The 56,141-nt window shown below is 64.4% G+C and carries 56 protein-coding genes (2 of these 56 running past the window's edge); 15 read left to right on the top strand and 41 right to left on the bottom strand.

Going from position 1 to position 56,141, the window contains the following annotated elements; genetic code table 11:
- The 4 genes from nadB to LFT47_RS13845 form a co-directional block, all read right to left on the bottom strand.
- On the bottom strand, positions 1-299 hold the 5' end (the start) of the coding sequence (gene nadB, locus LFT47_RS13830; protein ID WP_236811644.1) for an L-aspartate oxidase. Its footprint begins 1,468 nt before the window's first position; the window shows 299 of its 1,767 coding nt (coding positions 1-299); the start codon lies at positions 297-299; its stop codon lies off the left edge, out of view.
- 37 nt (positions 300-336) lie between these two features.
- Positions 337-1,644: a quinolinate synthase NadA gene (gene nadA, locus LFT47_RS13835; protein WP_236811647.1), complete on the bottom strand. Its 1,308-nt coding sequence runs from the start codon at positions 1,642-1,644 to the stop codon at positions 337-339.
- Positions 1,641-2,351 (bottom strand): NUDIX hydrolase, encoded by a 711-nt coding sequence (locus LFT47_RS13840; protein WP_236818577.1) that lies wholly within the window; start codon positions 2,349-2,351, stop codon positions 1,641-1,643. Before LFT47_RS13840 ends, nadA begins: the two co-directional genes overlap by 4 nt.
- A 100-nt stretch (positions 2,352-2,451) precedes the next feature.
- Entirely contained in the window at positions 2,452-2,931 is a 480-nt protein-coding gene (locus LFT47_RS13845) for an Lrp/AsnC family transcriptional regulator (RefSeq protein WP_236811649.1), read from the bottom strand.
- Between the two features lie 176 nt (positions 2,932-3,107).
- Between LFT47_RS13845 and LFT47_RS13850 the strand changes: the two genes are divergently transcribed.
- The 5 genes from LFT47_RS13850 (at position 3,108) to LFT47_RS13870 (ending at position 7,894) form a co-directional block, all read left to right on the top strand.
- The gene (locus LFT47_RS13850; RefSeq protein WP_236811651.1) at positions 3,108-4,490 is read left to right on the top strand and encodes an amino acid permease; all 1,383 of its coding nucleotides are present in this window, start codon (positions 3,108-3,110) and stop codon (positions 4,488-4,490) included.
- Positions 4,491-4,672: 182 nt separating this feature from the next.
- Entirely contained in the window at positions 4,673-5,710 is a 1,038-nt protein-coding gene (locus LFT47_RS13855) for a thiamine pyrophosphate-dependent dehydrogenase E1 component subunit alpha (protein ID WP_236818578.1), read from the top strand.
- A complete protein-coding gene (locus tag LFT47_RS13860; RefSeq protein WP_236811653.1) occupies positions 5,703-6,737 on the top strand; it encodes an alpha-ketoacid dehydrogenase subunit beta in 1,035 nt (344 codons plus the stop codon). The genes LFT47_RS13855 and LFT47_RS13860 overlap by 8 nt, the downstream gene beginning before the upstream one ends.
- Entirely contained in the window at positions 6,730-7,059 is a 330-nt protein-coding gene (locus tag LFT47_RS13865) for a biotin/lipoyl-containing protein (RefSeq protein WP_236811655.1), read from the top strand. The genes LFT47_RS13860 and LFT47_RS13865 overlap by 8 nt, the downstream gene beginning before the upstream one ends.
- Before the next feature lie 4 nt (positions 7,060-7,063).
- Positions 7,064-7,894 (top strand): alpha/beta fold hydrolase, encoded by an 831-nt coding sequence (locus LFT47_RS13870; RefSeq protein WP_236811657.1) that lies wholly within the window; start codon positions 7,064-7,066, stop codon positions 7,892-7,894.
- 35 nt (positions 7,895-7,929) lie between these two features.
- Here LFT47_RS13870 and LFT47_RS13875 read toward each other — a convergent pair whose 3' ends face one another.
- Positions 7,930-8,343, bottom strand: coding sequence for a MarR family transcriptional regulator (locus LFT47_RS13875; RefSeq protein ID WP_236811659.1), 414 nt, complete (start codon positions 8,341-8,343; stop codon positions 7,930-7,932).
- 82 nt (positions 8,344-8,425) lie between these two features.
- Between LFT47_RS13875 and LFT47_RS13880 the strand changes: the two genes are divergently transcribed.
- Positions 8,426-9,079 carry a phosphoribosyltransferase gene (locus LFT47_RS13880; protein ID WP_236818579.1) on the top strand — a complete coding sequence of 218 codons (654 nt, stop codon included), beginning with the start codon at positions 8,426-8,428 and terminating at the stop codon, positions 9,077-9,079.
- 87 nt (positions 9,080-9,166) lie between these two features.
- Here the strand turns inward: LFT47_RS13880 and hpaB are convergent, their stop codons facing one another.
- A complete protein-coding gene (gene hpaB / locus LFT47_RS13885; protein ID WP_236811661.1) occupies positions 9,167-10,621 on the bottom strand; it encodes a 4-hydroxyphenylacetate 3-monooxygenase, oxygenase component in 1,455 nt (484 codons plus the stop codon).
- Positions 10,622-10,693: 72 nt separating this feature from the next.
- A complete protein-coding gene (locus LFT47_RS13890; RefSeq protein ID WP_236811662.1) occupies positions 10,694-11,230 on the bottom strand; it encodes a flavin reductase family protein in 537 nt (178 codons plus the stop codon).
- 148 nt (positions 11,231-11,378) lie between these two features.
- Here LFT47_RS13890 and LFT47_RS13895 point away from each other — a divergent pair, with 148 nt between their 5' ends.
- Complete coding sequence (locus tag LFT47_RS13895; RefSeq protein ID WP_236818581.1) at positions 11,379-12,113, top strand: IclR family transcriptional regulator; 735 nt, start codon at positions 11,379-11,381, stop codon at positions 12,111-12,113.
- Between the two features lie 132 nt (positions 12,114-12,245).
- Here LFT47_RS13895 and LFT47_RS13900 read toward each other — a convergent pair whose 3' ends face one another.
- The 6 genes from LFT47_RS13900 to LFT47_RS13925 form a co-directional block, all read right to left on the bottom strand.
- The gene (locus LFT47_RS13900; RefSeq protein ID WP_236811663.1) at positions 12,246-13,679 is read right to left on the bottom strand and encodes an MFS transporter; all 1,434 of its coding nucleotides are present in this window, start codon (positions 13,677-13,679) and stop codon (positions 12,246-12,248) included.
- A gap of 88 nt (positions 13,680-13,767) precedes the next feature.
- Positions 13,768-16,788 (bottom strand): AAA family ATPase, encoded by a 3,021-nt coding sequence (locus tag LFT47_RS13905; protein WP_236811664.1) that lies wholly within the window; start codon positions 16,786-16,788, stop codon positions 13,768-13,770.
- Positions 16,785-17,972 carry an exonuclease SbcCD subunit D gene (locus LFT47_RS13910; RefSeq protein WP_236811665.1) on the bottom strand — a complete coding sequence of 396 codons (1,188 nt, stop codon included), beginning with the start codon at positions 17,970-17,972 and terminating at the stop codon, positions 16,785-16,787. The genes LFT47_RS13905 and LFT47_RS13910 overlap by 4 nt, the downstream gene beginning before the upstream one ends.
- 90 nt (positions 17,973-18,062) lie before the next feature.
- The gene (locus tag LFT47_RS13915; RefSeq protein WP_236811666.1) at positions 18,063-18,989 is read right to left on the bottom strand and encodes an MIP/aquaporin family protein; all 927 of its coding nucleotides are present in this window, start codon (positions 18,987-18,989) and stop codon (positions 18,063-18,065) included.
- Between the two features lie 139 nt (positions 18,990-19,128).
- A complete protein-coding gene (locus LFT47_RS13920) occupies positions 19,129-19,479 on the bottom strand; it encodes a DUF202 domain-containing protein (protein WP_236811668.1) in 351 nt (116 codons plus the stop codon).
- The gene (locus tag LFT47_RS13925) at positions 19,476-19,832 is read right to left on the bottom strand and encodes a YidH family protein (RefSeq protein WP_059387628.1); all 357 of its coding nucleotides are present in this window, start codon (positions 19,830-19,832) and stop codon (positions 19,476-19,478) included. The genes LFT47_RS13920 and LFT47_RS13925 overlap by 4 nt, the downstream gene beginning before the upstream one ends.
- Before the next feature lie 77 nt (positions 19,833-19,909).
- Between LFT47_RS13925 and LFT47_RS13930 the strand changes: the two genes are divergently transcribed.
- The gene (locus LFT47_RS13930) at positions 19,910-20,995 is read left to right on the top strand and encodes an ADP-ribosylglycohydrolase family protein (RefSeq protein WP_236811670.1); all 1,086 of its coding nucleotides are present in this window, start codon (positions 19,910-19,912) and stop codon (positions 20,993-20,995) included.
- Positions 20,996-21,007: 12 nt separating this feature from the next.
- Here the strand turns inward: LFT47_RS13930 and LFT47_RS13935 are convergent, their stop codons facing one another.
- The 4 genes from LFT47_RS13935 to LFT47_RS13950 form a co-directional block, all read right to left on the bottom strand.
- On the bottom strand, positions 21,008-21,556 hold the full coding sequence (locus tag LFT47_RS13935; RefSeq protein ID WP_236811672.1) for a DUF4395 domain-containing protein: 549 nt from the start codon (positions 21,554-21,556) through the stop codon (positions 21,008-21,010).
- Between the two features lie 66 nt (positions 21,557-21,622).
- On the bottom strand, positions 21,623-22,648 hold the full coding sequence (locus tag LFT47_RS13940; protein WP_236811674.1) for an exonuclease domain-containing protein: 1,026 nt from the start codon (positions 22,646-22,648) through the stop codon (positions 21,623-21,625).
- 70 nt (positions 22,649-22,718) lie between these two features.
- Positions 22,719-22,979 carry a DUF4235 domain-containing protein gene (locus tag LFT47_RS13945; RefSeq protein WP_236811677.1) on the bottom strand — a complete coding sequence of 87 codons (261 nt, stop codon included), beginning with the start codon at positions 22,977-22,979 and terminating at the stop codon, positions 22,719-22,721.
- A gap of 70 nt (positions 22,980-23,049) precedes the next feature.
- A complete protein-coding gene (locus tag LFT47_RS13950; RefSeq protein ID WP_236818583.1) occupies positions 23,050-24,288 on the bottom strand; it encodes an MFS transporter in 1,239 nt (412 codons plus the stop codon).
- A gap of 203 nt (positions 24,289-24,491) precedes the next feature.
- Between LFT47_RS13950 and LFT47_RS13955 the strand changes: the two genes are divergently transcribed.
- A complete protein-coding gene (locus LFT47_RS13955; RefSeq protein WP_236818585.1) occupies positions 24,492-25,256 on the top strand; it encodes a VTT domain-containing protein in 765 nt (254 codons plus the stop codon).
- Between the two features lie 76 nt (positions 25,257-25,332).
- On the opposite strand, the gene rdgB is transcribed toward LFT47_RS13955, so the two are convergent.
- The 6 genes from rdgB to clpS form a co-directional block, all read right to left on the bottom strand.
- Positions 25,333-25,983 carry an RdgB/HAM1 family non-canonical purine NTP pyrophosphatase gene (gene rdgB / locus LFT47_RS13960; protein ID WP_442863397.1) on the bottom strand — a complete coding sequence of 217 codons (651 nt, stop codon included), beginning with the start codon at positions 25,981-25,983 and terminating at the stop codon, positions 25,333-25,335.
- Positions 25,980-26,738 (bottom strand): ribonuclease PH, encoded by a 759-nt coding sequence (gene rph / locus LFT47_RS13965; protein WP_078108499.1) that lies wholly within the window; start codon positions 26,736-26,738, stop codon positions 25,980-25,982. The genes rdgB and rph overlap by 4 nt, the downstream gene beginning before the upstream one ends.
- A gap of 82 nt (positions 26,739-26,820) precedes the next feature.
- Positions 26,821-27,618, bottom strand: coding sequence for an MBL fold metallo-hydrolase (locus LFT47_RS13970; RefSeq protein ID WP_236811679.1), 798 nt, complete (start codon positions 27,616-27,618; stop codon positions 26,821-26,823).
- Positions 27,615-28,685 carry a glutamate racemase gene (murI, locus tag LFT47_RS13975; RefSeq protein WP_236811681.1) on the bottom strand — a complete coding sequence of 357 codons (1,071 nt, stop codon included), beginning with the start codon at positions 28,683-28,685 and terminating at the stop codon, positions 27,615-27,617. The genes LFT47_RS13970 and murI overlap by 4 nt, the downstream gene beginning before the upstream one ends.
- 95 nt (positions 28,686-28,780) lie before the next feature.
- Positions 28,781-29,347, bottom strand: a complete 567-nt coding sequence (locus LFT47_RS13980; protein WP_236811683.1) for a DUF2017 domain-containing protein — start codon at positions 29,345-29,347, stop codon at positions 28,781-28,783.
- Entirely contained in the window at positions 29,340-29,750 is a 411-nt protein-coding gene (gene clpS / locus LFT47_RS13985) for an ATP-dependent Clp protease adapter ClpS (protein ID WP_236811685.1), read from the bottom strand. Before clpS ends, LFT47_RS13980 begins: the two co-directional genes overlap by 8 nt.
- 145 nt (positions 29,751-29,895) lie before the next feature.
- Here clpS and LFT47_RS13990 point away from each other — a divergent pair, with 145 nt between their 5' ends.
- Both LFT47_RS13990 and LFT47_RS13995 read left to right on the top strand, forming a co-directional pair.
- Positions 29,896-31,224 carry a nicotinate phosphoribosyltransferase gene (locus tag LFT47_RS13990; RefSeq protein ID WP_236811687.1) on the top strand — a complete coding sequence of 443 codons (1,329 nt, stop codon included), beginning with the start codon at positions 29,896-29,898 and terminating at the stop codon, positions 31,222-31,224.
- 1 nt (position 31,225) lies between these two features.
- Positions 31,226-31,852 carry an isochorismatase family protein gene (locus LFT47_RS13995; RefSeq protein ID WP_236811689.1) on the top strand — a complete coding sequence of 209 codons (627 nt, stop codon included), beginning with the start codon at positions 31,226-31,228 and terminating at the stop codon, positions 31,850-31,852.
- Positions 31,853-31,876: 24 nt separating this feature from the next.
- On the opposite strand, the gene LFT47_RS14000 is transcribed toward LFT47_RS13995, so the two are convergent.
- From LFT47_RS14000 to LFT47_RS14035, 8 genes are all read right to left on the bottom strand, one after another.
- Complete coding sequence (locus LFT47_RS14000) at positions 31,877-33,655, bottom strand: DEAD/DEAH box helicase (protein ID WP_236811691.1); 1,779 nt, start codon at positions 33,653-33,655, stop codon at positions 31,877-31,879.
- Between the two features lie 180 nt (positions 33,656-33,835).
- Positions 33,836-34,174, bottom strand: a complete 339-nt coding sequence (locus tag LFT47_RS14005) for a DUF3039 domain-containing protein (protein WP_236811694.1) — start codon at positions 34,172-34,174, stop codon at positions 33,836-33,838.
- A 36-nt stretch (positions 34,175-34,210) separates the two neighbouring features.
- The gene (gene nagB, locus LFT47_RS14010; protein ID WP_236811696.1) at positions 34,211-34,993 is read right to left on the bottom strand and encodes a glucosamine-6-phosphate deaminase; all 783 of its coding nucleotides are present in this window, start codon (positions 34,991-34,993) and stop codon (positions 34,211-34,213) included.
- Between the two features lie 93 nt (positions 34,994-35,086).
- On the bottom strand, positions 35,087-36,658 hold the full coding sequence (locus LFT47_RS14015; RefSeq protein WP_236811698.1) for a transporter: 1,572 nt from the start codon (positions 36,656-36,658) through the stop codon (positions 35,087-35,089).
- Positions 36,640-37,431: an ABC transporter ATP-binding protein gene (locus tag LFT47_RS14020; RefSeq protein ID WP_236811699.1), complete on the bottom strand. Its 792-nt coding sequence runs from the start codon at positions 37,429-37,431 to the stop codon at positions 36,640-36,642. The genes LFT47_RS14015 and LFT47_RS14020 overlap by 19 nt, the downstream gene beginning before the upstream one ends.
- 97 nt (positions 37,432-37,528) lie before the next feature.
- On the bottom strand, positions 37,529-38,632 hold the full coding sequence (locus LFT47_RS14025; RefSeq protein WP_236811701.1) for an NADH:flavin oxidoreductase/NADH oxidase: 1,104 nt from the start codon (positions 38,630-38,632) through the stop codon (positions 37,529-37,531).
- On the bottom strand, positions 38,632-39,597 hold the full coding sequence (locus tag LFT47_RS14030; RefSeq protein WP_236811704.1) for a tetratricopeptide repeat protein: 966 nt from the start codon (positions 39,595-39,597) through the stop codon (positions 38,632-38,634). The genes LFT47_RS14025 and LFT47_RS14030 overlap by 1 nt, the downstream gene beginning before the upstream one ends.
- Positions 39,598-39,633: 36 nt before the next feature.
- On the bottom strand, positions 39,634-41,508 hold the full coding sequence (locus LFT47_RS14035) for a hypothetical protein (RefSeq protein ID WP_236811705.1): 1,875 nt from the start codon (positions 41,506-41,508) through the stop codon (positions 39,634-39,636).
- A gap of 299 nt (positions 41,509-41,807) precedes the next feature.
- Here LFT47_RS14035 and LFT47_RS14040 point away from each other — a divergent pair, with 299 nt between their 5' ends.
- Complete coding sequence (locus LFT47_RS14040) at positions 41,808-42,998, top strand: AI-2E family transporter (RefSeq protein WP_442863471.1); 1,191 nt, start codon at positions 41,808-41,810, stop codon at positions 42,996-42,998.
- Positions 42,999-43,023: 25 nt separating this feature from the next.
- On the opposite strand, the gene LFT47_RS14045 is transcribed toward LFT47_RS14040, so the two are convergent.
- Complete coding sequence (locus tag LFT47_RS14045) at positions 43,024-43,818, bottom strand: alpha/beta hydrolase (RefSeq protein ID WP_236811707.1); 795 nt, start codon at positions 43,816-43,818, stop codon at positions 43,024-43,026.
- Positions 43,819-44,172: 354 nt separating this feature from the next.
- On the bottom strand, positions 44,173-44,505 hold the full coding sequence (locus LFT47_RS14050) for an ATP/GTP-binding protein (protein WP_236811708.1): 333 nt from the start codon (positions 44,503-44,505) through the stop codon (positions 44,173-44,175).
- 69 nt (positions 44,506-44,574) lie between these two features.
- On the opposite strand from LFT47_RS14050, the gene nucS reads away from it, so the two are divergent.
- The 3 genes from nucS (at position 44,575) to LFT47_RS14065 (ending at position 47,106) form a co-directional block, all read left to right on the top strand.
- Entirely contained in the window at positions 44,575-45,270 is a 696-nt protein-coding gene (gene nucS / locus LFT47_RS14055; protein WP_236811709.1) for an endonuclease NucS, read from the top strand.
- Between the two features lie 64 nt (positions 45,271-45,334).
- A complete protein-coding gene (gene nagA, locus LFT47_RS14060) occupies positions 45,335-46,582 on the top strand; it encodes an N-acetylglucosamine-6-phosphate deacetylase (RefSeq protein ID WP_236811711.1) in 1,248 nt (415 codons plus the stop codon).
- Positions 46,583-46,902: 320 nt separating this feature from the next.
- Positions 46,903-47,106, top strand: a complete 204-nt coding sequence (locus LFT47_RS14065; protein ID WP_028264741.1) for a cold-shock protein — start codon at positions 46,903-46,905, stop codon at positions 47,104-47,106.
- Between the two features lie 141 nt (positions 47,107-47,247).
- On the opposite strand, the gene LFT47_RS14070 is transcribed toward LFT47_RS14065, so the two are convergent.
- The 8 genes from LFT47_RS14070 to LFT47_RS14105 all read right to left on the bottom strand — a co-directional run.
- Positions 47,248-49,740 carry a bifunctional lysylphosphatidylglycerol flippase/synthetase MprF gene (locus LFT47_RS14070; protein WP_236818594.1) on the bottom strand — a complete coding sequence of 831 codons (2,493 nt, stop codon included), beginning with the start codon at positions 49,738-49,740 and terminating at the stop codon, positions 47,248-47,250.
- Positions 49,741-49,808: 68 nt separating this feature from the next.
- Entirely contained in the window at positions 49,809-51,083 is a 1,275-nt protein-coding gene (locus LFT47_RS14075; protein ID WP_236811713.1) for an alpha/beta hydrolase, read from the bottom strand.
- A gap of 5 nt (positions 51,084-51,088) precedes the next feature.
- Positions 51,089-51,520, bottom strand: coding sequence for a DUF2550 domain-containing protein (locus tag LFT47_RS14080; protein ID WP_236811716.1), 432 nt, complete (start codon positions 51,518-51,520; stop codon positions 51,089-51,091).
- A 10-nt stretch (positions 51,521-51,530) separates the two neighbouring features.
- Entirely contained in the window at positions 51,531-51,815 is a 285-nt protein-coding gene (locus LFT47_RS14085; protein ID WP_059387616.1) for a F0F1 ATP synthase subunit epsilon, read from the bottom strand.
- Between the two features lies 1 nt (position 51,816).
- Positions 51,817-53,271 (bottom strand): F0F1 ATP synthase subunit beta, encoded by a 1,455-nt coding sequence (atpD, locus tag LFT47_RS14090; RefSeq protein ID WP_059387615.1) that lies wholly within the window; start codon positions 53,269-53,271, stop codon positions 51,817-51,819.
- A gap of 86 nt (positions 53,272-53,357) precedes the next feature.
- Positions 53,358-54,245 (bottom strand): F0F1 ATP synthase subunit gamma, encoded by an 888-nt coding sequence (locus LFT47_RS14095; RefSeq protein ID WP_236811718.1) that lies wholly within the window; start codon positions 54,243-54,245, stop codon positions 53,358-53,360.
- A 93-nt stretch (positions 54,246-54,338) separates the two neighbouring features.
- Positions 54,339-55,976, bottom strand: coding sequence for a F0F1 ATP synthase subunit alpha (gene atpA, locus LFT47_RS14100; protein ID WP_234748626.1), 1,638 nt, complete (start codon positions 55,974-55,976; stop codon positions 54,339-54,341).
- Positions 55,977-56,059: 83 nt separating this feature from the next.
- Positions 56,060-56,141: the 3' portion of a F0F1 ATP synthase subunit delta gene (locus LFT47_RS14105; protein ID WP_236811720.1), read on the bottom strand. The gene runs 746 nt beyond the window's last position; the window shows 82 of its 828 coding nt (coding positions 747-828); its start codon lies off the right edge, out of view; the stop codon is at positions 56,060-56,062.

Consider the following 56,141-nt stretch of genomic DNA (forward strand, 5'->3'; position numbering starts at 1 on the left):
AGGCGCGCTTCGGTGCACAGCACCCGCACGGCTTCCTCGTTGCAGTGGCCCGCGCCGGCCTTGAGGGTGTCCGTGATGTGCGCGGCGACTGTATCACCGGGGGCGGGCTCGTCCAGCACGGCCGAAATCCCGCCCTGGGCAAAGAAGGTGTTGCTGTCCGCGAGCGCCCCCTTGCTGAGCAGGACGACGTCCGCACCGGCCTCGGCGGCCAGCAACGCGGAGTAGAGGCCGGCGATGCCGCTTCCGACGACGGCGAGCCGCCGCCGCGCCGGAGCGCCGGGAATGCGTTCTGCAGTCATGTGAGGCTCGATTCGACTGGTTGGTACGGGGTGTGGCCTAGAGCGGCCGTGCTGCGAGCATGCGTTCGAGAGCGATCTTGGCGTTGTCCTTGACGGAGTCGTCTACCGTGATGCGGTTGACCACGCGGCCTTCCACCAGTTCCTCGAGTACCCAGGCGAGGTAGCCGGGGTGGATGCGGTACATCGTGGAGCACGGGCAGATCACCGGGTCGAGGCAGAAGATGGTGTGCTGCGGGTTCTCGGCGGCCAGGCGGTTGACCATGTTGATCTCGGTGCCGATCGCGAAGGTGGTGGGCTCGGTGGCGGCGGCGATGGCCTTCTTGATGAAGTCGGTGGAACCCGCGCCGTCCGCCGCGTCAACAACTTCCATGGGGCACTCAGGGTGCACGATGACGTTCACGCCAGGGAATTCGGCGCGCGCCTTCTCGATCTGGCCCACGTTGAAGCGTTTGTGGACGGAGCAGAAGCCGTGCCAGAGGATGACGCGGGAATCCAGCAGAGTCTGTTCGTCGTTTCCGCCGAGTTCCTTGCGCGGGTTCCACATGGGCATCTGCTCCAGCGGCACACCGAGGGCCTTGGCGGTGTTGCGGCCCAGGTGCTGGTCAGGGAAGAAGAGGACCCGCTGGCCACGGTCGAATGCCCATTCGAGGACTGTCTTGGCATTGGAGGACGTGCAGACGATGCCGCCGTTGCGGCCGCAGAAGGCCTTCAGTGCCGCCGAGGAATTCATGTAGGTCACCGGGATGACCGGGGCACGGCCTTCGGAATCGGGGGCGGTCCCGAAGAGCTCTTCGAGTTGCTCCCAGCACTCCTCCACCGAGTCCTCGTCCGCCATGTCCGCCATGGAGCAGCCAGCGGCGAGGTTCGGCAGGATCACGGCCTGGTCCTCGCTGGACAGGATGTCGGCAGTCTCTGCCATGAAGTGCACGCCGCAGAAGACGATGGCCTCGGCGTCGGGCTTGGTCAGGGCAGCGTTGGCGAGCTGGAAGGAGTCGCCCACGAAATCCGCGTACTGCACAACTTCGTCGCGCTGGTAGAAGTGGCCCAGGATGACGGCCCGGTCCCCCAGCGTCTCCTTGGCGGCGCGGATCCGGGCGTCGAGCTCGGCGTCGCTGGCCACCTTGTACTCCTCAGGCAACTGGCCTTGGCGGGGCGTCGCCTCAGGAGCGTCGTCGGAGCTGGACGCGCCGGGACCGTAAGCCGGGATGCCGGCGAGGGCTTCAGCGAGGTCGTACTCCCACGGGCCCTTGGCCAGAGCGGGACTGCAGGTCGAGCCGGCCGCGGAACGACCGCTTTCGGCTTCTTCCCGCGTGATCAGCTGGATAGCTGTGTTGACGCTGCTCATGGTGTACTCCTGTTGTCTGGCCCTAGTCCGGGCGTGCCGGTGAAGCGGTAGAGGCGGGGCGGGCGGTGTTTTCCGCCCTGGAGGTAGTCACCGGTTTCCTCGATTTCCGGCGTTCCCTTGATTTGCCGGCGGAAGTTCGCCGGATCCAGCTGACGGTCCAGGACAGCCTCGTAGACTTCCCGGACCTGCGCCAGGGTGAAGAATTCTCCCAGCAAGTGATAAGCGATGGAGCCGTAGGCCATCTTGTTGCGCAGCCGCCACAAGGCGTAGTCCACAATCGCGTTGTGGTCGAAGGCCAATTCCGCGAGCCGGTCTGCCCGGAACCAACGGACGTTCTCGGATTCGTCGGCCAGGGCGGCTTCCGTGGGCTGCACCAGGGCCCAGTAGACGATGGAGACGACCCTTTGCGCGGGCGATCGGTGCAGGCCGCCGAACGCGTAGAGCTGTTCGAGGTATTGGGGAGCCAGCCCGGTGGTCTCGCGCAGGTTCCGGGACGCGGCATCCTGGAGGGATTCGTCGTGCTGCAGCGGGCCGCCGGGCAGCGCCCACATGTCTTTGAACGGTTCGCGGATGCGGCGCACCAGCGGTAGCCACAGCGTTGGTCGGCCGGAGCTTTCACTCGGCCGGAGGGCGAAGATCACCGTCGATATGGCCAACGACGGCGGCGCGAGCCTGCGCTCTGCGACATTGGCGGAGGTGGCGTACACGGTATTCACCCCGCTTCTTTGCTGTAGGGACGAGAAACTAGTTATAGTCAAAATGACTAGAACTAATGGTACGACTGCCGGCGCGCAGTGTCCAAATGTTTCAGCCCGCATGCTCCTTGGCCGCAGCTTCCAGGAGGGGCAAAGTGCGGCCCTGGAAATGCGTATTCAGCACGATCACCGAGGATGAACGAAGCACGGTCTTGGTGCCGATGAGCTTATCCAGCACGCGCTGCAGGTCAGAGTTCGATTTGCCCACCACCCGCACCATGAGATCCGAACTGCCGGAAACGGTGTGGACCTCAATGAGCTCGGGAATGGCGGCCAGGGCTTCGACGACGGCGTCGTGACCCAGGTCCTGGTTGATGGTCAGGGAGCAGAAGGCGACCACAGGATAGCCGAAGCCGGCAGGATCGGGCTGCGGAACCCAGGGAGCCACCACCCCGCGCTCGGCCATCCGGTCCAGCCGCGACTGAACCGTGGCGCGGGCGACCTTCAAGACCCTGGATGCCTCGAGAACAGACGCCCGCGGGGAGTCGGTGAAAAATCGCACAATCTTGGCATCCAACTCGTCGACAACCATCAGTTTTTCCTACTTCCGCCCATGGGCTGTACAAATCGGCACTCGATGCCGAGATGTCACACCAGCTTGTAACCATCGTCTCACGAGTGTTTTTCGCCACTTTCCCTCGGAAGCGGTAAATTCGATAAGTCCTACGAGGACCAGCTGACAAACCATCCACAAGAAGGCAAACACGAATGACAACGAAGTCCACCGCTGTTCGACCCGCCATTCCTTCGCAAGGCCTCGGCCATTCGATGAAGCCGCGCCAGCTCACCATGATGGGCCTGGGCAGCGCGATCGGAGCGGGACTCTTCCTCGGATCGGGTGCCGGAATCCACGCAGCCGGCCCGGCGGTTCTCATCTCCTACCTGGTGGCAGGCACCCTGATCATCGTGGTGATGTGGGCGCTCGGCGAGATGGCAGCCGCCAACCCCAACAGCGGCGCCTTCTCGGTCTACGCGGAAAAGGCCATGGGCAAGACGGCCGGATCCACGGTCGGCTGGCTGTGGTGGCTGCAGCTCGTAGTTGTCATCGCTGCGGAGGCCCTCGGCGCAGCAGGGCTGCTGTTTTCCGTCTGGCCGGTCATTCCCGTGTGGGCGTTGGCCTTGGTGTTCATGGTGGCCTTTACGGCGATCAACCTCGCCGGGGTCCGGAACTTCGGCGAGTTCGAATTCTGGTTCGCCATCCTGAAGGTTGCAGCCATTGTCGCCTTCCTCATCATCGGAGCCGCCTTGCTGTTCGGCTGGCTGCCGGGCGTACCTTCCCCCGGCCTCGGAAACCTGAGCGGCAACTTCGCGCCCTTTGGCTGGTCTGGGATTGCCGCGGCGCTCTTCGTGGTGATTTTCGCCTTCGGCGGCACCGAAATCGTTAGCGTGGCTGCCGCGGAGACGCAGGACCCCGCACACAGCGTCGGCAAAGCCATCCGCACCGTCGTGTGGCGCATCCTGGTTTTCTACATCGGTTCGGTCTTCGTCATTGCAGCAGTGCTGCCCTCCGACTCCGAAGGATTGAAATCACCGTTCGCCGGTGTCCTGAACCTTGCCGGCATCCCGGGAGCCGGCACGGCCATCACCCTCGTTGCCGTCGTAGCCCTGCTCTCAGCGCTCAACGCCAACCTCTATGGCGCATCCCGCATGGTCTTTTCCCTGTCCGAGCGCGGCGAAGCGCCTGCTTTCCTGTCGCGGCTGCGCGGCGCCCAGGTGCCCATGGCCGCCGTCGGGGTTTCCGTTGCTTTCGGCTTCATCGCCACCATCCTGGAACTGCTCTTTCCCGACCATGTGCTTCCGGCCTTGCTCAACCTCGTAGGCTCCACTTGCCTCCTGGTCTGGGGAACGGCACTCGTGTCCCAGTTCATCCTGCGCCGCCGCGCCGACCGCGAAGGAACGGAGCTGCCGCTTCGCATGAAGGGTTTCCCTTTCCTCACCGTATTCGGGCTGGCGCTGCTTGCCTTGATCTTCGTGGTTGGCTTCTCGAATGCCGAGAGCGCGGGCCAGCTGATCGGCACGTTCCTGTTGATCGCCTGCATCGCCGTGGCATGCAGGATCGGCGCCAAGGTCAAATCGGCACGAAGCGCGTAGGGAACCCAACTAGCTCGCAGTTGTTGTCGTTTTGAGCCCTCATAACGACAACAACTGCTAGTTACTTGGGAGGTGCACAAATTGCTATGTGTTCCCACGGCCAAGCTGGCAGTCCATGGCAGTTTGACTAGGCCGAAATAGGCGGATTGCCTAGGATCCAAACAGTGACTACGGTCACGTCCATGGACTCACTTCTTCCCGTCGTGGCCGCAGCCGACGCCGCGCCCCTGTCCCCCGAACAGCTCAGGGAGCTTTATTCCCTGATGGCTGCCGTTCGGTACCTCGATACCTCGGCCGTCGCCTGGCAGCGCCAGGGAATCATCCCCGGCTACGCTCCGGAACTCGGCCAGGAAGCCGCCCAGGTCGGCAGCGCCTACGCCCTCGACACTGCACGCGACTTCGCTTTCCCGACGTACCGCGAAATGGGCGTCGCAAGGACCATGGGCGTGGACATGGTGGCGTACATGTCCACCCACAAAGCAACGTGGCACGGCGGAATGTACGATCCACTGGCAAGCCGCCTCGCGCCCATCCAGGCCGTGGTGGCAGGCTCTGTGCTTCATGCCGTCGGCTGGGCACACGGCCAGACCCTCAGCGGCGAACACGGAGTGGCCCTGAGCTACTTCGGTGACGGCGCATCCTCCCAAGGCGACGTCCACGAAGCCATGAACTTCGCCGCCGTGATGAAAGCACCTGTTGTCTTCTTCATCCAGAACAACGGCTGGGCGATTTCAGTGCCCACAGAACGGCAGGTGGCCGGCGGCTCGGTAGCTGCACGCGCCGCCGGCTACGGAATCCCGGGTATCCAAGTGGACGGCAACGATGTGGTCGCCGTCTACGAGGCCACCCGCAACGCCTTCGCCCACTGCCGCGCAGGGAACGGTCCGGTTGTGGTCGAGGCCATGACCTACCGCCGCGGGCCGCATTCCACCGCCGACGATCCCGGCCGCTACAGGAGCCTCGACGACGAGCGCATCGACGCCGGCGAGGACCCGCTGGAACGCCTCCGCAAGCGTTTGCTGGCCGAAGGCGTAGCCGACGAGGCATTCTTCACCGCCGCCAACCAGGCGGCCCGGGCAGAGGAAGAAGCCATCCGCACCGGAATCGAAGCCCTCGATCCCCGGCCCGGCAACGAAATGTTCGATTTCGTCTTCCAGGAAACCACCCCCGCCCTTGAAAACCAGGCCGCCCGTTGGCGCGAGGAGTCCGAACATGTCTGAGAGCACCACCGCCGTCCTTGAAACCGAGGCAGCGGCCGAGACCCGGTCCGTAAAGCTTTCCATGCAGCAGGCCCTCAACCGCGCGTTGGACGAGACCCTCTCCACCGATCCAAAAACGGTGGTCTTCGGCGAGGACTGCGGCCAATTGGGCGGAGTCTTCCGTATCACCGACGGACTGCAGGCCAAGCACGGAGAGTCCCGGGTCTTTGACACGCCGCTCGCGGAATCGGGCATCCTGGGCATGTCCGTGGGGCTGGCCATGGCCGGCTTCCACCCGATTCCGGAAGTACAGTTCGATGGCTTCGCGTATCCCGCCATCAACCAGATCGTGTGCCAGATCGCCCGGATGAACTACCGCAGCCGCGGCACTTTGCCGATGCCGATCACGCTCCGGGTCCCCAGTTTCGGCGGCATCCGCGCCCCCGAACACCATGGCGAAAGCCTTGAGGCACTCTTCGCGCACGTTCCCGGGCTCAAGGTTGTCTCGCCGTCGGACCCACACGATGCCTACCACTTGCTCAAATATGCGGCTTCGCGGCCTGACCCGGTGATCTTCATGGAACCGAAGTCCCGGTACTGGCAAAAGGGCGACGTCGACACAGCCGACGGCGGTACCCTCACCGGCGCCCGCATTGTCCGGCCTGGTCGCCACCTGACCCTCGTGGCCTGGGGTGCCATGGTGGCGCGTTGCCTTCAGGTTGCCGAACTCGCGGCGGAGGACGGAATCGACGTCGAGGTCCTCGATCTGCGCTGGCTCAAGCCGATCGACGCCGAAGCACTGGCGGCTTCCGTCGGAAAGACGCGGCGCGCCGTCGTCGTGCATGAAGCTCCCCTGACCTCGGGGCTGGGGGCCGAAGTGGCCCAACTCATCACGCAAAGCTGCTTCGACACGCTCAAGGCGCCCGTCGAACGGGTCACCGGCTTCGACGTACCGTATCCCTCCGGCGACCTGGAGGACGAATACATTCCCAACATTGACCGCATCCTCCTGGGGATCCAACGAGTACTGGAGTATCGCCGTGGCTGAAATCAGCTTCCCCCTGCCCGATCTTGGCGAAGGCCTTATCGAAGCGACCGTGCTGGACTGGCTCGTCTCCCCCGGCGACCAGGTGGAACGGAACCAGCCGCTCGTGGAGCTGGAAACCACTAAATCCGCCCTCGAGTTGCCGAGCCCGCAGGCGGGTAAAGTGATCCGTATCCACGGCGCGCCGGGCGAGACCATCAACGTCGGCGAGCCGCTGGTGGTGTTCGAGGTGCCGGACAATACTGCCGGCATCGTGGGCACCGTTCCCCAGGATGACGCACCGAAGCGCAGGGTCCGCCTGAGCGCTGTACTTGATGAGGACTAACACCATGACCGGCAGGCACACGGAAGAGCACATCCACACGGTGGAGGGCACAGACCCGCATCTGTTCGTGGAAGTCCATGAGCCCGCCGAAGGCACCGATGCCGGGTTGCGCCCTGTCCTGCTGCTGCACGGTTTCTCCTCGTCCACCAAACTCAATTGGGGCGACACCGGCTGGATTTCCACGCTCAAGTCCGCCGGCCGGCGTGTCATCACGGTGGACCTTCCAGGGCACGGCCGGAGCAGTTCGCCCGAGGACCTGGACTCCTACTCCCCGAGCCGGATCCGCGCGGACCTGCTCCAGATAGTCGCCGACGCCGGTGCGCGCCCTTTGCGTGTGGGTGACCCTACCAGCGGGCTCGACGTCATCGGCTATTCTTTGGGCTCCCGGCTCGCCTGGGAATTCGGGGCAACCCAGCCCGAACTGGTGCACCGGCTGGTGTTGGGCGGCCCGAACAAGGAAGACCCCCTGGCGTCCTTCGACCTCGCGGCAGCCCAGCGCTACCTCGCGGACGGCACACCCATTGAAGACGAGTCCACCGCAGGGCTGCTCAAAATGGCACAACTTTTGCCGAGCAACGATCTCTTTGCGCTCTTGTCCCTCATCGAGGCCATCAAGGGGGAACCCTTCGATCCTGCCGAAGCCGTGCCCCATATGCCGATGCTCCTGGTGGCCGGCGAAAAGGACGAGCGCGCCGTCACGATGCCGGAACTCGCTTCCATCGCGGCCCACGCCGGCGGCATGGTTGAACAGCTGCTCGTCCCGGGGCGGAACCACAGCAACGCGGTGACCAGCCGGGTTTTCAAGGACGCTGCGCTGGCGTTCCTCGGCGTCTAGGTTGTGGCGGAGCGGCGGCTGGCGGAGCGGCGGCGTTAGCCGACCAGCCGCTCCGCATTGAGCGTCATGCGCTCAAGCACGCTGACGGCCATGGCGTATTCGTCGATACCGATCCCCATCGAGAGGTCTCGCCGGGATTCTTCAACGAGCCGTTGGGCTTCCGTGTGTTTTGCGTGGCCCAGTTCGCTGAGGCTGATGCGATCGTCCACCATGATGATCATGCCGCGGCCTACGAGCGCGGCGAGTTCGCTTTCGCGACGCCGCGTGTCACCGCCCCAAAACGGGCCGAGGATTCCGTCAAGATCCTCGGGGCTAAGGGGTGTCTCGGCGAGGACATTGAGGGTCTGCCACTGCCTCCGGCTGAGTTTCAACCTCGCCAAGGTGCTGTCCAGATGCGCCTCCAATGCGGCGTCCAGGCGTTTGGTCCAGTAACCGATCGGCTTGTTCACATGGCCCATCGTGGCAGCGCAGAGCGGTCCCGGCAACAAAGGTAGGCTTGATTCAGCGCTGGATAACGTGGAAGTGAGACGAATGGGCATGCGCTTCAAGGACCGTGCGGACGCAGGACGCCGGGTGGCAGCGGGGCTTCCGCAGCTCCGGCAACGGCCGGACACGATCTTGCTGGGCCTCGCCCGCGGTGGGGTCCCCGTGGCGGCCGCTGCCGCCGTCGAGCTCCACCAGCCGTACGGCGCCATTCTGGTACGTAAACTCGGCATTCCGGGGCGTGAAGAAACTGCGTTCGGCGCCCTGGCCTGGTCCAACGGCAGGATCGTCCGCATACTCAACCGGCCCCTCGGCGAACGCATGCTGCGGCACGGAATCACCCAGGCTTCCCTTGATGCGGTAGAGGTACGCGAACGGGGAGAACTCCTGCGGCGCGTGAAGACCTACCCTGGCATCAGCTTCGACCTCACGGGCAAGACCGTGGTTGTTGTCGACGACGGACTCGCCACGGGCGCAACGATGCGCGCCGCCGTCGAGGCCGTCCGCGCTGGCGGGGCGGCGACTGTCGTGGCCGCCGTTCCCGTGTCCTCCCTCGAAGCCCAAGCATCGATCAGCCGGGTGTGCGATTTCATGATGTGCCTGCACACGCCGGGCAAGTTCCACGCCGTGGGCGCGTTCTACGAGCACTTCGAACAATTGACCGACGAGGACGCCATGCGGCTTTTGGAGCAGGCGGGGTAGATCCAATTTGCAAGAGCGTTGCGGGTTTTCCGGTCATAGGTGAGCGGGCGTCGAAGAATTTCGCGTCATATGTGAGCTAGCGTCTGGTCAGTCCTTCCGCTCAAGGAACTCCCGCACGCGGGCGCGGGCCGGCTCGCGGTCGTAACTGTTAACGAGGGCGGCCGCCATGCGGACAGGGTCACCGAAGAAGAAGTACTCATACAGCGCCTGGCGCCCGGCGAACGCGGAAATGCTGGCATCGAAAGCAAGCTTGAAGAGGCGCACGCGTTCCGGCCCGGTCAGCGTCTTCGCCTGCAGGTACAGCTCGATATCCGGCAATGCCTCACTGGCCACGTCCGCTTCGCCCGGCAGGGCCATGAGACCGGATGCCGAAAACTTCCTGATGATTGCGGGGAATCGCTGGGCAACTTTGGGGTACCAGTTGCGTGCCGCATTCAGGGTGGGCCAATGCGGCAGGAACACGCCGTCCGGGCTTGGTGCCGCCTGGGCTTCCGCCGCCACCATGAGGGCCTTGCCGATTTCAACGGTTTCGATCAGCTCCGCAAGGTCTTCCTGGATGTGCTGGAAACCGTCAATCCCGATCGACGCCGCAATTTCCGAGGCAAGGCCCAGGAAGAACTCGCTCTTGGCGATGGTCCGTGTGACCACTTGGTGGGTCATGAGGGCCCCTGCGCCCGTCTCAGAGTAGAAGGCATTGCACAGTTCGGGATGGCCGAGCATGAAGATGCGCTCGTTGGGAACGAACACATGGTCGAAAACGACGACGGCGTCCATCTCCTCGAAGCGGCTGGCGAGCGGCTCGTCGTGGGTGCCTCCGCCGTTGTAGAGCGAGGTCCGGCACAGGTAGCGCATGCCGGGCGCATCGTTCGGGAGGGCGAACGCGTAGGAATAGGGAGCATCTTCCGGCGTCGAGCGCAAAAGCGTCGAGGGGAACACGAGAAGCTCGTCCGCGATCGGCGCGATCGTTGCGAGCATGCGCGCACCGTGGACCACGATTCCGTCCTCCCGTTCTTCCACGACCCTCGCAGAGAGTTGGCCGCCGAGCTGTTCGGAACCTGACACTGAACGGTTGACCTGCGGGGGGATCAGTGTGTGCGTGGCCAGGAGATCGTTCTCGCGGCAATGCTCGTAGTATTTGCGGATGTTTTCGCCGAACATCGGATCCGCCTGGGCAAACCACTTTTCCGCGGCCGCGAGCGCCGTGAGGGCGCCGTTCATGTAGTCGCCCGTCCGGCCCAGGAATCCAAGGGAGTACTCAGCCCAGGTGCGGATGGCCGCATGCCGATGTTCGAGGTCTTCTTTGCTGCGCGGCACCAGGAACGAGGCACTCACCCGGTCACCCGTCGTCGGGGACTCGTAGGTGAGGGCGTCCGCATACTTCGGGTCATGCTGCATATCGAAGAGCTTCGCGTACGTGCGGGCCACGTTCCTGAAGGACGGGTGGTCGGCGATCTTCTCGGTGACCATTTCGCCGTCGATCAGGACGTGGGGGTTCATCGAGTTGAGCTTGTCCAGGTACTGCTGTCCGGTCCGGATTCCCATGGTTGTCTCCAATGATGGTTGAGCTGAAACGGCATTGCGTGGTGGATGCGACGTCGACGGGCGCGGCGGCAACTACAGAAGATCCTCCATTCCCAATTGGCTTTCCGGGATGGTGGTGAAAGAGCTGTTGGCGAAGGCGAGCGCGTCGCCGCTGCGGTAGTTGAAGTCCACCACTTCACCCAGATAGAGCGTGTGGTCTCCGCCGTCGTAGGCTGCCCACGGCGTGCATTCGAAGTAGGCAAGGACGTTGGAAAGCCGCGGCGCGGTGTCTCCTTCGACCCACCGTGGCTCGGGCCCGGGACGGCCCGCGAAATGCAGGGCGAGCTGCTTCTGTTCAGCACCCAGGATATTGACGCTGAAGGGGCGTCCGGCGAGCTCGTCGTGGGCTTTGGTGTTGCGGGCGATACTGACCAGAACCAGGGGTGGTTCCATGGACACTGAGGTGAAGGAATTCACGGTGATGCCATGCCGCTTGGTGGCGCCGTCGAACGTCACGATGGCGACGCCTGTGGCGAAGCGGCCTAGGCTGCCCCGGAAATGATGTGCCCGCGACCGCGACGTGCGGCCCGGGGATCCCGGTTCCGCATTCTGGCTGGACTTGGCAATCATCGTCGATTCCTGGCTGGAAATTGTTCTGTAGGTGAATTTGTTCTATATTTGAACAACAAATTCTCATACAGAACCATAGTCTTTTGTGTGCTACGGCACAAGACGGCGGGCCGGCCGCGTCTGGCCCCAACATAGGATGGAGCGCATGATGTCTCCCAGCGCCGCGAAAAGCCTGCGGGAAACGACGGCGACGGTCTCACCGTCGCAGACCCTCTCCCGCGGAATCCAGGCCCTGGAAATCATGGCGGCTGCCGAGCGCCCCTTGACCATTGCGGAGCTCGCTGGCGCCCTGGGCGTCCATCGCTCGGTGGCGTACCGGATCCTTCGCACGCTGGAGGATCACTCCCTGCTGGTGCGCGACGACGCCGGACGCGTTCAGCCCGGCCCTGGCCTTGCGGTGCTGGCCCGGGGCGTCTCCCGGGACCTCCAGACGGCCGCCCTCCCGGAGCTGACCCAGCTTGCGAACACCTTGAACATGACGGCCTTCGTCGCAATCTGGGACCATCAGGATTGCGTCACGCTGGTCACGGTGGAGCCCCGCCACTCAGCCGCGACGTTGGCACAGCATCCCGGCACGCGCCACCCCGTGAACACCGGGGCACCTGGAATCGCGATCCAGTCCACCATGAGCGAAGAAGAATGGTCCGCCCGCGCTCCAGGCCTGCCGTATCGCCCGGAAGCGGCCGAAGCGCGCCGGCTCGGCTACGCGGCGAGCCACGACGAAGTCATCGCCGGCTTGTCATCCTTGGCCGCCCCCATCCAGGTGCCGGGCGGCCGGCCCGCGGCGATCGCCGTCGTCTACATCCGCCGCGAACAGGACCAGGCCGCCGTCGGGGAAGCACTGGCAGCGAGCGCGGCGCGTATAGAGTCCCAACTGGCGTAAAGACCCACACGTCGCCGTTTGATGCGTCTTGTTTCCAACGCTCGCTCACTTATAGGGCCAAAACCGGAAACGCTCGCGCAGATGATCTGAGCGGGGGATCCCCAAAAGTGGCCTATAAGTGAGCGAGCGTCGTTATGGTCGGGGGCTTGGCCGGCGCCGGAGAACGAGTCCGGCAACGATGCCGAGCACCAGAAGCGCACCCGAAGCGGCCGTGGACACCACAAAAGCGGCGCCAGGACCTTGGGTCTGGGCCAACTGGCCGGCAAGGTAGGCGCCCAGCGCCGTACCCGCCACGATGCCGCTCGCCAAGGCGGTCATGACGGTTGCCATACGGCCGGCCGGGGCCACGATTCCCCCGATGCTGAAGACCGTCACCATGACGGGTCCCACGGGAATTCCGAGCACCAAGAGCACAATGACCATCGGCCAGATCCCGGCCGGAAGGAACAACAGAAGAGAGAAGCCCGTCATCGCGGCCGCGGCGAGCACCCAACGGATCGCCAGCCGAAAGCGCTGCGGCCAATAGGCAACGGACAGTGCGGCGACGGCGGAGCTCAGGCCCATGACCGAATACATCAGCCCCGCAATTTCCGCCGTGGCGAACTGGGCCGAGAAAGCGCTCAACGCATTCTGCGTCGCACCGAAGAAAGTCCCCATGCAGACCATGGCCAGCACCGGAACAGCGACCTTCAGCCAGGCCACCGAACGGACACTCGACTTCTGCTTCGCGGGGACGCTCCCGACGCCGGCACCCGCCTTGCACTTTGCCGGCACCACAGCCAATTGTGAAGGATGCACGGCGAAAGCCGGCACGAGCGTGGCGGTAAGGACGGCCGCCAAAGCTAGCGGAAGCCAAGGGGCTACGAGGCTCGCGAGAATCCCGACCAGCGCAGGACCCAGGACGAAAGTGACTTCGTCCGCGGTTCCCTCGTAGGACAAGGCGGTATCAAGGTCGGCGCGGCTCGACGCCACGCTTCCAGGACCGGCGGCATTATCGCCGGCTCCGGGCTTCGAATTCCGGGTGTTCAGGTTCAGGGTTGTCAGAGCCATCCAACGGACACGGGCCATGGGCCCCACCTGCGGGCAACTCGCTCCGGCAAGGAAAGCCGTCACCAGAATGGCTATCGCATCCGTGGGGGTGTTGAAATCGGGCGTGAGGTATGCGGCAACGAGCAATGCGATGACCGTCGCGGCGTTGAGAGCGGCGGCTATCAGCAGGACAGGGCGCTGGCCTGAGCGGTCAGCGAGCGAGCCGAGCACCGGTGCGCCCAAGGCCGATCCGATGCCGACGGCTCCGGCCGCCAGCCCGCCGATGGCGTAAGAATGGCTGACGGCTGTGACAAGAGTCAGGGTGCCGACAGTCAGCATGGCAAGGGGCAGCCTTGCAAAGAGTCCCAACGGCAGGAAGTTCCGGCCGGCGAGCTCGGGCAGGCGGGCGAAGCGGCCAGGCAGACGCGAACGGCGGGGCGCGGCCTTCGGGGACCCGGCCGCCGGGGGCGCAGATGGAACTGAAGGGGCAGCCTGGAGCGCGGTATTCGCCGCGGAGTTCTGTGGGGAGGAGTTCATGATTCCGGGTTCGCTGAATGGTGCGCATCGTCCCTCCTCCCGATGCGCGCGACCCGGTGTAACCCTCCAAGTCTACCGGACGGGCTGCCTAGGCTGCCGCGGCGTCGACGATTCGCACGGTGGAGCCGTTCCGGTTCTTGATCACCTGCAGCTGGCTGCTGATTCTTTGCTTCATCTCCGCAACGTGGCTGACCAGCCCCACTACCCTGCCGCCGTCGCGCAGTCCCTCCAGTGCATCCATGACCTGCTCGAGGGATTGCTCGTCAAGGCTCCCGAAGCCCTCATCGACGAACAAGGTTTCGATGTCTACACCGCCGGCCTCCTGCTGCACCACATCGGCGAGCCCCAAGGCCAACGCGAGCGAAGCCATGAACGACTCCCCGCCGGACAGTGTGGCGGTGTCCCGCCGCTGTCCTGTCCACTCATCCACGACTTCCAGGCCCAGGCCCGATTTCGCGCCCCGGGCCGCCTTGGCGTCCGTGTGCTGCAGGGTGTACCTGCCATCGCTCATGGCGATAAGCCGCTCCGACGCCGCTGCCGCGACTTGTTCGAGGCGGGCGGCCAGCACGTAGCTGTTGAGGCTCATTTTGTAGCCGTTATCACCCGCCCCCCTGGCGGTTTCGGCAAGCTCGTTGAGTACCCGGGCAAGTTCGCGGGGGCCGCGCCCCGAGGCCGCAGCTTCTTCGTACTGCGAGCGGATCGCGGCCAGGCTGGCCACCGTCCTGGCAGCGAGTCCCGCGGCAAGATCCAGGCGGCGAGCCGTTTCTTCCGTCTGTCCGGCCTCCTGTTCGAGGGCAGCAAGTTCGACGGCGGTCAGGGGCACCTCTCCGATCTGCCTTTCCTTGGCAGCGAGCACGAGATCCTCGGACTCGAAGAGTTCCGCGAGACGGGCGCCCTCGGTTTCAGCGGCTCTGATGGTTTCATCGAGCCGGGCGGCGTGCTGCTCGTCGAGGATTTCGCGCCGCGCGGCCTCCGCGGTGTCGAATCCGTGCGCCGAAAGGGCGCGGTCCAAGGCTGTGGATGCGTCATCCAAAGCCTCCCGGGCCCGTTCCAGCTGCTCGCCTGCAGTCACAGCGGACTGCAGGAGTTCGCGTTGCCTGGTCAGGCCCTGAATCCGGCCGCGCAGTGTGTCGAAGCCATCACGCAGCCCGCGAAGCAACGTCTCCAGGGACTCACGTTGTTCGCCCAGCAGGACTTTGATGGACCCGGCCTGCGCCTCGGCGGTGTCCTCCTGGAGTTGTTCTTCCTCCAAGCGGGCAATGCTCTCGGTCATGCGGGCGAAGTCTGCCTTTCCTCGTTTGAGCTCGTCGACGGCGGAACGCGCCGAGGCCAGGGCGTCTTTCGCCAAGGCCTCCCGCGAAGCGGCCTCCTGAGGATCGATGTCTCCACCTTGGGCAGCGAGCACGGCAACTTCCTGCTCGGCGGACGCCAGCTCGCCTGCCGCTTGGAGAAGTTCATGCTCGCTCTCGTCATAGCGTTCGTGGGCGGATTGCTCTTCCTCGGCAAGGGCCAACGCGGTTAACCCGGCTGGCGCCGGAGAAGGGTGCTCGGCGCTTCCGCAGACAGGGCATGCTTCGCCGTCGTGCAGCTTTGCGGCGAGTTCGGCCGCGGCATTGGCCAGCCGGGATTCGCGGAGATCCAGCCAGAGTTGTCGGAGGTCTTGGGAAAGCGCCCGGGCAAACGCGTGGCGCTTCACTGCCGCGGACTGGGCACCAAGGGCGCCTGCGTAGCGGGCTACGGTCTTGACGGCGTTCTGGGCTGCCGCAACTTCGCTTTCCCGGAGGGGCAGCTCCAAAGCGGCAACTTCCAGCGGGCCCAGCTCGCGTTCCAAGGCAACCGCCTCCGAGCGAAGCCCGGCCAACGCAAGGGACCGCGCCGCTTTGGCCGACTCCCGCTGCCGTGCTGCGAGGTCGAGCGCGTCAAGCCTTGCAGTGATGTCCTCGAGCTTTTGTTCGTCCCCGACCCTGGCCTCTACGACAGCGATCGTCTCTTGGATTCTGGCCAGCAAGGTGCCGGGGTCACTTGCGTCGAGAGAGGCCGCACGCAGCTTCGCCGTCGCCGACTCCGCCTTCGAGGCCGCCAGGTCGAGGGCTTTCGCGGCGCGGTCAACCGCGTCGAGTTGTCCGCCGAGGACGGCGGCTTTGCGGTGGCGTCCAAGTCGCTCCCGGAATTCCTGCACTTCTGCCGCGCGTGCGGAGAGCGCTTCGTGCCGGCGCGTGGCGGCGTCGAGCTTTGCGTGCCGTTGAGCCCGTTCCCGGGCGGAGTTGAGCTTGTCTGCCAGCTGAAGCCGGAAGGCCTCGGCAGAGCCGGCAGCTTGCTGCCGGTCCAAAGATTCGGTCCGGGCCTGGGCCTCAAGGATCCCGAGCCGGAGTTCAGGCGTGGACTCGCTGGATCCTGTGTTATCAAGATCCGGGTCAGCGGCCTCGTCAATGCAAAGTTGCGCGTACTCTGACTCCGCCCGCTGCACGAGCAACTGAAGTCCGTTTTGGTTGTCCTGCACTTTTGCGCGCGCGGCGTTTGCTTGGAGTGCCAACTGCTGCTCGATCGCTTCAAAACGCTGGGTTCCGAAGAGCTTCTGCAGGAGATCCAGCCGGTCGGACGCCTTGGAACGCAGGAAAGCCGCGAAGTCTCCCTGGGGAAGCATGACCACCCGGGTGAACTGTTCCCGGTCCATCCCCAGGACGTCACCGATTTCCATGCCGGCCTCGTCGTTGCGTGAGGTCTTTTCTTCCCACGATCCATTGACCCGTTCGCGCAGAAGGGTTTTCGCCTGCTGGGTGGTAAAGCCCTTGCGTCCGCGGGCACTCGGTCTGTCCCACGCCGGGGAGCGGGTGACCTCAAAGCGCCTGCCTCGCGCCGAAAATTCGCAGACAACCCGCGGCTCGGCAGCCGGTTCCGCGTGATCGCTCCGCAAGCGTTTGCCGTCCTGGCGTGCGCCCGGTACCGAGCCATACAGCGCAAAGCAGATAGCGTCGAGCACACTGGTCTTTCCTGCACCGGTGGCGCCGTTCAAGAGGAACAGGCCCTGGGCTCCCAGCTGATCGAAATCAATCGATTGAACCCCGGCAAACGGCCCGAAAGCCTCAATTTCAAGGCGGTGGATTCTCACAGCTCTGCCCCTTCCAGCCGGACCGCTTCCAAGGCTTCCCGAAGGGCGGAAATTTCAGCCTCGTCAGCCGGCCTTCCGCGCACATGGTCAAGGAAGCCGCAACAAACGCCAAGATCGTCCTCGGCCTCTGCGAGCCTGCTGCTGTAGCTGGCCTTGACCTTTCCCGCGGCGTCTTCAGGGTCAAAGCCCAGCACGAGTGTGTCCGGGAACCGGGCACGCAACTGTTCCATGGCCTGCGCCGGCCGCGCGGAGTCCGTGAGGGTGACTTGGCAATACGCAGTCTCGGCCCAGGAGTACTCCTCCGATTCCAAAAGACCAGCAAGCTTCCCCCGGAGAATCGCCAGCTCCCGTGGTGCTTTCCACAGAATTTCCTCGACCCCCTCAACACCGTCGACGCCGATGTCAATGAGCCATGCGCCTTTCCGATGCTTGGCCTCGGAGAACGAGTACGCCAGCGGCGAACCCGAATACCGGACGTGCTCCGAAAGTTCCTGTCGGCCGTGCAGATGTCCGAGGGCCGTGTAGCCGAAGCCGTCGAAGAGATCCAGTGGCACTGCCCCCAAACCGCCGATGCTCAAGTCGCGTTCGCTGTCCGAGGTGATGCCGCCGCTCGCGAAGGTGTGTGCCAGGACGACGGAGTGCACCGGTCCTATCTCGCTTCTCCGGGCAATGTCCTCACGGATGAGCTGCACGGCGGCCCGTGTGACGTCAAAGTGACTTGCAGTTTGTGTCCCGAGCCGTTCGGCGACGAGCCTCGGTTCAAGGTACGGAATACCGTAGACGGCAAGCACCGGGACGCCCGCCCGAGCTGCACGGTGGTTGCTTTCCAGTGGAAACAGGATAGGGGAATCGAGATCCTCTACGCGGGTCCGCAAGTGGACTCCCCCGCGCTCCAGCAGGCGTGAAGCGAAACCAAGGCGGATCGCGGAATCGTGGTTGCCGCTGGTCAGCACCACCTTGGCACCGGCGTCCGTGATCCGCACGAGGGCGTCGTCGAGCAGCTTCACGACATCCAGGCCCGGAAGGGCACGGTCGTAGACGTCGCCCGCAATCAGGACGACGTCTATCGACTGCTCCTGGATGACTACCAGCAATTGCTCAATGAAGTCGCGCTGGGCGTCGAGCATCCCGACGCCATGGAACGAACGTCCCAGATGCCAATCCGAAGTGTGCAAAAGCCTCATGTTTTCAAGCTAACTGGAGGCACGGACATTATTGGCGCGGCGCGACGGCACCGGCCGTAACAGGGCCCTCCAGGCAGCTGAATTCCTGCGTCAGCCCCGCTTGCCGTCGAAGAAATCACGGGCCGGGTCGACGTCGGGCTCTTCTTTGGCGGGAGCCTGAACGGGCGCCTCAGCCGGCGTGGAAACCTCAGCCGCGCTTTCCGGGGCAGCCGCTTCAGCGTCGTCGTCGGACTTTTCTTCCAGTCCGTCGGCCGGCAAGGGCTCCTCGATCACAGCCACGGCCACGGGAGTGGTCTCGCCGAAACCGCGGAAGATGAGGCCTGCGATCGCCGCTCCGAGCAACGGTGCCACCCAGAAGAGCCAGAGCTGCTCCACTGCCCAGCTGGAACTGAAGATGGCGGATGCAGTGGCACGGGCCGGGTTGAAGGCAAGGTTGCCCGTGGACTGACCCAGCTGCAGCAGGACTGCGACCGTCAGGCCGACGGCGAACGGTGCTGCGAGCTTGCTGGGATTGCGTCGAGCGGTGACGCCCAGGAAGACTCCCACGAGGAGAGCGGCGCCGAGGACCTCGATGAGCATCACGCCGGTCACGGGCACCTGGAAGCTGGAATGCGTACCAAAGCCGGAGGTTGCCGTGTCAAAGACAGTCCGGCTGTCAGTGATCCCGGGAACGGTTCGCACGACGGCGAAAATCGCCAACGCGCCGAGCAAACCCCCCACGATCTGGGCCCCGAGGTATGCGGCCCCATCAACGAGCTTCATCCGGCCGGCAACCAGGTGGCCAACCGTAATGGCCGGGTTGAAGTGGCCGCCCGACAGGTAGCCGAAGGCAAGCATGGCAGCAGTGACGGTGAGCCCGCTGGCCAGCGAGGCCGGCATCGGAACCGCCTGGGGATTGATGAAGATCAACACACCCAAGCCAATGACCACAAGGAACAGCGTCCCCAGAGCTTCAGCGAACGCCCGGGCAAGGAGCCGGGGGCCGCGGGAGGAGGGAATGGACACAGTCGTGGTCATGTCGAGGGGTTCCTTAGTTCGAAGTTCGGGTGGTCTTTGCGGAGGCGAATGCTCCAGCCAGGGCAACGCCACGCGGCGGACCGCGTTCTTGCCCCGCAGCATCCTGTCAGCCGAGTCTGGACGCTTCCTGAATCCGAGCCTAGCCGCCCAACGCGATTGCGGCGACCGCAGCACAGGCGAGCGCGATGATGGACACAGCGCTTGCAAGCATCAACGCAGCCGACGCTTCCTCTGCGCCATGGTGCAACTGGTGGGACCTGACCCAGACGACGCAGCCCAGGACGATCGTGGCAGCCGCGGCCGTCAGGGCGCAGATTCCTTGGTAGTCGAGTCCCGGTATCCCGGTGGGAAGCTGCCCCGCACCGGACTTGGCCGTCAACCATCTGCGCCAGATGAAGAGATCCACCACCAGAAGCGAAATCAGGGTCCGGCGCCAAGCGAGCGTGGTGCGCTCGGGTTGCAGCCCCGGATCCCTGGCGTCAATGGTCAACGCGCCACCAGGATCAGCACGGCAAAGGTGAAGGCTGCCACGGCAACCACGATGGTCATCAGCAGCATGACCCGTGAGAACGGCAGGGCTTGGTCGTTGCGCATCGCTGCCTCCATCTGCGCCCACCGGCGGTAGGCAAGCGTCGCGAGGCCCGCGCCGATCATGGAAAGCACAACGCACAACACGATGCGCACGGGCTGGGGCGCAATGTTCGGAGCAAGCTGGTCGATGGCGACGGCACCAGCCAGCAGGGCCAACGAGGTACGGATCCATGCAAGGAAGGTCCGCTCGTTTGCGAGGGAGAATCTGTAGTCCGGGGTCTTCCCGGTTTTCCGCCACGCGGGTTCACGCATCACTGCCTCCTGGTTCACGAGCCACCGTATCAGCGGGCAGGTGAAGACCAGCGAAGCAGCCACGGTAAATTACCACTATGAGTGCTGAACCGTCCCCCACCGCCGCCCCATCCTTCGAGTCCCGGGTATACGGCTGCCTTCTGGGAGGCGCCTTGGGCGATTCGCTCGGCTATGCCGTCGAGTTCGACGACGTAGCCACCATCCGTTCCCGCTTCGGCGCCGCGGGCCTCAGCTCTTTCGGCCAGCTCGACGGCGGCAGCCACTTTTCGGACGACACCCAGATGACGCTATACACCGTTGACGGCCTCGTGGAGGCCCTCGAGTGGGCCAACGACGGCGTAGCGGCGGATGAAACTGCATGTCTCTGGCTGGCTTACCTGCGATGGCTCGCGACCCAGGGCGTCGCCTTGCCGTCGTCGGCCCCCGTTCCCCAACCGCGTTGGATCGACAGCCAGGAGGTGCTCCGGCATCGCAGGCATCCGGGCAAGGCCTGCCTGAGTGGACTCGCCACGGGCCAGATGGGGACCAAATTTCGCCCCGTCAATCCGGAGTCGAAGGGCTGCGGCACGGTGATGCGGTCCGCCCCCTTTGGCTTGGTCCCGCATATTTCCGAAGCCACTGTCTACAAACTGAGCACCGATGCCGCGTCCTTGACCCACGGACACCCTTCAGCGCGGCAAAGCGCGGGTGCCTTCAGCGTCCTGGTGCACAGACTGACCGCGGGCTCGGATGTGCGGACTGCGGCAGAGCATGCGTTGAACCTGGTGTCAGCACTGCCGGATCCAGCTCCCGAGCTCCTGGAACGCCTCCGCCAGGCGCTGGAACTGTCTTCCGCCGGCGCATTGCTCAGCCCGGAGGAACTCACTGAGCACCTGGGCGAAGGCTGGGTCGCAGAGGAGGCACTCGCCGTCGGGCTCTACGCCGTGCTGGCAACCGCCTCGGCAGCGGAGACACAGCGTGATCCGGCCGACCATTTCCGCCAGGCAATTGCGGTGGCGCTGAACCACAGCGGTGACAGTGACTCCACCGCTTCGATCGCGGGCAATATCCTCGGGGCCCTCCATGGGGAGGAGGCCCTGCCCTCGGACTGGCTTGAGGCCCTTGAGGCTCCCGACGTCATTCGGGGGATGGCGCAGCGGCTTATCGCCGTAACGGTCGGCTAGGACACAACAGGTTCAAAGCCGGCGAAGTGCGATGTTGTTGCACGCTTCGCAGACGTCCTCGGGGATGAGGCCGTGCCTCTGCAGGAACCCGAAAATGGCGCAGCCAAGGCAGAATCCGACAAACGATTCGAGGGACGCCGCGACGATCAGCAAGGCGAGCAGGATCCAGGCACCTGCGGCGAACCCGGCGAAGAACAGGACCGCCGCCGCCGTGCTGAGCGCCGCGCCGATTCCTTGTGCGAATCGCTTGGGCGGGCCCGGGACAAGTTTGGCGGGACCCACCCTGGGTGCCAGGACCTTGACGGACAGCAAGGCAAACGGAGAGATCCTCGGCCCGAACAACACCCTCAGCCAGAAGCCGACGGCGATCAGCACGAGTCCCCAGCCGAGGCCGCTCACGAGGGTGGCCACTGCAGCAAGAACCACCAGGCCGGCCGTGATCCTCGCGGCGTACTCATTGACGGGGTTGGGGAAAGCGAAGACGGCGCGCCATCCAGTGGCCGACGGAGCCGGCGTTCCCGCGGTGAGCCCCGCAGTGCCTGCCTGTTTTCCCTGAGTCATGGCTCAAGGCTAGGAGCGCCGCGACACAACGGGAAGCTTTGTTGCTCCGTGTGAATATTGCCCCGGCTAGCGTCCGCCAACCATCTGCAGGAACTCCCCTTCGGACAGGACCTCGATCTGCTGGCCGCGGCTGTGCAACTCCAAGACCCGCTTGGCTTTGCCGGTGAGGCGCCCGTTCCGGAGATCGCCGGCCACGAAGCCGTCACCCACCACGAGGACCGTGGTCCTCCCGGTCACGCGGCTCTCCGGACGCGCGCCCAACTCCGCCGCCCGCTGTTTCGCTTCCGGCCGGGCAATGGCAAGCTCACCGGTGAAGACGACAGTCTGCCCGAACAGGGGGTGGCCAGGTTCCGCCAGGGGGTTGGGCGTCGGGTTGGTGCCCTCTTCCGGCCAATTGCTCCAGGCGCGTCCAAGCTGGCCGGCGCCATTCCCGACGCCGGGTCGCCCGGCGGCAGCGCCGCCCCCTCCTCCGACGCCCGCGAGCGCGGCGATCGTTTGCTTGGACAGTCCGTCTCCGGGCTGGAAGGCCTGCTGTTTGGGTATGGCCAGGCCAAGGGACAAGTAGAGCTCGGCGATGCTGTTGGCGTTGTTCCGGTGCGCGATGTCCACCAGGATTCCGGCGCACGCCCGTGCGTCCTCCGCGGCGTCGTGATGGTTCACGAGGGGCACGCCGGCCTCCTCCGCGGCGTAGGGCAAGGAATTGGACACCAAGGAGTAACAGCGCCGGGACAACATCACCGTGCAGACGTACTCGTAGCCGGGGCCGGGCAGGCCGGAAACTTCGAGTCCGGAACGGATCACGCCCAAATCGAACGCGGCGTTGTGGGCGGCAAGGATATCTCCGCCGATGAACGCCCCGATTTCAGGGAAGAGATCGCCAAAGCGTGGAGCATCGGCGACGTCCTCGGCGCGAATGCCGTGGATCCGGGTGTTGTGGTACTCGAAGTGGTCGTGGTTTTCCGGCGGCCGCATGAGCCAAGAGGCTTCCTCCACCACGACTCCGCCGCGCACCTTGCTCAGCCCGACCGAGCACGGAGAACCCCTGAAGCCGTTCGCAGTTTCAAAGTCGATCGCCGTAAAGTCCAATGCCACTGGTCAAGGTTACAGGCGGTTAAAGCTCCACATGGCTGTGGTGATGGCCGCCACCTGCCACGAGGGTCGTTCAGACCTCGTCCGCGGTCTCCTGCAGCTTGGTCAGCGCCTTCTTGGTCGTCCTTTGGGTCAGGACATGGATGACCGCCCCTACGGCGCCCCCGGCGAAGGCGAACAACACTACGCCCGGCAAGGAGTCCTCCAGATTCGTCGCATCCTTTGGCGCGGGCTTCCCGGTGGACTTGCTCCAGATGGCCTCCAAGGCCTTGTTCGCCACAACTCCGGCGCCCATGCCCACGACAAGGCCGAGTAGTTTGATCAAGATGTTCATCTCGCTCCTCCGATTGTGGCTGGCCGTGTGGTCCAGTGCCAGCCGCCTGCGCCCTAGATTATCAGCATGCTTATCTTCTCTTCCCCGATGAGGATCGCGCCCGCAATACCTCCCGCGGACCGGCAGGGTAGCCGCCGCGGCGGCTGGCCAGGATGATTGCGAGCGCCGCCGCCGTCGGGACGGCTGCAGCCAACGGCACCCACAGGGCGCCGACAGTAGTCAGGGCCAGGGCGCCATAACCGGCGCCGACGGCGATGCCGAGTTGAATAGTCACCACGGTCAAGCCGTTCGCGGCGTCCTTGTGCTCTCCACCGGCCCGAAGGATTGCCGCCTGGTTGTAGATACCGACGGCCCCGAAGGCGATTCCCCACATGGTCACCAAGACGATTTCGCCCAGCCATGTGCCGCCAAGCAGCGGCAAGAGGCCGAAGGCCAGCACCAGCACAGCGACCGCGGAAAGCAGGGAACGCCGCGGATGGGAATCAGCGGTGAGCCCGGCGATCCAGATCCCCACGAGGCTGGAGGCCCCCACCACAGACAGCGAAATGCTTGTGAAGGCATCCGGCAGTCCGGAGACGTGGAGGAACGGCGCGATGTAGGTGAAGAGGGTGAAGTGCCCCAAAAGCAAGAGCGGCCAGGCTGTGGCCACGGCGATCACGCCGGGCAGCTTCAGGGCTCCGCGGAGGGTCGGGGCCTCATGGCCGTCTTCGTCGGGGGCTGCGGGGAGCACCCAAACGGCGAACAAGGCGAGAACCGCACCGACTCCGGCCAGGATAAGGAAAGAGCCGCGCCAAGTAAGCACCGAGCCCATGAGTGTGCCGATCGGAGCGCCGACGGCCAGCGCGATGCTGTTACCGCTGAAGACCATGGCCATTGCCTTTCCGACGGAGCGCGCTGGAACGATCCTTGCGACGTAGGGGGCCATGCTTGACCACAGCATCCCGTGGGCCACGCCCCCGAGGAGCCTCGCCGCAACCGCCAATCCCAGGCTCGGGCTCGACGCCAACAGTACGTTGCTGATTGCGAACGCGAGTACGGTGCCGATCAACAACGCCTTGCGGGGAACTCTTCCGCCGAGCAGCCTGGACAAGGGAAGCGCTGTGAAGACGATGACTGCCGCATATGCGGCAGTCAGGGAACCTACGGCCGATTCGTCTACCCCCAGGTCCCGGCTGATCTGGGGCAGCAGTCCGGACGGGAGGAGCTCGGTGGTGACGGCGGTGAAGCCTGCCGCGGCGAGGACCAGGAGACCTCCCCACGGGAACACCGCGGCTGACCCGGCAGCGACCGTCGCCGGTGTCCTGGATATGGCTACATCTCGCTTCAAAAGTTCTTCCTCGTCCTTCATGTTCAGTTAGCTGCGGACGCAGAAGTCTTCATGTCTTCTGTCCACGTCCACCACGCTACGCACGTCGGGCGACTGGAGGCAGGGTCTACCAGACACCCCCAATGGATGGTCCCAAGGGCCCGACGGCGGTTGTCCCGTACCCTTGAAGGGTGACCCTTTCTGCGATGAACGACTTTGCCGTATCCGCTTTGGTGGGTGCAGGACCGGTGCAGCCGCACATGTCCGCGCTCCTCCCCGACTGGTTGAACCCCCAGATCTTTCTGGCCGATCCCGCCTTGGCACCATGGGTAGTCCTGCTCGTGTGCGGCATTGTGTTCGCCGAGACGGGACTCCTGGTGGGCTTCTTCCTGCCTGGCGACTCGATGCTCTTCACCGCGGGGCTCCTCGTCGCCACGGATACCATCAAGTTCAATATCTGGGCACTCGCCGCCCTCATCGTCGTGTCTGCAATCATCGGCAACCAGAGTGGCTACCTCATCGGTTCCAAAGCCGGACCCGCCATCTTCAACAAGCCTGATTCCAAGCTCTTCAAGCGGGAGAACGTCGAGAGCGCCCACGCCTTCTTCGAAAAGCACGGCGGCAAGGCCCTGATCCTGGCCCGTTTTGTGCCGATCATCCGCACCTTCGTCCCGGTGATTGTCGGCGTCGCGCAGATGGACAAGCGCAAGTTCTTCATCTTCAACGTCATCGGGGCAGTGCTCTGGGGCGGTGGCGTCACGCTGCTCGGCTACCTGCTCGGCGACAAGGTTCCGTGGGTCCGGGACAACCTCGACATCATCTTCGTGGTCATCGTGCTGCTCTCGGTGGTCCCCGTGGCCATCGAGGTCATCCGCGGCTTGCTCGCCAAGCGCAAGAACACTGACCGCGGCGCGGAACCCGCCGAAGAGTTCGTCGACGGACGCGAAGCCGGAAAGCATGGCGAGCGCTAAACACACTGGCTTAAACACAGAGGCACCCCGCAGTTCGTTTGCGGGGTGCCTCTCGCGTTAATGCTCGCCCGGAGTTCTAGCGTAGGGCGTCCACAATGGCCGGGAGCAGCGCCCGGAATGCCTTGCCGCGGTGGCTGATGGCGTTCTTCTCCTCGGAACTCAGCTCCGCGCAACTGCGGTCCAGCCCCTGCGGCTGGAGCACGGGGTCGTACCCGAATCCACCGGCGCCGCGCGGTTCACGCAGGAGAGTGCCTTCCAGCTGGCCATATTCGACCACCTCGCGCGCCCGGCCGTCGACGGCGGCCGGTACAGCGAGCGCCGCCGCGCAGACAAACGCCGCTCCCCGATGCGCGTCGGGGACGTCGGAGAGTTGCGCCAGCAAGAGCTGGAGGTTGGCGGCGTCGTCACCGTGCCGGCCGGACCAGCGGGCCGAGAAGATGCCCGGAGCTCCACCCAGGACGTCCACGGCCAGTCCCGAGTCATCGGCGATCGCCACCATTCCCGTGGCTTCAGCCACGGCCCGTGCCTTGAGCAGGGAGTTCTCGGCAAAGGTCACGCCGGTCTCGGCAACATCGGGAGCGCCGGCCGCGGCCGCGTCAATCACTTGGGTGTCGACGTCAAGTCCTGGCACTTGCCCCCTGAGGAGTTCCCTGAGTTCGCGCAGTTTTCCCTTGTTGTGGGTGGCGAGAACGAGCCGAGGCGTAGTTGCGGTAATTGCCTCGCTCACGGGGCCTCGGCCAGGGTCTCGCGCTGGATTGCTGCCAACTCCCCCGTGCCGATGAGGGCAAGGTCCAGCAATGCATTCAGTTCGTCGCGGTCGAAGGGCGCGCCCTCGGCGGTGCCCTGGACTTCCACGAACTTGCCGGAGCCCGTGACCACCACGTTCATGTCGGTTTCGGCGCGCACGTCCTCGACGTAGGGCAGGTCCAGCATCGGGATCCCGTCGATGATTCCCACGGAAACGGCAGCAATCGTATCGATCAACGGCTGCGCATTCTTGGCGATCATCTTGTTCTCGCGGGCGAAGCGGATCGCTTCGGCGAGCGCCACGTAGGCGCCGGTGATTGCGGCGGTGCGGGTGCCGCCGTCGGCCTGCAGGACATCGCAGTCCAGCACGATCGTGTTCTCGCCCAGGGCCTTCGTGTCGATGATGGAACGCAATGAGCGGCCGATCAGGCGCGAAATTTCGTGGGTGCGTCCGCCGATCCTGCCTTTGACGGACTCACGGTCGGAACGGGTGTTCGTGGCCCGCGGCAGCATCGCGTACTCGGCCGTGACCCAGCCGCGGCCTTCGCCTTTGAGCCAGCGCGGAACGCCCTCGGTCAGGGAAGCCGTGCACAGCACCCGGGTGTTGCCGAATTCGATCAGGGCCGAACCTTCGGCCTGCTTGGACCAGCCGCGGGTGATGCTGATGGGACGGAGTTGATCGGGCGTACGGCCGTCGGCACGGATGACGGGGACAGATGTGGCTTCGGAAGTCATACTGCAAGCTTAGCGATCCCCCGGCCCTCGCCGGACTACGCAGTCGGACTACGCAGCTGGACTGGGCGGCCGGACTCCGGGTTCAGACGGTGTAGTGGACTCCGGCTACCGCGACGGCGACATCGCCGGCGAACTCGGGCCGCGCCTCGGCCATGACCTTGGTCTGCGATGTCCAGACCGGGATGTGGGTCAGCAGGAGGCGCCGGGCTCCGGCGGCTGTCGCCGCCTGGCCCGCGCGCTTGCCGGTCAGGTGCACATCCTTGATGTCGTCGTCGCGCCCTTCTTCGAAGGCGGCCTCGCACAGGAAAAGATCGGCGTTGCGGGCGGCGTCCTCAAGGCCCTGGCACGAGTCGGTGTCGCCCGAGTAGGTGAGGATCCTGCTCACCGCTTTGCCTTCCTTATCCGGCTCAGTGACCTCGACGCGCAAGGCGTAAGCCTCTTCCACCGGGTGGTTCACGGCATACGGTGTCACGGTGAACGGTCCTAGTTGCACGGATTGGCGTTCGCTCCAGTTGCTGAAGTCGAATTCCTCGTGCATTCCGGGGTCCAGCTCGAGCCCGTAGGCGGTGGCCATGCGGTCGGCTGTCGCGGCGGGACCCCAGACGGGGATCCTGTCCCGTCCCCAGCCGCCCGGCTTCCAGCGGACGGCCACGTGCAGTCCGCAGAGGTCCATGCAATGGTCCGGGTGCAGGTGGGTCAGGAAGATGGCGTCGATATCTTCGAGGTCCGTGTAGCGCTGGATGGCTCCGAGGGCACCGCTGCCGAGGTCCATGACGATCTTCCACTGGCGTTCACCGTCGTTCGCGGTCAGCAGATAGCACGACGCCGGAGAGCCGGGACCGGGGAAGGAACCCGTACAGCCAACAATGGTCAGTTTCACTGGATGCGGCCCCCACGGGCCGCGCCGAATTCGTTCACGGTGAAGGCCGCACGGTCAACGAAATTGGACGTCCTCGCATGATGGCCGCCGGCGCGGGCGGCCTCCAACATTTCCGGGGTGATGCGGGCGAGGCTTCCGGTCGGGTATTGGGCGGCCACATGGTCCACGTGGCGTACGGACAGGACCTCCGGGCCGAGGAAACGGCGCGCCAGGGATTCGAACTGGACAGCGTCGCCGGTGGCCATGAAGTCGTGGCGGGGCAAACCGGGGTCGGTCCGCTGGATCCCGTGGGTGGCCAAGGCCCGGTAAACGTCTTTGGCGGTTTCCTCGGCGCTCGACACAAGGGTGACATCGTCCCCCATGACGAAGGAAATCACGCCGGTGAGCAAGGGATAGTGGGTGCAGCCCAGCACGACGGTGTCCACACCGGCGTCCCTGAGCGGTTCCAGGTATTCGTGGGCCGCGGCCAGCAACTCGGGGCCGGTGGTGATGCCGGCTTCCACGAAGTTCACGAATTCCGGGCAGGCCACCGAGGTGATGCTCAGGTCAGGGGCAGCGGCGAAGGTGTCCTCGTAAGCGCGGGAACCCACTGTGGCCGATGTCCCGATCACGCCGATCCGGCCGGATCTGGTTGCGGACACCGCCCGGCGGACTGCGGGTTGGATGACCTCGATGACGGGGATTCCGTAGCGGGCCGTGTAGCGTTCGCGGGCATCGCGCAAGACTGCGGCCGAGGCCGAGTTGCAGGCAATGGTCAGGAGTTTCACGCCCGAGTCCACGAGTTCGTCCATGACGCCGAGGGCATTGGCCCGGACTTCGGCGATCGGGAGCGGCCCGTACGGTCCGTTGGCAGTGTCTCCCACGTAGATGATCGACTCATGGGGCAACTGGTCGATGATGGACCGTGCGACGGTGAGTCCGCCGACTCCGGAATCGAAGACACCGATGGGGCGTGATCCCAGCAAGGGGTTGGGTGCTGTGCTGTTCAGTGTTTCCGGCTTGCGCTGGGATTCCAACGCCGCTGCGGCGCTCTCCCCATCCGATACCGCGTCCGATGCTGAGTTCATGATTCTTAGAGAATAAGCCAAGGCATGTGCTCCAGCCACGACATGTGGCGGGGGCCTCGTGTCTGTTTTGTCACACGGACGGCCATAAGCCCCACTCAGGGTTTCCTGTCCATCGAGGCCATCATGGCCTGGACCAACGATTCCTGGAGCCAGGTGGTGAAGTTGTAGACGAGCGCCAGGTAGCTCTCTACGTCTTCGGCCTGGGACCAGTCCTGCATGGCGTGGACATGGTCGGCATCCGCCTCGTCGCGGATATCGAGGCGCTCGGCCAGCACCAACCGAACATCGTTGAGGGCCATGGACCAGAGCTTCGCCTCCTCGGGGGTGAGGACGAGTTCGTTTCGGTCCAGGCCCATCGCGGCGGCCCGAAGGGCTCCGATTTTTCCTTCCCTCAGCGAGCGCTCGGTGAGCTGGCGGAACTCGAGGGACGCGGCGTCGTCGTTCTTCATGACGTTCGGCAGGAGCCGCAAAAGGGCGCGGTCGGACGGTTCCTTGACGTCCATGTCGAGGCCGATCAAGGCCGTCAGGGGATCTTCGTTGCTCGACAGCTCTGGTTCCAGCATTGAAATGACATCGTCCAGGAGTCCGCGCAGGAGTTCGCGCTCGGCGGGCTCAAGGTAGCCGGTGATGCCCTTGAGTCCGTACTTGAAAGCCTTAGCCACGTGCGCCACCCTTGCGTCCCCGGCCGTCGCCGCTGCTGCTTGCCTTTTCAACTGTTGCCCACAGACCGTAGCCGTGCATGGCAACCGCGTGCTGCTCCACTTGTTCCTTGCCCCCATGCGCCACGATGGAACGGCCCTTCTTGTGGACCTCGAGCATGAGTTTGTTGGATTTGGCCTCGGAATAGCCGAAATAGCTCTGGAAAACGTAGCTCACATAGCTCATGAGATTGACGGGATCGTTCCAGACCACCAGGTTCCAAGGGATGTCTGCAGCGCTGAGGAGGTCGGTGGACGAACGCTCCGAGATGTCCGTCCGTTCTTCTCCCTTTAAGCCTGCGTCTGTCACTGTGCAGGTGGCTGTATAGGTGCCGGGGGCTGTGCCGGGGCCGACGGTAGTGGTCATCTGTCCATTCTAATGGTGATGGATGGGCGAACTAATGGCGGGTGAGCGGAGCGAGACCTGGGAGCCGGTGGGTGGGCCCACAGCGGCGAGGGCCCCTGGTCGAGCGAAGCGAGACCTGGGAGCCGCTGGGGACTAGAGTGAATTCGTGAGTAGATCCGTCGCCTGGGACCACCCCCGCACGTCGTTGTACACCGATCACTATGAGCTGACCATGCTGGAAGCTGCCCTCCATTCGGGCGCGGCGCACCGGCGCTCCGTCTTCGAGGCCTTCGCCCGCCGCCTGCCCGACGGCCGCCGCTATGGCATCGTCGCCGGCACCGGCCGGCTGCTTGAGGGAATCAAGGACTTCCGCTTCGGCGACGCCGAGCTCGCGTTCCTCGATCAGCACAAAGTAGTTGACAGGCAGACCCTGGACTTCCTCGCCGACTACAGGTTTTCCGGCGATATCTGGGGCTATCCGGAGGGCGAGGCTTACTTCCCCGGCTCCCCCATCCTGATCGTCGAATCCACGTTCGCGGAAGCGTGCATCCTGGAAACGTACATCTTGTCGGTGCTCAACCATGACACCGCGATTGCTTCGGCTGCCTCCCGGATGACCAGCGCGGCCGGCAACCGGCCGTGCATCGAGATGGGCTCCCGGCGCACCCAGGAGGAATCCGCGACGGCGGCAGCCCGTGCCGCGGTCATCGCCGGTTTCGGCAGCACTTCCAACCTTGAGGCCGGCCGGCGCTATGGCATCAAGACCGTGGGCACGGCCGCCCACTCGTTCACGCTCCTGCACGATACCGAGCGCGAGGCCTTCGAAGCCCAGATCGCCGCCTTCGGACCGGGAACGACGCTCCTGGTGGACACCTACGACGTCGAGGCCGGCGTACGCACCGCGGTGGAACTCGCGGGTGACAAGCTCGGGGCCGTCCGTCTGGACTCCGGAGACCTCGTGGCCCAGGCCCAATGGGTCCGCGAGTTACTGGACAATCTCGGCAACACCAACACCCGGATCGTCGTCACCTCGGATCTCGATGAATATGCCATCGCAGCCCTGCAATCGGCGCCGGTAGATGTCTACGGCGTAGGTACCTCCCTGGTCACAGGATCGGGAGCCCCGACGGCCAGCATGGTCTACAAGCTGGTCAGCCGGACCAACGATGCCGGGGAATTCGTTCCCGTGGCCAAGGTTGCCAAAAACAAGGCCAGCGTGGGCGGCCGCAAATACGCCCTGCGTAAACTCAACGAACACGGCATCGCCACCCAGGAGATCGTGGGCATCGGACACCGGCCGGATGACGACGGCAACGACCGCCCGCTGCTCCAACAGTTCATCAAGAACGGCGAACTGCTCCCGGGATGGACTGGACACGAGGGCGTCGTCCGGGCACAGGAACGCCATACTGCGACCATGGCCGAACTCCCCCCGGTCGTCCGGAGGCTGCAGCGCGGCGAGCCGGCAATCCCCACCGTCTATGAGGAGGACTGAAATGTCCCGCGCCCTGATTATCGTGGACGTCCAGAACGACTTCTGCGAGGGCGGGTCCCTCGCGGTGGAAGGTGGCGCCGCCACGGCTGCGGCCATCAGCGAATACCTTGACGCGAACCACCAGCACTTCGACCATGTCGTGGCCACGCAGGACTGGCACGTGGACCCGGGCAGCCATTTCTCGGAAACACCGGACCTTGTGGACAGTTGGCCCCCGCATTGCCGTGCCGGGAGCAAGGGTGCCGAACTCCACCCGGATCTCGACGCCGAGTACATCCAGGCTTATTTCCGCAAGGGACAATACACCGCGGCCTACTCCGGCTTCGAAGGAGTCCTCGCGCCCGAAGACGAAGTGCCCATGGGGGAACTAGCGCCCGGTGCCGTCCCCTCCGTCGAGCTGGACGAGGACGCCCTCGGGCTCGATGACTGGCTGCAGAGCCACGGAGTGGAGGAAGTGGTGGTGGTGGGTATCGCCACGGACTACTGCGTCAGGGCCACGGCATTGGACGCCGTGCAGGCAGGTTACTCCGTGACAGTGATCGGTGAACTCACCGCCGGAATCGCGGAGGATCTTGACGAGACCTACGCGGAACTGGAGGAGAACGGCGTCGAACTGGGGCAACCCTAAGGGGCAGGACCCCGCCAAGCAGTTCTACTTCCGTCCGATGAACCAATCCTGGAGCTTGCGCAGCCGTGACTGCAACTGCTCCTCGTTCGCCTGGGCGACTGCCGGACCGCCGCACACCTCGCGCAACTTGTTGTGGACGACGCCGTGCGGGGTACCTGTGCGGGCCGACCAGGCCGCGACGTTCTTTGCGAGCTCATTGCGCAGGTCCATCAGCATGCGGTGGTCCGGAACCGCGGGTGACGCGGCGGCAGCCAACGGAGATTGGCGCTTCTTCCTCGACTGCTGATCGTGCTGCCGCTGCCGGAGCAACGTTCCTACTTGTTCGGCGTCGAGCAACCCGGGGATCCCGAGGAAATCAAGTTCGTCCTCGGATCCGATATCGGCTCCCGTGCCGAATTCGCCGCCGTCGAACAGCACCCTGTCAAAGGATGCCTGCGAATCGAGGGCCTCGAATTTGCCCTTCTCCAAGGAGTCCGAGGCCTTCTCTTCGCGGTTGGCCTCGGCCATCAGGTTCTCTTCGGGGTTGAAGAGGCCGTCCGGGTCTTCCTTCTCGGGCCGGTCCAAGGCGTGGTCCCGCTCGGCTTCCATGGAGTTGGCCAAGGCCATGAGGGGCGGAACCGACGGTAGGAAGACCGACGCCGTTTCCCCGCGTTTGCGGGCACGGACGAAGCGGCCCACGGCCTGGGCGAAGAACAGGGGCGTGGAGGTGGACGTCGCGTAGACGCCCACCGAAAGCCGAGGGACGTCAACGCCTTCGGACACCATGCGGACGGCCACCATCCAGCGCTTGTCGCTGGCGGTGAACTCCTCGATCTTGTGCGAAGCCTTGGAATCATCGGACAGGATCACTGTGGGCGACTGACCTGTGATCTTCTTGAGCTGGCCTGCATAGGCGCGGGCGTCGTCGTGATCGGTGGCAATGACGAGGCCGCCGGCGTCGGGCACTGTACGGCGCACCTCGCCGAGGCGCTTGTCGGCGGCAGCAAGAACTGCGGGGATCCATTCGCCGCCGGGGTTCAGCGCGGTCCGCCATGCCTGGGACGTGATGTCCTTCGTAACGGCGGCCTCGCCGAGCGATGCCGCCATTTCGTCTCCCGCGCTGGTACGCCAACGCATCTGGCCCGAATACGCCATGAACAGCACGGGACGGACAACGTGGTCCCTCAAGGCGCTGCCGTAACCATAGGTGTAGTCCGCCTTCGAGCGGCGGATGCCGTCGCGGTCTTCGGCGTATTCCACGAAAGGGATGGGTGAGGTATCGGAACGGAAAGGCGTACCTGTGAGCGCCAAGCGTCGCGCGGCAGGATCGAAGGCCTCGCGCAATCCGTCGCCCCAGGACAACGCTTCGCCACCGTGGTGGATTTCATCGAGGATGACCAGCGTGCGGGCGGCCTCGGTCTTGGCCCGGTGGAGCATGGGCTTGCTCGCCACCTGCGCATAGGTGACCGCGACGCCGACGAAGCCCCTGCCGTGCTGGCCGTCGGAATTCTTGAAGTTCGGATCGATGGCAATGCCCACCCTGGCCGCGGCGTCCGCCCACTGCCGTTTCAGGTGGTCAGTGGGAGCGACGATCGTCACACGGTTCACGGTTCCACTGTCGAGGAGTATTGAGGCAATCCGCAGGGCGAACGTGGTCTTACCTGCTCCCGGCGTTGCCACGGCGAGAAAATCGCGGGGACTCGCGTTGAGGTACAAGTCCAGCGCTTCCTGCTGCCAGGCGCGCAGCTTCGGGGCGGTTCCCCAGGCTGCGCGTTCCGGATATGCCGGAGGCAGCGCGGGGCCGCCGAAGAGTGTTTCAGTCACGCGGATTCCCCCCGACCAGCAACGATTCCAAGCAAGGCCGCTGCGGCCAGCGAAACCCAAATAACCACAAAAAACACCAATCTGTTCCGGACGCGCCGAATCACGCAGGGCAGCAAACAGGCAGGGGAAAGCACTCCCCCGCCTACTACCAGGAAATACCCGACTACTTGGGCTTACTCGCTACTTGGAGCCGCCCGGTCCGCCTTTGTCTCCGCCGTCGTTACCGGGGCGAAGTCCTTCATAGATTTCCTTGCACTCGGGGCAGACCGGAAACTTCTGCGGATCCCGGCCAGGGGTCCACACTTTGCCGCACAGGGCAATCACGGGTTCGCCTGTCAGGGCGGACTCCATGATCTTTTCCTTGCGGACATAGTGCGAGAAACGCTCCCGGTCACCGGGCTCCACTTCCTGGCGCACTTCTTCGCGCTCAATGGTTGCAGTGGAAGTTCCGGCTCCGGAAAGCTCGCGCATGGGATCGTTTTCGAATGGGTCCGGAGGCAGCGTCGTCATGCCATCCATCTTAGCCGCTGATGCTTCGCGATCAGATGCACCGCGTCAGATGCTCTGCCATTTCGGCTTGTTGTCGTAGGTGTGGCGATAGTAGTCGGCAAGCTTGAGCGAGGACGCCGCAGCCTCATCGATCAGGATGGTGGCGTGCTGGTGCATCTGCAGCACCGATGCCGCGCATATGGCCGCAACGGGCCCCTCGACAAAGTCCCTGACGGTCTGGGCCTTCTGCGCCCCCGTGGCAATCAGGACAACGTGCCGGGCGTCCATGATGGTTCCCAAACCCTGCGTGACCACGTGGTGGGGAACGTCGTCGATACTCTTGAAGAACCGCGCGTTGTCCTTGCGGGTCTGCTCGATCAGCGTCTTGATCCGGGTCCGCGAAGCGAGCGAGGAACCGGGTTCATTGAATCCAATATGGCCGTCCGTGCCCACGCCAAGGATCTGCAGGTCAACGCCGCCGAGTGCCCGCATGGAGTCCTCGTACGCCTCGCAGGCTGCGGGAAGGTCGGCCGCGGTACCGTCCGGGCTGTGGACGTTGGCGGGGTCGATATTGACCCGGTCCGTGAATTCCCGGCGGATGACTTCACGGTAGGACTCCGGATGCCCCGGCTCGAGACCGACGTATTCATCCAAGGCGAAGGCGTGTGCCTGGCTGAAGTCGAGGCCTCTTTCCTGGTGGCGGCGCGCCAGTTCGTCATAGACAGGGAGCGGCGAGGACCCCGTGGCCAGGCCCAGGACGGCGTTCGGCTTTCGGAGGAGCAGTGCCTCGATGGCATCCGCGGCAAGCGCCCCGATCTGCTTGCTTCCCGGAAGGATGACAACTTCCATCGTCCACGACCTTTCTAGCTGTGTTTCCCGGATCGACTGGTTCAAACTCGAGGTTATCCCATGTCCCATAACTTATCATTGTTGGTCATGGGATCAACGGTTGACGCTCAATTGTGCGAAGAGCTCGGGCCCGCGCCGGTCAAGCCAGCGTCCGCCGATCCGGACTCCCGACACGAACAATGCCACCCCAAGAACCGTACCAAGTGCCAGATTGATCCATCCCCACAGTGGATCGCCCGTGACCGACTGGACAATCACGAGGACAAGCTCCGGAAGGACCAGGAGGAACAGCACCGCCATTCCCCCGAACTGGACCGCCAGTGTCTGGGCAACGTTTCCCGGCGGCTTCTTGAACGGACTGTCCCCGGGCAACGGCACCGTGGACGTGTACCGCGCCGACACGATGGAGGCCAAGCCCAGGCCCGTGAACAGCACGCCCAGGGAAAGCCCCAGGACACCGGGCAACCAGTCCCATTCGCCGGTCAGGAAAAAGGGCCCGACGGCGAAGATCAACACCACCGGGAGGGCGAAGGCCAGGCAGGCCAAGGCCCGGCCGAGCCGGTCATGAATGCCGCGGACGCCGGTGGCCAGATGCAAGGCAAATGCGGTGCTGTCGTAGGAAACATCCGCGGCAATGGACCATGCGAGGACAAAGGCAGACATGGGGCCCAGAATCACCAGCAGGGAGTAGCTTCCGGACTGCCCGGATTGGAACAGGAAAATCACGGGCAGCAACGGGACCACCATCAGCGAGGCTGCGTAGCGCGGATCGCGGATCCAGTAGCTGAGCGAGCGTGAGGCAATGGCACCGGTGGGAGTTGCCGGCAACAGTCCGAACAAGCCGAGTTTCCCGCCGCGTTTCCTTGATCCACCGGAATATGGCGGAGTGACCAGCGCCCGCTTGAGCAAGGCATTCCAGGAGGCAAACAACACAAGGAGGGTGGCGAGGGCGATCAATGCCTTCAGCCCGGCGGCGGCAACATCTCCGGACGCCAGATCCCCGCCAAGCGACCAGGAAGCTCCGAGTGGAGTCCACGAGACCGTCCGGGCAAGTTCCGGGAGGTAGCCCGTGGAACCGGACACTCCCCTGAAGACGCCGGCCACGATCGGTCCCATCAGCACGAGTGGCACAAAGACCACAATGCTGCTCACATCTTTGAAACGGCGGGAGGCCGCGAGGCTGGCAGTCGCCGTCGTGATGACCTTCGACAAGACCACGCAGCTCAGCACGCCCAGCACGGCACCGAGCAGGGCGCCGAGCACCGCCGGCACGCCACGCCACCATGTAGCCACGGTGAATAGCGCCACAATCGTCGTGGACAAGCCCGGCAATCCGATGAATCCGGCGAGGGCAAGCCCGGTCAGCAGCTGGCGCATCGGGATCGCCGACGTCGTGAAGCGGGAAGGGTCAAGCGTCATGTCAGCGGCCGAGGCCATCAGGGGAACGATTGCCCAGGCCAGGATCGCGGCGGCGCCACCGAGGACGACGGCGGTGTGGGCCGTCTCGGCGTCGGCCCACCGCAGGGCGACGAGCGTCACCACGAGGGTCGCGACGACTCCCAGCGCATAGAGCCCGCCGATCGCGATACCCACAAGCTGGCCCGGGCTGCGCCGGAAGCCGTTCCGCAGGAGCCGCCACTTCAGGCTCAGGAGGTGCGCAACCATTCCAGGCCCCCTGTCTGGTTTCCGCCGCCCACGAGCTGCACAAACCGGTCCTCGAGCGTGGCACCGTCACGGACCTCGTCGACGGTTCCGGCGGCGAGGACCCTGCCGGCAGCCACGACGGCTACGTGGTCGCACATGCGCTGCACAAGGTCCATGACGTGGCTCGAGACGATGACCGTCCCTCCCGAGGCCACATAGTTGTCAAGAATTCCCCGGATGTTGGCTGCCGAGACGGGATCCACGGACTCAAAGGGCTCGTCCAGCACCAGCAGCCTGGGCGCATGGATGAGCGCCGACGCGAGGGCAATCTTCTTTGTCATGCCGGCGGAGTAGTCAACTACGAGGGTGCCGGCGTCGCCGCTGAGATCCAGCGCGGCCATCAGCTCCCCCACTCTTTGGGCAACGACGTCCCTGTCCATGCCACGGAGCAAGCCGGCGTAGGTGACCAGCTGTTCACCCGTCAAGCGGTCGAAGAGACGGACGCCGTCGGGCAGTATCCCCATCAGTTTCTTGGCTTCGAGCGGCTTCGTCCACACATCCACGCCGTGGATGTAGGCCGTCCCGAAATCCGGCCGCAGGAGTCCGGTGGCCATGGACAACGTGGTGGTCTTGCCCGCCCCGTTGGGACCAACGACGCCGTAGAAGGAGCCGGCGGGGACATCCAGGCTGATGCCGTCGACGGCGATTTTGCCGCCGAAGCGTTTTGCCAGGCCGCGCAGGGCCAAGGCAGGCACCGGGGAGGTGGGAGGGGAACCGGGAAGCTGGACAGTCATGCAGCCAGCCTAGCCCCGGGGACGGTTCCAGGAGTCGTCCCGGAGGGGGAACTACCGGCCCCTTTTCCGGAGCAGCCTCATCCCAAAGGACGAGCTCCTAGAAGCTGTGCCGTGGAACCGCGCGCTGGTACTGCGGCGCCCAAGCCAAGGGGAAGCCGAGTTCAAAAGCCGCGCGAAGCCACCAGTGCGGATCGCGGAGGGCTGCCCGTGCCATGAATACGCCATCGGCTTGGCCGGTGGCCACCGTGTGTTCGGCCTGTCCCGAGGATGTCAGGAAGCCGACTGCGCCGGTGGGCACCCCCGCTTCGCGGCGGATCTGTTCCGAGAATCCCGCCTGGTATCCAGGACCCGCCTTGATCCGCTGGTGGGCCACCGCGCCGCCGCTGGAGACGTCCACCAAGTCCACGCCGTGCTCGGCCGCCGCCCGCGCAAGGCGCACGGAGGCGTCAATGTCTACGCCACCCTCGGCCCAATCACTGGCGGATATCCGCAGCAGCAACGGCATCGAATCGGGGATGACCGCACGGACGGCGTCGACGACCGCAAGCATCAAGCGGTTTCGTGCCGCCTCGCTGCCTCCCCAGGAATCGTCGCGCTTGTTGATCAAGGGGCTTTGGAATTGGTGCAGGAGGTAGCCATGCGCGCCGTGGATCTCCACCGTGTCGAACCCGGCGTGCACCGCCCGTGAGGCTGCCGCCGCGAAATCCGAAATCACGGCGTGGATGTCCCCATCGCTCATCGCAAGCGGAGTTGCAAGGCCGGCAAACGCCTCGTTACCCGGACCCCGCGCCACCCACCCGCCGTCGGACTCCGCGACGGATCCGCTCTCTTCGGCGAACGGCCAGTAGGTGGATGCCTTGCGGCCGGCGTGCGCCAACTGGACGCCGATCTTGCCGCCCACGGCACTGTTGCGATGGACGAAGTCCACGATCCGTTCCCAAGCGGCTGCCTGCTCGTCCGTGTACAGTCCGGCGTCCCGCGGGCTGATCCGCCCCTCGGGGTTGACGGCCGAGGCCTCGGTGAGGATGAGGGCCGCGCCGCCCGTGGCAAACGCTCCAAGATGCACCAGGTGCCAATCGTTGGGTACGCCGCCCCCGCCGTCGGGCGAGCAGCTGTACTGGCACATCGGGGAAACCCAGCCACGATGCGGCAAGGTCAAGGAGCGCAACTGAAGCGGGCTGAACAACGCCGGTTGCGTCATTAGAAGAGGACCCGCGCCAGACCTTGCCGGGCCTTGGCCACACGTTGGTCCGAAATGCCGACGACGTCGAACAGTTCCAGCAAGCGGACACGCGCCGCCTCACGCTCGGGACCGAAGTTGCGGCCGATGAACGCGATGATGCGGTTGAACGCGTCTTCGATGTGCCCACCCGAGATGTCTAGGTCGGCCACCGTGAGCTGTACTTCGATGTTGTCCGGCTCCTCCGCCGCCCGCTGACGCATGGCTTCGGCTTCCGTTGCCGTCAGGAGCTCGAGCCTGCCCATCAGTTCCACCTGGGCGAGCCCGGCCTTCGCCTCGGCATCAGCCGGTTTCTCAGCGAGCGCCTGGCGGTAGGCCGTGGCCGCGGCGGCGTAATCTCCGGCTTCAATGGCATCGAAGGCTGCCTGGTGCAGCGGAGGCAAAGGACGGGCCTCCGCAGCATCGGCGCCCGCGCCGATGCTGCCTGTCACTCCGTTGGCTTCGGCCACCTTGAGGAGTTCGTCGATGAGGGCACGGATTTCCTGGTCCGATGCGGGCCCCTCGAAGAGCGGCACGGGCTGGCCCTTCAAGACCGCGACGGCGGTGGGGATGGCCTGGACCTGGAATGCCTGCGCAAGCTGGGGGAACGCGTCAACATCCGCCGCAGCGAGCACGACTTTGCCGGCGTAGCCTTCGACGACGGCTTCGAGGCTGCGGAGGAGGGTCGAAGCCTCCAGGGAGCGGTTGGACCACAACAGGAACAGGACGGGAATCTGCGCGGACAGCTGGACGAGATCCTGGAAATTGGCCTCGGTGGCATCTACGCGAAGGGGCTGGCTGCCTCCGGGGCTTCCGCCGGACGCAGCCGGGGCACCATTCGGTGCCGCCGGCGCAGGGCGCCGCAATGCAGAGAGGTCGACGGCGCCGCGCAGGTTGAGCTGGCTGGCAGCGGCTGGAGAGACGGGACGGGATCCTGGCGAACTCATACCGTCCACTCTAGCCGCTGCGCCAACAGCATTTGCCTACTGGAAGCTGGCCCCCACCAGACCGCGGACCGCGGCAACGAGCTTCATGGGAGCAGTCGATCCTGCCGGTGGAATGTAAATGGCTACCGACTCCGAGAAGGTCTGCACGAGGCCGACTTTCGTGGAATCCCCGCCCGCGAGCACTGCCGCGGCTTTGTCCACGGTCAGCGTGTCGCCATCCGACTTGGGCTTGCTGGTGAAATCGAAGTTCAGCTTTCCCACCACCACGGCGCCGCCGTCGGACGTCCGGAACACTGCCGTATCCGTCGGAGAGGGCGTGTGCGTGAAGGTGAAATTGCCGTTGGTGCCGGACTTGACGGTGCTCGCCTGGTAGTCGAGGACATCGGCAATGTAGGGCGAATTGGTGCCTTCCACGAGCTTGTCCTTGAACGCCGAATCGGCCTTCGTCAAGCGATCGCCCAGGGCTGCCATCGCCTCGGTCCCGCTGTACTGCAGCCCGGGCTTGTCTCCGGCCGGCAACTGCGCGGTTCCGCCCAAGGGAATCGCCGGGAAGGACGTTCCCGGCTGAAGCGGGGAAGTGCTCTTCAGCTTGTAGTTTTCCCGCGGCGAGGCCTGCACGAGGGTCAGGACCTGGGGAACCACGTTGCCATCGCCCTGGGTCAGGGCGATCACTGTGCGTGGCCAGGTTCGCTGGGTGGAGATCACGCTGCCCAGCAGTTTGCTGGACCGGACGGGCATCCGCGCCTCGTGCGTGGCGACCTGGGACCGGATCTTGTAGTTCTGCGTGCGCACCTGCAGCTCCGTGCCGTCAACCCGGGGAGCGAGTTTGGAGGCATCGCGTGCGGCATCTCCGGCGGCCACTGCGCCGGCGACCTGGTCCAGGATGCGCTTGAGCTGCGCGTCCACCAAGACGGGGACGTTCTGCGCGCCGGCGGTCCCCGCGGGGCTCGGCGTCGCGGATCCGGAGGTCGGCGTCGCGGATCCGGAGGTCGGCGTCGCGGATCCGGAGGTCGGCGTCGCGGATCCGGGGCTCGGCGTCGCGGATCCGGAGGGAGAAGGAGTCTCGGCCGCTTGGGCGCCTGCCGCGGTGCCACCGACGAGGGCCGTTACAACGGCTGCAGCCACAAGCGAAATACGAAGTGCGGGACCCCCGGCTGTGCCTTTTTTGGTGTCCTCGGCAGGTGCTTCCCCGCCGATGATGTCCTTATCGGCGTCCTCGGCGGGGCCTTCGCCGTCGGCGTCCGGGTTGGTTCCGGCGGCTCCGCGGCCCCGCGGACCGTTGGGGCGGCCGCCGCGGCCCTTGGTGAACTTGCTGACGAACGGCAATGCTGCACCCGCGACGATGAGGATCGCGCCAATGACAATGAGCGGTACGGCCCACGGCATGGTGGCATCGTTGGCGAACGTGATGGAGACCGACGACGGCGCCGGCTTGGTTCCGTCGCTTGCCAGCAGGAGGGACCAATTGCCGCTCGCGGGAGGAGTAAAGGTGTAGTCCAGCTGTCCGTTGGCGTTTTCCGTTTGCACCCACAGGTCCGATCCGGCAGGCGACGGAGAACTTGCTTCGCCGTCGGCCCCGGCAACCTGAAGGGACTTGCCGTCCTCGGAGACGCCGGTGATGCTGTTGTGCGCAGTCTTGCCTACCCACGCATCGACGTCATCCGGACGTCCGACAGCCAACACGAACTTGCCATCGCCCTTGATGCTGATTTGTCTGGGACCGCCCTTGTGGGTCAACACATCTTGGGTTATCACGGTCAGCGGAGCAGCTTTGGAGTCGCCGGGGGCGGACGCGGTTACGGTCTCGGCCGGGGCCCAAAAGGTCAGCTGGCCAATGCCGGCCAACAGTGTCAGCAGGCCAAGCAGCACCAGCGAAACTGCAGTCTTCAATCGCACAGGAATACCAATCATCAGCGGTCGTTGAACTTCAAGGGTAACGGTTTTGTTACCAAGGAGTCAGTTCGGGGTCCTTCCGAAGGGCTTCCCGCCGCATGGCTCACCCCCTAGAATTCGCCAATTCCGGCCTGCTGATAGTGTGGCGAACAACATGACATCGGGCGCTCCTGGGGCCTGACCGCGGAACGAAAAGGCAGCTGAAGCACGTGAAAGAGCGCAAGGATCCCACTCCCGCCGAACAAGAACCCGGGACCAGCCCGGATGGCTTGGCTGATGGGTCTGCCCGGGATGGCAAAGATCACGGAGAGGGACTGATGGCGTCCTTCGTGCGCCGCCTACGCCAGCCCATTCCGGGTGCCCAACCGCGGCTCCGTTTCGAAATGCCTCCCGAGCTTGATCCCGATGCGACAATCGAGCCCGCCGAGGATGAACCCGACGGTCCGCGCTTCGGTTCCCCCGGCCCGAGGATGTCCTCGCAACATCCGCTGTATGTCGGCTTCATGGGCACGGCCGGCGTCGGCGTCGCCCTCATGCTGTATTACATCGGTACCAATACCGCCCAGCTGCTGTTGTGGATCGTCACGGCCCTGTTCATCGCCTTGGGACTGGACCCCGTAGTCCGCGGGCTTGAAGACCGCAAGGTTCCGCGCCCAGCCGGGGTCGTCATCGCCGTTGGAGTCCTCGTTGCCGGAGTCGCGGCGTTTTTCGCCACCCTGATCCCCACCATCGTGGAACAGGTCTCGCAGATCGTGCGGCAGGCTCCGGACTGGATCCGGGGCTTCGTGGATTCGGACTTCTTCCGCTCCCTGGACAGCCAATTCGGCGTCCGCGACAAGATCAGCCAGGAACTCGACAAGTTCGTCAAGAACCCGGACGCCATGGGCGGTATCTTCGGCGGCGTCGTCGGTTTCGGATCCACGGTAGCCAACGGCGTCTTCGGGACGCTGATCGTCTTGGTCCTCAGCCTCTACTTCCTCGGCGCCCTGCCCGCCATGAAGAGATGGGGATATCGGCTCGCGCCACGCTCACGCAGGCCCCGGGTGGAGGCGCTGTCCGAAGAAATCACACGCTCGGTGGGCAACTACGTGATCGGCCAGGTTTGCGTGGCCTTGCTTAACGCTTTGTTCGCCTTCATCGTCATGAGCATCCTCGGCATTCCGTTCAGCGTTCTGCTGGCCTTCGTGGTTGCCCTGCTTGCGTTCATCCCCTTGGTGGGCGGCATGATTGCCGCCGTGGTGGTCATCCTGGTAGCCCTGACCGCCGGCTGGCAGACCGCCGTGGTCTACGCCATCTGCTACTTCGCCTACCTACAGTTCGAGGCCTACTTCATCTCCCCGCGCATCATGCAGAAGGCCGTCGCCGTCCCCGGTGCTGTTGCCGTGATTTCGGTGATCGCGGGCGGCAGCCTACTGGGCGTGCTCGGCGCCTTGATCGCCATCCCGACGGCGGCAGCCATCATGCTGCTGCTCAAGGAAGTCTTCATCGCCCGGCAGGACCGCCACTAGGCCGTGACCATTTAGACGGGGGCCATTAGGCCGTGGCTACTGGACCTGTCCAGTGGCGCGGCAGGCCGTCCGGTCCTGCACCGGCTTCCGTCACGTCGTCCACGATCTCATCCAAGACCCGGGCGGCGTACTTCTCACCGACCCACAGGTGCTTCGCGCCGTCGATCCCCAAGACCCGGGCCTGGGGCACCAAACTGAATCGTTCGGCGGCCTCGGCGGGCTGAAGATAGTCGTCGTGTTCAGGAACCAGGACCGTCAGCGGCTTTCCTGAAGCAGCCCATTCCTTCAAGTGCACGTCTGTGGCCCGGTGCAGCGGCGGAGACAGCAGGATGGCGCCCTCCACTTGGGCAGCCACCGGCTCCACGGCACCGTACATCAAGGCCAGCTCGGTGCCGAAAGACCAGCCCACCAGCCAGCGGTTCGGAAGCCCGCGTTCCACCGCGAAGCGGACAGCGGCCTCGACGTCGTACCGCTCACCGATTCCTTCGTCGAAGTGCCCCTGGCTGGTGCCCCGGGGCGAATGCGTTCCCCGCGTGTTGAAGCGCAGGACCGCGACGCCGGCCAGCGCCGGAAGCCGATAGGACGCCTTCCGGTAGACGTGCGAATCCATGAACCCGCCGTGCGTAGGCAGGGGGTGCAGCGTAATAAGGGTCGCCGAGATCTCGCCCGATTCCGGCAGCGCCAGCTCACCCACCAGCAACTTGCCGTCTTCGGTGCGGAACTCCACGTTTTCGCGGTGCGCCGGCAAAACCGTGGATGCCCTGATGTCCGTGGCAGACTCCGGCTGGCTGAAAACGAGGGAAGCGGGATCGAAACTCATGTTTCCAAGCTTAAGTGCTCGGCGGCGGCCGCGTCGTCGTCGTGGTTTCCCCGCTTTTGGCCGCTACCGCAGCCCGGACTCCCGTCTTTCCGGGTATTCAGAACGGCACCCCGGCCAAAGGTGGGGAGATTCAGCGGGCCGTCTCAATCTACGAGGAGAGATCATCGCCACCCCCCAGCACACTCGCACCAGGAATTCCTCGGCCGCGTGCTGTGGTTCCTCTCGGGGCCCAAACGGGCCATCGCTGCGCAAACGGGCTGGTGACACCAGGATCCCGGCGTCACCAGCCCGTTTGCGTGTCAGGGACCCGATTGGGTGTCCAGCAGAGGTCCGACGGCTGGCCGTCTCAAGTGCTCAGCGGTACCTGTACGTCCGGCCCGTCCAGCAGTTGTTGTGCCAGTGGCGCCGTTCCGCCAAGCCTGCGGCATCGCCGAAGAGGTGCGTCTCGGACCACACCACCAAATGGGCAATTCCGGGCACGATGGCCATCGAACAACCGGGACATATATAGGTCTTCTCGGCATTCCGTGCGGTCATGGTCCGGACCATCCAGTCGCCGTCGGGGGCACTTTCCCTGCGGGCAATGCCCGAACGGGCGCGTTCCAGGTCCAGTTCCGGCGACTCGCCTGTCCGTTTCCAGCTTGCCTTGGCTGATTCGGTGCGTCGGGGGCGGTTGGAGCGGGGCATGACTCCATTCTGCCCCAGTCGCCAATGGCGCGCGGCAGAGGAAGCGGCAGAGGAAGTAAAGTGGAGCGGGTGCGACTCGTCATAGCCCGTTGTTCCGTAGATTACGTTGGCCGCCTCAAGGCCCACCTCCCGCTTGCCACCCGGCTTTTGCTCGTCAAGTCCGATGGTTCCGTGCTGGTCCATTCCGACGGCGGCTCCTACAAGCCACTCAACTGGATGAGCCCGCCCGCTACCTTGCGGGTGACCACACCGGAGGAAACCGAGGTCGAAGAAGGCGTGGTGGAGCACTGGACGGTGCAGTCGGCCAAGACCGATGACCGGCTCATCATCAACATCTACGAGCAACTCCACGACACGTCCCACGACCTCGGAACGGACCCCGGGCTCATCAAGGACGGCGTCGAAGCCGATCTGCAGCGACTGCTCGCCGAGCAGATCGAAACCCTTGGAGAAGGCTATTCGCTCATCCGGCGCGAGTACTTCACTGCCATCGGTCCGGTGGACATCCTCGCCCGCGACGGCGACGGCAGGACAGTCGCCGTGGAACTCAAACGGCGCGGCGACATCGACGGCGTCGAGCAGCTCACGCGCTACCTCGAACTACTCAACCGCGATCCACTCCTGGCGCCGGTGCGGGGCATTTTCGCCGCCCAGCAGATCAAGCCGCAGGCGAAGGTCCTTGCCAACGACCGCGGAATCGACTGCATCACCCTGGACTATGACGCGATGCGCGGCGTAGACGACAGCGAGTCGCGCCTGTTCTAGCGGCACTTGCCGTCATCCCGGGTAAACCGGGTCAGGCGCGGGCCCCGGCAACTAGAATCAAAACATGACTGTCCCAGACCGGCCTGTATCTTCTTCTGCGCCTGTGCGCCACCTGATTACCGGAACCATCGTCAGCGACGGTGCGGTGATCGAGGACGGCTTGGTCGCGGTGGAGGACGACCGCATCGCCTTCGCCGGGCCGGCCGCCGAATTCCACGAAGCAGCCTTCGAAGGGTTCGAGGAAACGCCCCGGACCGATTTTCCTGCTGAGCGGTACATCGTTCCCGGATTCGTGGATGTGCACTGCCACGGCGGCAACGGAGGCGACTTCCCCGGAGCCGATGAATCCTCGGCGCGCAAAGCCATCGATTTCCTGCACCGCTCCGGAACCACCACCCTCCTCGCCAGCATGGTCACGGCGCCCAAGGAAGACCTGCTCCGCGGCATCGAGCTGTTCGTACGTTTGGCCGATGAAGGACTCGTCGCGGGAATCCATCTGGAGGGGCCTTTCCTCTCCCATGCCCGCTGCGGTGCGCAGAACCCGGCTTATCTGCTGGAGCCGGACCTGGACCTCATGACCGAGCTCGTCGAAGCCGCTGCCGGCAAGCTGGCCACCATGACCTACGCCCCCGAGCTTCCCGGAGCCGCTGCACTCGTGGACCTGATGACGTTCCACGGAGTGACGCCGTCTCTCGGTCACACCGATTGCGACGACGCGACGGCGGCCGCCTCCCTCACTGCGGCGCGGGAGGGCTTGGAATCCGCTGGTTTCGACGGCGTCAGCTCATTGCCGACTGTCACGCACTTATTCAACGGCATGCCTCCCATGCACCACCGCTCCCCCGGGCCCGTGGCGGCCTCCCTTCGCACGGCCCAGGAGGGCAAGGCCGTGGTGGAACTGATAGCGGACGGCACCCACCTTGACCCGAGCACCGTCGTCACCGTTTTTCAGCTGGTAGGCGCTCCAAACGTCGTCCTCGTGACCGATTCAATGGCGGCGGCGGGACTCTCCGACGGAAACTACATGCTGGGCCCTTCGCCAGTGACCGTGACGGACGGCGTTGCCACGTTGGATGCCACGGGATCCATCGCCGGCGGCACTGCCACCATGCTCGACGTCGTCAGGCGCACCGTTGCTGCCGGCGTCGGGCTCGCCGACGCCGTTGCCTCGGCAACGGCGGTTCCCGCCGCGGTCCTGGGGCTCTCCGATGAACTCGGCGGCCTTCGCCGGGGCCTGAGGGCCGATCTCGTCGTCGTGGACAAGGAGCTACAACTCGCGGGTGTATTGCGCAATGGTGATTGGCTGGCTTAGGGGGTCGGCCGGCTTTCGCCGAATTTGCGGGCTCCCAATGCCGCCTACAGTGGCGGGAGCGCTTTCTTCCGTTACCTTCTTTTTACTTAAAATTTCTCGGAATTCCCCAGCAGACCGTTGACCTCCAGTTTCCGCCATGAAAGTGTTGTAGCAGTCTTTGTGTAGGTGTGATTCATGCTCGCAAGACGTGTTGCGAGCGTGAAGCTCCTGCGAAGCCAACCAAGCCTTGCTTGGACGGAAAACCAGGTCTTCTCGCGGAGTAACCAAGGCCGGCACGCGGTGTGCCGGACTTAAGAGTTCCACAATGAGGAGAAACAAAAATGGCACTGGGCACCGTCAAGTGGTTCAACGCTGAAAAGGGCTTCGGCTTCATTACCCCGGACGACGCTGAAGGCGACGTCTTTGTCCACTACTCCGAGATCCAGACCGGCGGATTCCGCACCCTCGACGAGAACCAGCGTGTTCAGTTCGAGATCGGTCAGGGCGCAAAGGGCCCGCAGGCCACCGGCGTCACCGCCGTCTAGTTTGACCGCTTGAATTCTGCTTTGCAGATTCAGGGAAGGGGTTCCGCGCAGGCCGCGGGACCCCTTTTCCGTTCCCAACTGACTCGCATTTGTTGTCGTTATGGCGCGTCAAAACGACAACAACTGCGAGCTAGTTGGGTTTCAGGCAACGAGTGTGCGGAGAAGCCTGGCGGTTTGCCGGACGGACAGCCCCGGCAAGTATGCCCGGCTTAGCGCGGCGCCGATCGCGGGAATCTCCAGGCTGTCTTGGTAGTACATATATAAAGTCCTGTACTCCGGCTGGAACTTCGATTTGAAGCGGGCCAAAGAGCGGAATCCGTAAACTGGCTCCAAGGTCCTGCCAACGAGGTCGAGAATGCCCTCCAAGCCGGCTTCCCCGCCGGAGAATTCCTCGGTCTCCCCGGCCAAAGGCGAGCCCGAGAGGGAAATGACCTCCACTCCCTGTCGCAACTCGTAGACCGCCGAGGCAATCATGAATTCCATGATGCCGGGGAAGGCGTCGCTGCGTCGGCGCATGAAGTCCAATGTCCAACTGATCACTTGGCCGTCACGGAACACCGGAAGCCAGCTGGTGACACCGTAGACAAACCCTTTGCCGTCGACGGCTATGCAGCAAAGCACCTCATCGTCCATCAGCTCGTCGAGGGAACCCAAGGTAAAGCCCATTTCAGGAACCTTTTTCCTGGCCGCCCACTCTTCCGACACTTCACCGAGTTGGGAGCGTATGTGTTGCGGGAACTCCCAATAGCGCCCCCACCGGGCTTCAATCCCGGCCTTCAGTGCACGGTTCTTGGCCGTGCGGACGTTTTGCCACGCTTTGCCCGTGAACTCAAGGTCGCGGATGGATATCCGGGTTTCCTGGGCGACCGCAATTCGGCGAAATCCCGTGGATCGGAGCATCGGCCACAATTCCTCAGTGCAGGAATAGAGGCACGGCACCAATGCATGGTGTGCGCAGTAGTCCAGGAATCCCTCGGTCGCGGCAGTGGCTTGTGCGGGATCACCGAACGGACCGGCGAGGGTGAGTGCGACGTTTCCGTGCTGCTGGTAGGCAACACCGGCGTCCATTCCGGGAGTGAACCAGAACTTGTTCGGCTCCCATAACGCCATCCACGACAGGGACTCCCCGCCGCGCTTGACCAAATCCCTGGCCGCCAACCGAGCCGGATCGTCACCGCCGGGGCCGTGCTGCCGTTTGAGAAGGAGCGTCCACACCGCGCCCATGGCCACAAGCCAGAAGATAATCCCCGACCACGCGAACAATATCGACTCGGCGGCGCTTCGCTCTGCGAACACGCGGCCGAAAGCCGTGGGTATGGGCAAGGGAAGATACTGTCGGGCGAGTTCCGCAATGAGGCCCAGGAGGCCGCCGTCATGCTCCAAACCGCCCGAGCCGAGCCAGGCCCCGGTGTAGCCACTCGCCAAAACGAGCCACGTACCACCAACCAGCCAGGCCATCTTCCGGCGGAGCGGCGCCCTCGATCCCACCACAAAGTTGCCCCGGAACAGGAAAAGCAGAACTGCCAGGATCAGAGGAACCAGGGCGAGGGTCAGGAGATGGAACACCGCGGAACCCATGACGACGGTACGGCCCCGTCCTGGAAAATGCGGAATGCTGGCAAACAGCACCAGGTAGGCAAAGGACAGCGCCACCACGCCAAGTTGCACGCCTATGGCGATTTTCAGGGCCAAGCGCCTTCCTTGGCGCATGCCCACCGCACAGATCAGGAGAAGCAACGCGGGTACAACCGCGAGGGCGACGCCGGCGGGCCCGGGATAGCCCTGGCGTCCAAGTTGAAGGCAGTTGATGTCCACGGTTCCACCGCAGTTCGCCTGCAATTGGTTGAGCGTGGGAACAGGGTTCAGGACCATTTCGCGGAGCAACGCCAGCGGCCCCGCGGGGCTCCTCACCGCACCCGCCACCAAGGGCCCGACGCCGAAAATCGCCACCATGAGGGACAGCAGGTTTCGCGTTTCACGCCTGGTCGCCCGGTGGCTCGGCTGGATTCCGTGGTCGAGCTGGAGCCACAGACCGGCCCCCAGGCCGAGCACCGAACCAGTCAGGGCCATGACAGCCGAGGGGTCGCCAACGTACAGGACCAAGAGAAGCGCCACGGACACGACGGTCGCCCTCAGGCGCCGACGCCACAGAGTCGGTAGAAGGCCACTGGCCGCCATCGAGACGAAGAGGGTCGCCGGAAGGGGCCCGGAGGTCCTTGCATCCATCATCCGGCCCAGCCAGCCGTCGTCGGCATAGGCTGCCAACTGGACCACCAGCAAAAAGGCGGTGACCGTGGCAAACTGCCCGCCAAAGAAGCCCGCCGCTGTGCGGAACCACCCCAGTTTGCGCTCTGAAGAACCCAGCAACACGACCAACAACAACGAGCACATGACGTAGTCGAAAGGGTTGGCGGCAAAAGACATCGAGGTCCAGATGGACCACCAGTCCCCCGACTTCAGTCCTCCACCGCTCACGCTCGAAAGATGCCGCAACACGTCAGGGCCGTACCCGAGATCGGAGTCGAAGATCGCCGGAGTGAGAAGGTACAGCGCGAGCACAATCACTGTGAAGGGGATCGCGCCAATATGGGCGGCCACGTTGCCCAGGATCGCCCGGGCCAGGGTGGCCACCATCTTCCGGGCTGGCCTGACATCTTCGGCGTCAACCGCCTGGTCCTTGGGCAATTGGGCTTCCTGGGTACTCACTGGACCAGTCCCCACCGGGGCGCTAGGAATTCCATTGCCGAAGGAAGCTCTTGCACCGCCACGGCCCACGAATGGCCCGCTCCGGAAACTGGAGCATGCCTGACATCGAACCCGGAAGTGGTGGCGGCTGCCGCCAGCTCGGCGGCGTATCGGACGAATTCGCCGTCCGCGGCCCCGACGGCGAGGAAGCCTGCATGGCCGTCGTAGCGTCGCTGTTTCATCAGGTTCAACGGCGTGAGCGCGTCGAAGGCGGCAGAGTCCCCGCCAAATGCGGTCTGGATGGTCCGCTGGCGATCAGGGCCAAGTGATGGCTCCCGCTCTCCCGAGAAGGCGATGAAGGAAGGGAAGATTTCCGGATGCAGCGTGGTCATCTGAACGGCACAGGTTGCACCGAAGGAGAACCCGCCGACCGCCCACTTCCTTGGGTCCGCGGAAACCTCGAGCGTCGAGTTGATCCAGCGCGGAACGTCGATCGCGAGGTAAGTGTCGGCACGCGCGATCCGGCTATCCATGCACATGGTGTTTGCGGTATCTGACCCGTTTGGATCGACCACGACGACGACGGGCGCCACGCCTCCGTGCCGGGCGGCGAAGGTATTCATGGCCGGTTCAAGCAGGCCTCCGGTCAGCCAATCGGCGGGACGTCCGGGCTGGCCGGCAAACAGGACAAGCACGGGAAGTCGGCTGCGATCAGCGGCTTGGTATGCCGGTGGTAGATAAATGAAAGCGTCCTGGGCCTTGAAACCGGATTCGATTCCGGGAATCGATGCCCTGCGGACTATTCCCCCGTCAGGCAGTGACACCGGCAGAGTTCGGGAAGAACCCCTTTTGAACCCCTCCTCAAGCTGCGGGATCCGTCCCACGTTGTGGCCGAAGAGATCAGCGGCCGTGTGGTTAAGCCCGAAGTAGCTGTTGATCTGCAGGGCAGCGAGGAGCAGCACCGCGACGAACGAGACCCCTGCGACGCTCCTGCCGCGCCATGAGGCACCAGGGAGCCGAAAAATGAAGAGGGCCAATGCGGAGAAGGCAAGTGTCGACCAGGCGAGCACATCGAAGGGGAGATCCTCCGGGAATACGGTCAGGACGTTGACGAGCAGCCAATGGATGACCGAGACAACCCCACTTGCGACGGCAAGCGACACAAATATGGAGAGCAACCAGCGACGGTCTCGTCGCAGGAGCAGGAGGAATGCGCTCCCGGCAATTCCAGCGCCAAGGATGGTCCAATAGAACGGACCGTCAACAAGGCTTAGGTTGTACAGGAATTCCACTGTCCTCAGCGCCAGGTGCCGACGCCCACCACAGGGCCGGCCTCCAGCCAGGACGACAACCCGGCGTAGGCATCAAATCTCATTGCCAGCATGAACGACTGGCCTTCATGCTGGAGTTCGACTACCACCACCCCGGGCTGAAGTCTTGTCCGTTCTTCCTCCGTGGGCTTCCGACGACCCATGAGCTCCAAGGAGCTGCGGCGGAAGCTGTGTTTCGGGCGGAAGCTGAGCGAAAGGAGGCGGAACCACTCAAGCTCCGAGTCCTGATAACGACAAACCCCCATCCGCCAGCTGTTTCCAGCCATGCAAATGGAGGCGTCGACTGTGCCCAGGGCGCGCCGCAAATTGAAGCGGCGCACCCCGACGAGGCACAGTGTAAAAACCAGCAACGTAAACGCCGTTGCCAAGGCGATGAACGGAATAGCAGAATCGTCCATCAAGGTCTTGCTATCGGATCCCCGCAGTAGCTGAATCGCCCAGCTGGGCGTTGTCAGCGACGATCACCACGCGGTTGTTGTCGACGGAGAAGAATCCGCCGTCCACAACTACTGCAAGGCGGTCTCCGGTAACCGGCTCGATGGCCAGCTCGCCCGCGGCCAGAATGGCGAGGAGCGGCGAGTGGCCCGGCAGGATCCCGATTTCACCATCGCTGGTGCGGGCCTTGACCATCTTGGCCGCACCGGACCACACAAAGTGGTCCGCTGCGACAATCTCAACCTCGAGCTCAGCCATGCTACTTGGTCTGTTCCTGGATCTTGGCCCACTGGCGCTCGACGTCATCCAAGCCGCCGACGTTGAAGAACGCCTGCTCTGCGATGTGGTCCAGCTCGCCGTCGCAAATCGCCGTGAAGCCTTCCACGGTGTCCTTGATGGACACGGTGGAACCCTCGACGCCGGTGAACTGCTTGGCGGTGTAGGTGTTCTGGGACAGGAACTGCTGGATGCGGCGTGCACGCGACACGACGATCTTGTCTTCTTCGGACAGTTCGTCAACGCCGAGGATGGCGATGATGTCCTGGAGTTCCTTGTTCTTCTGCAGGATCTGCTTCACACGGACGGCCGTGTTGTAGTGGTCCTTGCCGATGTACTGCGGGTCCAGGATGCGGGACGTCGACGTCAGCGGGTCAACGGCCGGGTACAGACCACGGGAGGCGATTTCACGGGAAAGTTCCGTGGTCGCGTCGAGGTGAGCGAAGGTCGTTGCCGGAGCCGGGTCGGTGTAGTCGTCAGCAGGCACGTAGATGGCCTGCATCGACGTGATCGAGTGGCCCTTGGTCGAGGTGATGCGCTCCTGCAGGAGGCCCATCTCGTCGGCAAGGTTCGGCTGGTAACCAACTGCGGACGGCATGCGGCCGAGCAGGGTGGAGACCTCGGAACCGGCCTGGGTGAAGCGGAAGATGTTGTCGATGAAGAGCAACACGTCCTGGTTCTGCACATCGCGGAAGTACTCCGCCATGGTCAGGGCGGACAGTGCCACACGCAGACGCGTTCCCGGCGGTTCGTCCATCTGGCCGAATACAAGGGCGGTGTCCTTGAGGACGCCTGCCTCTTCCATTTCAACCCAGAGGTCGTTGCCCTCACGAGTACGCTCGCCGACACCGGCGAATACCGAAGTACCACCGAAGTTGCGGGCGACGCGGGTGATCATTTCCTGGATCAGAACGGTCTTGCCGACACCGGCGCCACCGAACAGACCGATCTTTCCACCCTTGATGTACGGGGTGAGAAGGTCGATGACCTTGATGCCGGTCTCGAGCATCTCCGTGGAGCCCTCGAGGGATGCGAAGGCCGGAGCCTTGCGGTGGATCGGCCAGTAAGCGTCCGCATTGATCTCGGACTCGTCAACATCCAGCGGCTTTCCGAGGACGTTGAAGATGTGGCCCTTGACGCCGTCGCCGACAGGCACGGAGATCGGGGAGCCGGAGTCCTGCACGGAGGTGCCGCGGACGAGTCCGTCGGTGGCCTGCAGGGAGATGGCACGGACGAGGTTGTCACCCAGGTGCTGGGAGGTCTCGAACGTGATGGTCTTGGTCTCACCGTTGAGGGTTACCTCGGTGGTGAGTGCGTTGTAGATCGACGGGATTGCGTCAGCCGGAAATTCGACGTCGACAACCGGGCCGATGACGCGGGCAATGCGGCCGGTGGCGCCGGCCGTTGCGGCTGCGTGCTCGGTAGCGGTGGCAGTCATCTCTCTCACTTCACTCAGTAGATGGCGTGGGGTTAAGTTTATCTATTTGGTGCAGGTGCAGCTTGCGCCGAACCATGCACCGGCAACTACGCGCTCAGGGCGTCGGCGCCGGCCACGATTTCGGAAAGCTCCTGCGTGATCTCAGCCTGGCGGGCCGTGTTGCGCAGACGCGTGTACTTCTTGATCAATTCGGTCGCGTTGTCACCTGCCGACTTCATGGCGCGCTGACGGGCGGCGAGCTCGGAAGCTGCTGCCTGCAACATTGCCGCGAAGATGCGGGACTCGATGTAACGCGGAAGCAGTGCGTCAAGCACCTGCTCCGATTCCGGTTCGAACTCGTACAGCGGCAAAAGCTCGGACTCAGTGACCGCTTGCTCTTCAACTTCGAGAGGCAGCAGACGGACAACCGTGGGCTCCTGCGTCACCATCGACTTGAAGCGGGTGTAAACGACGTGGATTTCATCCACGCCACCCTCAGCGAAATCGTTGGCGAACTCTTCGAGAAGAGCGGCGCCGACCTCCTTGGCGGTCTCGAATTCCGGTGCGTCGGTTCCGCCGGTCCACACGCGGGAGTACGAACGGCTCCGGAAGTCGAAGTATGCCTGGGCCTTGCGGCCGACCAGGTAAGTCTTGACTTCCTTGCCCTCTGCCCGGAGAAGCTCGTTGAGACCTTCAGCCTTCTTGAGCACGCTCGCGGAGTAAGAACCAGCCAGGCCACGGTCCGAGGTGATAACCAGGACTGCGGCACGGCGGATCTGCTCCGGCTCGGTGACTAGCGGGTGATCGATTTCGCTCTGGCTTGCGACAGCAGAAACAGCACGGGTAATCGCGTTTGCGTAGGGCGTCGAAGCTGCAACGCGGGCGCGGGCCTTACCGATGCGCGAGGTAGCGATCAGTTCCATCGCCTTGAAGATCTTGCGCATCGACGTCGTCGAGCTGATCTTCTGGCGGTAGACCCGGATCTGGGCTCCCATACATTTCCTTTCCTAAGATCCCGATGGATCAGCGGCTAAGGCTTTGGCGAAGGTCCCGGGCCTGCGGAGTCCGCAGGCCCGGGAACCAATGCTCTAGCGCTTCTGCTTGACGATCTTTTCCTGGTCGACTTCGCCGCCGGAAATAGCTTCGTGCTCTTCGTGGCCGGCACCAACCAAGCGGTTGTCACCTTCTCCGAAGAAGCCCTTCTTGAAGTCGATGATCGACGACTTCAGCGCTTCAGCGGTGTCGTCATCCAGGACGTTGGTCTGCGCCAGCGTGGTCAGGATGGAGGACTTGTGCTTGAGGTGCTCCAGGAACTCGGACTCGAAACGGCTGACATCCTCAACCGGAACATCGTCCAAGTAGCCCTTCGTACCGGCCCAGATGGATACAACCTGGTCCTCGACCGGGAACGGCGAGTACTGGCCCTGCTTGAGCAGTTCCATCAGGCGGGCGCCACGAGTCAGCTGCTGGCGTGAAGCCGCGTCGAGGTCGGACGCGAACATCGCGAACGCCTGCATGTCGCGGTACTGCGCCAGGTCCAGCTTCAAGGTACCGGAGACCTTCTTCATGGACTTGACCTGTGCCGCACCACCAACACGGGACACGGACACACCGACGTCAACAGCGGGACGCTGGTTGGCGTTGAAGAGGTCCGACTGCAGGAAGATCTGGCCGTCGGTGATGGAGATGACGTTGGTCGGGATGTAGGCCGAAACGTCGTTCGCCTTTGTTTCGACGATCGGAAGACCGGTCATCGAGCCTGCGCCCAGCTCGTCGGAGAGCTTGGCACAACGCTCCAGCAGGCGGGAGTGCAAGTAGAAAACGTCACCCGGGTACGCTTCGCGTCCCGGCGGGCGGCGGAGCAGCAGCGATACTGCACGGTAGGCTTCGGCCTGCTTCGACAGATCATCGAAGATCACCAGGACGTGCTTGCCGCCGTACATCCAGTGCTGGCCGATGGCCGAGCCGGCGTACGGAGCCAAGTACTTGAAGCCGGCGGGGTCGGATGCCGGGGAAGCCACGATGGTGGTGTATTCCAGCGCGCCGTGGTCTTCCAGAGTCTGGCGGACAGCGGCAATGGTGGAAGCCTTCTGGCCGACACCGACGTAAACGCAGCGCACCTGCTTGGTGACATCGCCCGAAGCCCAGTTGGCCTTCTGGTTGATGATGGTGTCCACCGCGATGGCAGTCTTGCCGGTCTGGCGGTCACCGATGATCAGCTGGCGCTGGCCACGGCCGATCGGAATCATGGCGTCGATAGCCTTGAGACCGGTCTGCATGGGCTCGTGGACCGACTTACGCTGGGTCACGCCCGGAGCCTGAAGTTCCAGTGCACGGGTGGTCTCGGCCTTGATCTCGCCGAGGTCGTCAATCGGCATGCCCAGTGGGTCGACTACGCGGCCCAGGAAGGCGTCGCCTACCGGGACGGACAGGATTTCACCGGTGCGGTGGACTTCCTGGCCTTCTTCGATGCCGGTGAAGTCACCGAGGATGATGACGCCGATTTCGCGGACGTCGAGGTTCTGGGCCAAGCCCAGGGTGCCGTCTTCGAAGCGAAGCAGCTCGTTCGCCATGACCGAGGGAAGGCCCTCAACACGGGCGATGCCGTCACTTGCGGCGGTCACGCGGCCGACCTCTACGCGCTCTGCGTTTCCGGGTTCGTAGGACGCCGCGAACTCGTTCAACGCATTACGGACGTCGTCGGCGTTGATGGTCAATTCGGCCATCTGCAGTCCCTGCTCTCCTGTTTTCGTGATCATCGTTGCTCACGATGACCGGTGTTTGTATCAGTTAAGTTGTGCTTTTCTGGCTAGCCAGCGAGTTGCCGGCGGAGCTCGGACAGGCGGGCTACGACGGATGCATCAAGCACTTCGTCTCCCACCTGGACCCGG

Source organism: Arthrobacter sp. FW306-2-2C-D06B, assembly GCF_021789175.1.
Taxonomy (GTDB): domain Bacteria; phylum Actinomycetota; class Actinomycetes; order Actinomycetales; family Micrococcaceae; genus Arthrobacter.

Coding starts and splice junctions, on each gene's coding strand:
- nadA (WP_236811647.1), bottom strand. CDS start 1,644: ATGAGCAGCGTCAACACAGCTATCCAGCTGATCACGCGGGAAGAAGCC.
- LFT47_RS13845 (WP_236811649.1), bottom strand. CDS start 2,931: ATGGTTGTCGACGAGTTGGATGCCAAGATTGTGCGATTTTTCACCGAC.
- LFT47_RS13850 (WP_236811651.1), top strand. CDS start 3,108: ATGACAACGAAGTCCACCGCTGTTCGACCCGCCATTCCTTCGCAAGGC.
- LFT47_RS13855 (WP_236818578.1), top strand. CDS start 4,673: ATGGACTCACTTCTTCCCGTCGTGGCCGCAGCCGACGCCGCGCCCCTG.
- LFT47_RS13860 (WP_236811653.1), top strand. CDS start 5,703: ATGTCTGAGAGCACCACCGCCGTCCTTGAAACCGAGGCAGCGGCCGAG.
- LFT47_RS13870 (WP_236811657.1), top strand. CDS start 7,064: ATGACCGGCAGGCACACGGAAGAGCACATCCACACGGTGGAGGGCACA.
- LFT47_RS13880 (WP_236818579.1), top strand. CDS start 8,426: ATGGGCATGCGCTTCAAGGACCGTGCGGACGCAGGACGCCGGGTGGCA.
- hpaB (WP_236811661.1), bottom strand. CDS start 10,621: ATGGGAATCCGGACCGGACAGCAGTACCTGGACAAGCTCAACTCGATG.
- LFT47_RS13890 (WP_236811662.1), bottom strand. CDS start 11,230: ATGATTGCCAAGTCCAGCCAGAATGCGGAACCGGGATCCCCGGGCCGC.
- LFT47_RS13895 (WP_236818581.1), top strand. CDS start 11,379: ATGTCTCCCAGCGCCGCGAAAAGCCTGCGGGAAACGACGGCGACGGTC.
- LFT47_RS13900 (WP_236811663.1), bottom strand. CDS start 13,679: ATGAACTCCTCCCCACAGAACTCCGCGGCGAATACCGCGCTCCAGGCT.
- LFT47_RS13910 (WP_236811665.1), bottom strand. CDS start 17,972: ATGAGGCTTTTGCACACTTCGGATTGGCATCTGGGACGTTCGTTCCAT.
- LFT47_RS13915 (WP_236811666.1), bottom strand. CDS start 18,989: ATGACCACGACTGTGTCCATTCCCTCCTCCCGCGGCCCCCGGCTCCTT.
- LFT47_RS13925 (WP_059387628.1), bottom strand. CDS start 19,832: ATGCGTGAACCCGCGTGGCGGAAAACCGGGAAGACCCCGGACTACAGA.
- LFT47_RS13930 (WP_236811670.1), top strand. CDS start 19,910: ATGAGTGCTGAACCGTCCCCCACCGCCGCCCCATCCTTCGAGTCCCGG.
- LFT47_RS13935 (WP_236811672.1), bottom strand. CDS start 21,556: ATGACTCAGGGAAAACAGGCAGGCACTGCGGGGCTCACCGCGGGAACG.
- LFT47_RS13945 (WP_236811677.1), bottom strand. CDS start 22,979: ATGAACATCTTGATCAAACTACTCGGCCTTGTCGTGGGCATGGGCGCC.
- LFT47_RS13955 (WP_236818585.1), top strand. CDS start 24,492: ATGAACGACTTTGCCGTATCCGCTTTGGTGGGTGCAGGACCGGTGCAG.
- rph (WP_078108499.1), bottom strand. CDS start 26,738: ATGACTTCCGAAGCCACATCTGTCCCCGTCATCCGTGCCGACGGCCGT.
- murI (WP_236811681.1), bottom strand. CDS start 28,685: ATGAACTCAGCATCGGACGCGGTATCGGATGGGGAGAGCGCCGCAGCG.
- clpS (WP_236811685.1), bottom strand. CDS start 29,750: ATGACCACTACCGTCGGCCCCGGCACAGCCCCCGGCACCTATACAGCC.
- LFT47_RS13995 (WP_236811689.1), top strand. CDS start 31,226: ATGTCCCGCGCCCTGATTATCGTGGACGTCCAGAACGACTTCTGCGAG.
- LFT47_RS14005 (WP_236811694.1), bottom strand. CDS start 34,174: ATGGATGGCATGACGACGCTGCCTCCGGACCCATTCGAAAACGATCCC.
- nagB (WP_236811696.1), bottom strand. CDS start 34,993: ATGGAAGTTGTCATCCTTCCGGGAAGCAAGCAGATCGGGGCGCTTGCC.
- LFT47_RS14015 (WP_236811698.1), bottom strand. CDS start 36,658: ATGGTTGCGCACCTCCTGAGCCTGAAGTGGCGGCTCCTGCGGAACGGC.
- LFT47_RS14020 (WP_236811699.1), bottom strand. CDS start 37,431: ATGACTGTCCAGCTTCCCGGTTCCCCTCCCACCTCCCCGGTGCCTGCC.
- LFT47_RS14025 (WP_236811701.1), bottom strand. CDS start 38,632: ATGACGCAACCGGCGTTGTTCAGCCCGCTTCAGTTGCGCTCCTTGACC.
- LFT47_RS14030 (WP_236811704.1), bottom strand. CDS start 39,597: ATGAGTTCGCCAGGATCCCGTCCCGTCTCTCCAGCCGCTGCCAGCCAG.
- LFT47_RS14035 (WP_236811705.1), bottom strand. CDS start 41,508: ATGATTGGTATTCCTGTGCGATTGAAGACTGCAGTTTCGCTGGTGCTG.
- LFT47_RS14040 (WP_442863471.1), top strand. CDS start 41,808: ATGGCGTCCTTCGTGCGCCGCCTACGCCAGCCCATTCCGGGTGCCCAA.
- LFT47_RS14045 (WP_236811707.1), bottom strand. CDS start 43,818: ATGAGTTTCGATCCCGCTTCCCTCGTTTTCAGCCAGCCGGAGTCTGCC.
- LFT47_RS14050 (WP_236811708.1), bottom strand. CDS start 44,505: ATGCCCCGCTCCAACCGCCCCCGACGCACCGAATCAGCCAAGGCAAGC.
- nagA (WP_236811711.1), top strand. CDS start 45,335: ATGACTGTCCCAGACCGGCCTGTATCTTCTTCTGCGCCTGTGCGCCAC.
- LFT47_RS14065 (WP_028264741.1), top strand. CDS start 46,903: ATGGCACTGGGCACCGTCAAGTGGTTCAACGCTGAAAAGGGCTTCGGC.
- LFT47_RS14070 (WP_236818594.1), bottom strand. CDS start 49,740: ATGGTGGCCACCCTGGCCCGGGCGATCCTGGGCAACGTGGCCGCCCAT.
- LFT47_RS14080 (WP_236811716.1), bottom strand. CDS start 51,520: ATGGACGATTCTGCTATTCCGTTCATCGCCTTGGCAACGGCGTTTACG.
- LFT47_RS14085 (WP_059387616.1), bottom strand. CDS start 51,815: ATGGCTGAGCTCGAGGTTGAGATTGTCGCAGCGGACCACTTTGTGTGG.
- atpD (WP_059387615.1), bottom strand. CDS start 53,271: ATGACTGCCACCGCTACCGAGCACGCAGCCGCAACGGCCGGCGCCACC.
- LFT47_RS14095 (WP_236811718.1), bottom strand. CDS start 54,245: ATGGGAGCCCAGATCCGGGTCTACCGCCAGAAGATCAGCTCGACGACG.
- atpA (WP_234748626.1), bottom strand. CDS start 55,976: ATGGCCGAATTGACCATCAACGCCGACGACGTCCGTAATGCGTTGAAC.